This window comes from Klebsiella sp. EMBS2024 (genome assembly GCF_036233805.1).
GTDB classification, from domain to species: Bacteria; Pseudomonadota; Gammaproteobacteria; order Enterobacterales; family Enterobacteriaceae; genus Klebsiella; species Klebsiella pneumoniae.
On sequence record NZ_JAZARW010000001.1, the window covers coordinates 597398 to 655068 of the forward strand.

Sequence of the window (57671 nt, forward strand, 5' to 3'; positions counted from 1 at the left end):
ATCAGCAGATTATCTTTTTTGCCCGCCAGGACTTGTTTGATATTAGATAATGAGTATAGTTCTCATTCTCTTTTTCATTCGTAATTTTGGCAAGGTTCGAGCTGCGCCAGTGAGTCGTTCACTAAGAGTCGCGAAGGCGTAGGGTGACGTAAAGACAGCAGGCTGGAAACACACAATATCGGCCGCTGCGCGTCCATCGGGTCATTGATTTTTTATAGGGTTGATCCAATGAAATACACACTTCCGGCGTTGACGCTGGCCATCAGCGCGGCGTTAAGCGGCTGCGCGACGCCTCATTCCTCTGCCGTTTCCCAACCGGTTGTCGACTCGCCAGTCCCTAACGTGGCGCAACCGCTGCAGCGCCAGCTAGCGGAAGGGCTGTACGAGATGGCGTTAAGCCCGCAGGGTGATGCGCTGTACGTCGCCAGCGCTGAAGGCTTTAAAAATGTACAGGGCGGGGCGGTTTACACACTGGATCCGTACACCCTCAATACCATCGGCCTGACGCATACCGATCTGAAAAACTTCGCTTTACAGCTCTCTGCGGAGGGTAAAACGCTGTATGTCAGCAATTCGCTGGACGGCGGCATCAGCGCTATCGACACCGCCACCGGCAAGGTAAAAAACCGCCTGCTGTTCAGCGAGCGCAATGAAAAAGGTCGCCCTTATGGGGCCCGTCAGCTGCTGTTGCTGAATAATACTCTCTACGTTGGCGCGGTCGNGACCCGGCGCAAATCTGGGTGGTTGACGCCACTACCCTGAAGCTGAAAACGCGGATTAAAAATACCGGTAAGTGGATGACCGGCCTGCACTACTCAGCGCAAACCGGTCGCGTGTACGCCGCTAACGGCAGCGGTGAAATTCTGGTGATCAACCCGCGTAACCAACGCATTGAACAGCGCTGGAAGCCGCTGGGCGACAAGCCGGCGCTGCTGCTTAATATGGCCGAAGATAGCGACACCGGCCGTCTGTTCGTGACCGACAACTCGAAAGCGAAAACCACTCTGGTGCTGGATATCCACAGCGGCAAGCTGCTTAAACAGCTCGACGTCGGCGATTCGCTGGCGGTGCAGTTCAATAAGAAACGCCACGAAATTTATATTTCACAGCGTGAATCCGGCAAGGTCATCAGCCTTGACGCCAGCCGCTACACGCTGAAGAAAAGCTGGGCGCTGCCGGCCAATCCCAACAGCCTGCTGCTTTCCGCCGATGGTCAGACGCTGTTTGTCACCGTCAAACAGCCCTTCAATAAAGACCACTCCACTAAAGGCCCGGACAGCGTCGTACGTATCGACCTGAACGCGNAATAAAAATAACGGCTCCGGCGACGGGCCCTTTGATTCATTTATCCTCATCCATGGGGCAAATTATGCACACCACGCACTATTCATCCTTCCCGCTGCGTAAAACGCTGCTGGCCTTAGCCATCGGCGCCGCCAGTCAAACGGCGATGGCCGCGGACGCTGCCGCCGCGAAGCAGCCTGGCGAAGAGACCCTCATCGTCGAGGCTAACGAAACCAGCGATTTTAAATCCGGCGGCGACCTGGTGGTTCCGGCATTCCTCGATGGCCAGATCGCCCACGGCGGCCGTCTGGGGATGCTTGGCGAACAAAAAGCGATGGACGTCCCGTTTAACGTCATCGGCTATACCTCGAAGCTGATTCAGGATCAGCAGGCGAAAACTATCGCCGATGTCGTCAGTAACGACGCTGGCGTGCAGGCCGTACAGGGCTACGGCAACTTCGCCGAGACCTATCGAATCCGCGGGTTTAAGCTCGATGGCGATGACATGACGATGGGCGGCCTGGCGGGCGTGGTGCCGCGTCAGGTGATGGACACCCAGATGCTGGAGCGCGTTGAAATTTTCAAAGGGGCTAACAGCCTGCTTAACGGCGCGGCCAGCAGCGGCGTCGGCGGGATGATTAACCTCGAGCCGAAGCGGGCGGAAGATCTGCCGACCGCACGCGTTGGCGTCGACTATACCTCTGATTCTCAGGTGGGCGGCACCCTCGACCTGGGGCGCCGTTTCGGCGACAACAACCAGTTCGGCGCCCGGGTCAACCTGGTGCACCGCGAGGGTGAAGGCGCTATCGATAATGATAAACGCCGTACCACGCTGGCTTCGCTGGGGCTTGATTACCGCGGCGACCGTTTCCGCTCCTCGCTCGATTTCGGCTATCAGAAGAAAACGTTCCACGGCGGTACGATGGGCGTCAATATCAGCGGCGTGGATTTCGTTCCGGCGCTGCCGGACAACAGCAAAAACTACAGCCAGAAGTGGGGCTATAGCGATATTGAAAGCGAGTTCGGCATGGCGAAGGCAGAATATGACCTGACCGATAGCTGGACGGTATACAGCGCCCTCGGCGGCCAGCATTCGCATGAAATTGGTACCTACAGCGCGCCGAAGCTTCTGAATAAAAACGGCGATGCGACGGTGGGCCGCCTGGATACTAACCGCATTATCGACGCGATCAGCGGCATGGGCGGGGTACGCGGCGATTTCAATACCGGCGCGATTTCGCATAAGGTGAACCTCGGCTATGCGGCGCAGGTGCATACCGATGCGACCGCCTGGCGGATGTCGGCCAGGAACCCGACCACTAATATCTATGACAACCATGATGTGGCGATGCCGGATAACGCCTATTTTGGCGGCAACTACCACGATCCGCTGGTCACCTCGCGCAGCCGTACGCAGGGCTGGCTGCTGAGTGATACCCTCGGCTTCTTTAACGATAAAGTGCTGTTTACCGCCGCTGCTCGTCATCAGAAAGTGGTTGTGCGCAACTACAGCAACGCCACCGGGCTGGAAGATACCTCTTCGCGTTATACCCAAAGCCGCTGGATGCCGACGTTTGGCCTGGTGTACAAGCCGTGGGAGCAGCTGTCGCTGTATGCTAACCATACCGAAGCGCTGCAGCCGGGCTCTGTGGCGCCGACGACGGCGGCCAATGCCGGGCAGAGTACCGGGATCGCGCACTCGAAGCAGGACGAAGTGGGCGTCAAGATCGACTACGGTACGATCGGAGGATCGCTGGCGCTGTTTGAAATCAAAAAACCGAACGCCATTTCCGATACCGCTGGCAATTACGGCCTCGACGGCGAGCAGCGTAACCGCGGCGTAGAGATGAACGTCTTTGGCGAGCCGATGCTGGGACTGCGTCTTAACGCCAGTACCGTCTGGCTGGATGCCAAACAGACTAAAACCGCTGGAGGCGCAACCGACGGTAAAGATGCCATCGGGGTGGCTAACTTCTACGCGGTACTCGGCGCCGAATATGACATCAAGCCGGTGGAAGGCCTGACCGCCACCGCGCGCGTCAATCATAGCGGCTCGCAGTATGCCGATGCGGCCAATACCAAGAAGCTGGATAGCTACACCACCCTGGATTTAGGCCTGCGCTATCGTATGCGTCTGAACGCCGACCAGAACGAAATGATCTGGCGCGTCGGGGTGACCAACGTGACCAACGAGAAGTACTGGTCTGGCATTGACGATACCGGTACTTACCTGTTCGAAGGCGATCCGCGTACCGTCCGCGTCTCAATGAGCTACGACTTCTGACGCTAAAAAAAGCGGGGCGGGCGGCTGACGCTCGCCCCACGCAACTTGCGACAATCCCCCCTAAGTGATAAAAGGTGCCCCTTCGCAAAAACACACAGGGGAACGACGTGAAAGACGCGTCAACGTCGTCGGATGCCGTAGAAGAGAGCGGCCCGACGCTTCATCGCGGTTTACAGAACCGACATATTCAACTTATCGCCCTTGGCGGCGCGATTGGCACCGGCCTGTTTCTCGGCATTGGTCCCGCGATTCAAATGGCCGGCCCGGCGGTCTTACTGGGTTACGCCGTGGCCGGGATTGTCGCTTTTCTGATCATGCGTCAGCTGGGCGAAATGGTGGTGGAAGAGCCAGTATCCGGTTCCTTTGCCCACTTTGCCTATAAATACTGGGGGCCGTTCGCCGGCTTTCTCTCCGGCTGGAACTACTGGGTGATGTTCGTGCTGGTAGGGATGGCGGAGCTGACCGCCGCCGGGATCTATATGCAGTACTGGCTTCCCGACGTGCCCACCTGGGTTTGGGCGGCGGCTTTCTTCATCATTATTAACGCCGTCAACCTGGTCAACGTACGCTTGTATGGCGAAGCGGAGTTCTGGTTCGCGCTGATCAAGGTGCTGGCGATTATCGGCATGATTGCCTTCGGCCTGTGGATGCTGTTCGGCGGCCACGGCGGCAGCAAAGCCGGGTTCGACAATCTGTGGAAACACGGCGGCTTCCTCGCCACCGGCTGGCACGGACTTATTCTGTCGCTGGCGGTGATCATGTTCTCCTTCGGCGGGCTGGAGCTTATCGGCATCACCGCCGCCGAAGCGCAAAACCCGGAAAAGAGCATTCCCAAAGCGGTCAATCAGGTGGTCTATCGTATCCTGCTGTTCTATATCGGTTCGCTGGTGGTGCTGCTGGCGCTCTACCCGTGGGTGGAGATCAAATCCGACAGCAGCCCGTTTGTGATGATTTTCCATAATCTGGACAGCAACCTGGTGGCCTCCGCGCTGAACTTCGTCATTCTGGTGGCCTCGCTGTCGGTGTATAACAGCGGCGTGTACTCCAACAGCCGGATGCTGTTCGGCCTGTCGGTGCAGGGTAATGCGCCGAAATTTCTCGCCCGCGTCAGCAAGCGCGGCGTGCCGGTGAACTCCCTGCTGCTCTCCGGAATTATCACTTCGCTGGTGGTGGTGCTGAACTACCTGCTGCCGCATGAAGCGCTGGGGCTGCTGATGGCCCTGGTGGTGGCGACGTTGCTGCTGAACTGGATCATGATCTGTATGGCGCATCTGAAGTTCCGCGCCGCCCAGCGCCGCAAAGGGCGCGAATCGAAGTTCAAAGCGCTGCTGGCGCCCGCCAGCAACTACTTCTGCATTGCTTTCCTTGGGCTGATCCTGGCGCTGATGTGCACTATCGACGGCATGCGTCTGTCGGCGATCCTGCTGCCGGTGTGGATCCTGTTCCTGTTTATCGCCTTCAAACTGCTGCGCCGCCCGGCGTAAGCGAGATGCCCCGCCGTCCGGCGGGGCTGCCTGCCTTTTTATTGTGATCCTCTTCGCAGGCGGCGCATTTGCCTGGCGATCTTCTTTTTGTAATCGATTACTTTTGTTTTGAGTGGTTTTGTAATCGATTACTTTTCTGAGGGCGAGCAACATGGTCACAACAACAGAAGGTCGGGAAAGTGTCCGCGTGAGCCACCGTTTTCTGGTGCCGCGGCTGTCGTTAATGATGTTTATGCAGTTTTTTATCTGGGGCAGCTGGTCGGTGACCCTGGGGCTGGTGATGACCCGCTATGAGATGTCATTGCTGATCGGCGATGCGTTCTCCGCCGGGCCGATCGCCTCCATCTTGTCTCCTTTTGTGCTGGGGATGCTGGTGGATCGCTTTTTCGCCTCGCAGAAGGTGATGGCGGTGATGCACCTGGCCGGGGCGGCGATCCTGTGGTTTGTCCCGCAGGCGCTGGTGGCGCAGAACGGCGCCCTGCTGATTGGCCTGCTGTTCGGCTATACGCTGTGCTATATGCCGACCCTGGCGCTGACCAACAATATCGCCTTCCACAGCCTGGCCAATGTCGATAAAACCTTCCCGGTGGTCCGCGTGTTCGGCACCATCGGCTGGATTATCGCCGGGATCTGCATCGGGGTGACCGGTATCTCTGATACCACCGGCATCTTCACGCTGGCGGCGCTCTGTTCGGTCGCGCTGGCGCTCTACAGCCTGACGCTGCCGCACACCCCGGCGCCGGCCAAAGGCATGCCGGTTCAGTTTCGCGACCTGCTGTGCGCGGACGCCTTCGCGCTGCTGAAAACCCGCCATTTCCTGATTTTCTCCCTCTGCGCCACCTTAATTTCCGTGCCGTTAGGCACCTATTACGCCTATACCGCGTCGTATCTGGCGGATGCCGGCGTCAAAGATGTCAGCACCGCGATGTCGTTCGGTCAGATGTCAGAGATCGTCTTTATGCTGGTGATCCCGTTGCTGTTCCGTCGCCTCGGGGTGAAATACATGCTGCTCATCGGCATGGCGGCGTGGTTCGTCCGCTACGCCTTTTTCGCTCTCGGAGTCAGCGAGGAGGGGCGCTTCCTGCTCTATCTGGGCATTTTGCTGCACGGCGTGTGCTATGACTTTTTCTTTGTCGTTGGCTTTATCTACACCGACCGCGTGGCGGGCGAGAAGGTAAAAGGCCAGGCGCAGAGCATGATTGTGATGTTCACCTACGGGATCGGCATGCTGCTGGGCTCGCAGATCTCCGGCGCGCTGTATAACCATCTGGTGGCCGGCCAGAGCGTGCCTCAGGCCTGGGTGACCTTCTGGTGGATCCCGGCGGTGGCCGCCGCGGTTATCGCGCTGATTTTCCTTTTCTCTTTCCAGTACAACGAGAAAGAGCCGCACTAATTTTTCAGGAGGGGGTATGAAAACGATTAAGGGACCGGGCATTTTTCTGGCGCAGTTTATCGGGACGCAGGCGCCGTTCAACACCCTGGCGGGGATAGCGCAGTGGGCCGCCGGCCTGGGGTACAAGGCATTGCAGATCCCCTGCAACCACCCGGCGATTTTTGATGTCGAGCGGGCGGCGGCGAGCCAGACCTACTGCGACGAGGTCAGCGGCATCCTGGCGGAGCATGGGCTGGTGATCAGCGAGCTGTCCACTCACCTTGAAGGACAGCTGGTGGCGGTGCATCCAACGTATGACGCGGCGTTCGACGCCTTTGCCCCGGCGGCGCTGCATGGCGATCCGCAGGCGCGCCAGCGCTGGGCGGTGGAGAAAGTGCGCCAGGCGGCGGTAGCCTCCGGCCGCCTGGGGCTGCAGGCGCACGCGACCTTTTCCGGGGCGCTGGCATGGCCCTTTTTTTATCCGTGGCCGCCGCATAATCAGCCGCTTCTGGATGAGGCCTTTGCCGAGCTGGCCCGGCGCTGGCGGCCGCTGCTGGACCTCTTCGACGAGCAGGGGGTCGATGTCTGCTATGAGATCCACCCCGGCGAAGACCTGCACGATGGCGTGACCTTTGAGCGTTTTCTTGCGCTGGTGGATAACCATCCGCGCTGCAATATGCTCTATGACCCGAGCCACCTGCATCTGCAGCAGATGGACTACCTGACCTATATCGATATCTATCATGCGCGTATTAAAGCGTTTCACGTCAAGGACGCCGAATTTCGCCGCAACGGGCGCAATGGCGTCTACGGTGGATACCAGCCCTGGCAGCAGCGGGCCGGGCGTTTCCGCTCTCCCGGCGACGGGCAGATCGACTTCAAAGGGGTGTTCAGTAAGCTGACCGAATATGATTTTGCCGGCTGGGCGGTGCTGGAGTGGGAGTGCTGCCTGAAGGATAGTGAGACCGGCGCGCGCGAGGGCAGCGAGTTTATCCGCCGCCATATCATTCCCGTTGCCGGACGGGCCTTCGATGACTTTGCCGCCGGCGGGAGGGAGTAACATGATTCAGGTTGCGATTATCGGGGCAGGGTTTATTGGCCCGGCGCATCTGGAGGCGCTGCGGCGGCTGGGAGATGTCGAGGTGGTGGCGCTGTGCGACAGCCGCCTTGAGGCGGCGCAGCGCAAGGCGCGAGCGCTGAACATTGCCCATGCCTACGACAGCGTGGAGGCGCTGCTGGCCCATCCGGGGCTGCAGGTGGTGCATAACTGCACGCCCAACCATCTACATGCCCAGATTAACCGGCAGATCCTCGCCGCCGGGCTGCACGTCTTCTCCGAAAAACCGCTGTGTATGACGGCGGAGGAGGCGCGGGAGCTGGTGGCGCTTGCCGCCCGGGCCGGCGTGGTGCATGGCGTCAGCTTCGTCTACCGCCAGTTCGCTATGGTCCAGCAGGCGGCGGCGATGATCCGCCATGGCGAGGTCGGCAGAATCTTCGCGGCCCACGGCAGCTATTTACAGGACTGGATGCTGCTGGAGACNGACTACAACTGGCGGGTCGATTCGGCGCAGGGCGGCGCGTCGCGGACGGTGGCCGACATCGGCTCCCACTGGTGCGATACCGTGCAGTTTATGACCGGTCGGCGGATTGTCGAGGTGATGGCGGATCTGTCTATCGTCTGGCCAACGCGTAAAGCGCCGGTCAATGGCAAAGCGACCTTCAGCGCCGTTCACGAGGCGCAGGCATATGAAACGCGGCCTGTCGATACCGAGGACTTTGGCTCGGTGCTGTTGCGTTTTGACGATGGCAGCAAGGGCAGCTTTATGGTCTCTCAGGTGAGCGCCGGGCGGAAAAACCGTCTGGCGGTGGAGATTAACGGCAGCCTCTGTTCTCTGGCCTGGGATCAGGAAGTGCCCCAGCGGCTGTGGATCGGCCACCGCGAGCAGCCGGATCGCCTGCTCAGCGATGACCCGAGCCTGCTGCGGCCGGAAATCGCTGACAGCGCCCATTACCCCGGCGGCCATATTGAGGGCTGGCCGGACGCCTTTAAGAATATGATGGGGCATTTTTATCAGGCGGTGCGCGCCGGGAAGATGCCGGCGGCCGGGGTCCGGCGCTTCGCCGCTTTCGACGACGGCGCCGATGTGAAGTACATCATCGAGGCGATCGTCAAAAGCCATCAGGAACAGCGCTGGGTCAGCGTTGAACGCTGAGCGCAGGTGGGGCGCAGGATTATTTCACCCCAAGATAGCCGTCGAGATAGGCACCGGAGAGCTCGTTGCCGAACAGGACGGCATCTTTATTTTCCATCGCATTATCCCATTTGTCGCTGGCATTGCCGGTGAAGGCGTGCTCGGTGCGGGTGCCCTGCGCCGCCTGCTGTTTGATGGCTTCCGCGGTGCGGCGGGCATCGCTTTCGCTCATGCCAGCGGCTTTATCCTGCTGTCCGCGGGCATACATCGCCGTAAAGGTCGGCAGGTTTAAACGGTAATTTTCCTGGCGGTTGACGGTGAAGTTGCCGCCGACAAAATCGGACCGGTGGGCGACGAAGGCGTAGGCATGGCGTTCCGGTGACGATTTTGACGAGGTGCAGCCGGTGATCGTTGCCAGGGCACAGCTGAGGGCGAGAACCGCGGTGGAGAGCCTCATGGGGATATCATCCTTAATCATAAAAGAAAAAATGGGGCGCAGGCGGTCTGTTGCGCCTCCTGCGCTAATGAGAATATGAAACGGCAAAAGGATGCGCGTTAACGGGGCGGGAGAGAAGCCCTGATTATTAATAGTTTCCCGGGACACCGTCTCGCTGAGCTACGCTTTCGCGCCAGGCTGGCAGGCCAATCAGAGGTCATTTATGATAGCCTGCAGGATCCACCTCTATCGCAGGAAGTGCAGGGTTTATGTCTATTCAGAAAATTGCTCGTCTGGCCGGCGTCTCGGTGGCCACGGTGTCGCGGGTGCTGAACAACAGCGATACGGTAAAAGCCAAAAACCGTGAGCGCGTACTGCAGGCGATCAAAGAGAGCAACTATCAGCCGAACCTGCTGGCGCGTCAGCTGCGAACCGCCCGCAGCAATATGATCCTGGTGATGGTCTCCAATATCGCTAACCCCTTTTGCGCCGAGGTGGTGAAGGGGATAGAAGAAGAGGCGGAGAAGAATGGCTACCGCATTCTGCTGTGTAACTCCGGGTCGGATCTGGCCCGCTCGACCTCGGGCCTGCAGCTGCTCTCCGGCAAAATGGTCGACGGCATTATTACCATGAACGCGCTCTCCAGCCTGCCGGAACTGACCACCATGATTGGCGATGCGCCCTGGGTGCAGTGCGCGGAGTATGCCGACACCGGCAGCATCTCCTGCGTCGGGATTAACGACGTTGAGGCGGCTCAGGGGGCGGTATCCCGGTTGGCCGATAGCGGCCGCCGCCGCATCGCGCTCATTAATCACGACCTCAGCTATCGCTATGCCCGTCTGCGCGAGCGCGGCTATAAAAGCGTGCTGCACGTGCACGGTCTGGCGTATCAGCAGGTGACCTACGCGCAGGATCTTAGCGCGGCGGCCGGTAAACGGGCGATGGAGCAACTGCTGTCGCAAGACGAGAAGCCCGATGCGGTGTTTGCCGTTTCGGACTCCCTCGCCGCCGGGGCGCTGCGGGCTATCGCCCAGGCCGGACTGCGGGTGCCGGAGGATATCGCGGTGATCGGCTTCGATGGCACCGAGCTGGCGGAAGTGGTCTCCCCGCAGCTGACCACCGTCGAACAGCCCTCCCGGGCGATCGGCCGTACGGCGGTGTCTCTACTGATGAAACGCATCGACGATCCCGACGCTGCCGTCGAGCGGGTGATGATGGACTGGCGCGTGATAGACCGCGCCAGCGTCTGAGGATCAGCGGGAGAAGGCGCCGGTCAGCGCGCGAATATCGTTGCCGGTGGGCGTTTGATGAATGCGTAAGCCAAACTCATCCACCACAGCGAAGACATGGTCGAAAATATCCGCCTGGATCCCCTCATATTCCGCCCATACCACGGTGTTGGTGAAGCAGTAGATCTCGATCGGCAAGCCGTTGGCATCCGGCGCCAGCTGGCGCACCATCAGGGTCATATCCTGGCGGATGCGCGGATGATGGCGTAAATACTCCTGCAGATAGGCGCGGAAGGTGCCGACATTGGTCATCCGCCGCTCGTTGAGGATCGATTGCTCCCCGGCGTACTGCTGGTTCCAGGCGCTAATCTCCTCGTGGCGTGAATCCATATAGGGTTTGAGTAATTTCGCCCGGATCAGGCGCTGCTGCTCCTGTTCATCAAGAAAATGAATGCTGGTGGTGTCGATGTTAAGGCTGCGTTTGATGCGGCGGCCGCCGGAGGCCGACATGCCGCTCCAGTTTTTAAACGAGTCAGAGACCAGCGACCAGGTCGGAATGGTGGTGATGGTATTGTCCCAGTTGCGCACCTTGACCGTGGTGAGGCCGATATCGATCACCGCGCCGTCGGCGCCGTACTTCGGCATCTCCAGCCAGTCGCCAAGCTTGAGCATATCGTTGGCAGAGAGCTGGATACCGGCCACCAGACCGAGGATCGGATCTTTAAACACCAGCATCAGCACCGCGGCCATCGCGCCGAGCCCGCTAATCAGGATCGCTGGCGACTGGCCTATCAGTAGCGAAATAATCAGAATGCCGATAATAATCGCCGTCACCAGCTTAATTCCCTGGAATATGCCCTTCAGCGGCAGCTGTGAGGCGGCGGGAAATTTCTGCGCCAGCTTTAAAATGACATCCAGCAGCGAGAAGAAGGACAGCATGGCATATATCATCACCCATAGCTGGGCCACGGTGGTTAATATTTCCGCGGCCTCGCTGCCTTTTTGCAGCCACAGCACCGCCTGGACGTTGACGATGATCCCCTGCAGGGTAAAGGCCAGTCGGTGAAAGAGTTTATTCTGCGTGATTATTTGCAGCCACAGATGGCTGCTGGCCAGCGCCCGTTTTTCAAATGCGCGCAGGACCACTTTGTGCAATATCAGATGCACGACCACGGCGGTGAACAAGATAATGCCGAAGATAATCATCAGCGAGCGGGTGGGGGTTATTTCGATTCCTAAGGCGGCAATTTGCGATATTAATTCCTGCATAACGTCTCCTGAATATCCAGCGGGTATGATGACCGCTGGATAGCTATTATGCAAATTACCGCCGCCGGTATTACGAGGCCACCGTCGCCGGCTGTCGGTTGAGATGATGGCGTAGCCACAGCGCTATCGCCCCCAGCAACAGCATCATGGCCACCTCGACCAGCAGAAAATCAATCAGCGCCTGCGGATAGTTGCCGCCGCCGCGACGGGCCAGCGCCAGGAACAGCGAACCAAGGATAGCCGGTCCGAGACCGAGGGTCGCCTGCTGCAGGGTGCTGAGGATTGCGCTCCCGGCCCCGGCGTCGCTGGCGCTGATATCGCGCATACCAATCCGATAAAAGCTGTTGACGATCAGCGCCTGGCCATAGCCGATCAGCGCCGTGGCGGGAACCAGCGTCAGGGCGTTGGTGGCGACGCCGAAGCGGGAGAAGGTGGCGCACAGCAGCAGGAGACCGGCGATCTGCACCGCCAGACCGGTCAGCAGGATCCGCCCCATGCTGTAGCGGGCGATAAGCCGCGGGGCATACAGCGCCGAAATAAAATAGGCCACGCCGAGGGCGATAAAGCTATTGCCGGACTGCCACGGCGCCATCCCCAGCCCCTCCTGCATGGTCAGCGCCATGCAGAACATAAAGCCGGACCAGGCGCTGAAAAACAGCAGGGCGATGGCCATCCCGAAGCGGATGCTGGTCAACTGCAGCAGACGCGGCGGCAGCAGAGGATGGTCGCCACGCTGCTGCTGGCGCAGGGCGCTCTGACGCATGGCGAACAGCAGCGGCAGGACCGCCACCAGCATCAGCTGCAGCCACAGCGGCCAGTGCAGCTCCGGACCGAGGGCCATCGGGAACAGCAGGCAGCAGAGGATCAGCGCGAGGTACAGCGTACCCTGCCAGTCAATCCGCGACGGCGTCTCGCGACGGGTTTCCGGCACATAGCGGCGGCTCAGAGCCAGCACCAGCAGGCAGATCGGCACATTGATAAAAAAGGCGTTGCGCCAGCCCAGCCCGGCGATGTCCGCCGACACCAGCCAGCCGCCGCCCATCTGACCGACGATAAAGGCGATCCCGCCGATCCCGCCATACAGGCTGATGGCCCGGGCGTGGGCGGGGCCTTTGAGGGTGACGTGCAGGGTCGCGAGGATCTGCGGCACAATCAGCGCCGCCCCGGCGCCCTGCAGGGTGCGGGCCGCCAGCAGGGCGCCAATGTTGTTCGCTATCCCGCACAGCAGGGAAGCGATGCCAAAGAGGGCGACGCCCCACATAAACAGGCGCCGGCGGCCATAGTTATCGCCAAGCTTACTGCCCATCGCCAGGCAGACGGCAAAGGCGACGCCGTACAGCGCGACGATAAGCTCCAGCTGCGTGGCGCTGGCCGCCAGGGTGTGGGTGATGGCGTCCAGCGCCACATTGGTGATCGAGGTATCAATAAGCGGCAGCATCTGGCCGCTCAGCAGCAGCAACAGACCGGCGCGGCCGGGTGAAACAGCAGACGTATTCATGGGATTCTCCATTGCGTCATTCAGCAGACCGACGTAGCATTACCGATAAATTAAACGGGTACCAGTTCCTGTCTATACTGGTATTGGCACTACTATGCTGGAGGGGTGATGACCACGATGCCGCAACGGGAGTCGACGATCGCCGTGCCGGACGATCGACGCAAACAGCTGGGGGCCTTTCTGCGCGCCCGCCGTGAAAGCCTCGATCCGCAGCGCCTGGGGTTGCCCCGGGTGGGCCGCCGGCGCACGCCGGGTCTGCGCCGGGAAGAGGTGGCGATGCTCGCCGACGTCGGCGTTACCTGGTACACCTGGCTGGAGCAGGGGCGGGAGGTGAATCCGTCGGAGGCGGTGCTGGTGGGGGTGGCGAATGCCCTGCAGTGCAGTCCGCTGGAGACCCGGCATCTGTTCGTGCTCGCCGGGCTGACCCCGCCGGAAGCCACCCAGGTGACGGTGTGCGAAGGCATCAGCCCAGGGACCCGCCGGATGCTGGACAGCCTGATGCCGCAGCCGGCCAGCATTCAGAAACCGAACTTTGATATTGTGGCGTGGAACGACAGCTTCTGCCGCCTGATGGGCATCGATTTCGCCACCCTCCCGGAAGAAGATCGCAACTGCATTTATCTCTATCTGACCCATGAGACCTGGCGCAGCCGGATCGAAAATCGCGATGTGCTGCCGACCTTCGTCTCCTATTTCCGCGCCGCGATGGCCGAGCACCGCGGCGATCCGGCGTGGGAAAACAAACTGGCGCGCTTTTTCGCCGCCTCGTCGGAGTTTGAAGCGCTGTGGCATCAGCGCTACGAGGTGCGCGGCGTGGAAAACCAGATTAAACATTTTAACCACCCGCAGCTCGGGCGATTCAGCCTGCAGCAGATGTACTGGTATTCGGCGCCGCGCAACGGCTCGCGCCTGCTGGTCTACCTGCCGATGGACGAGGCGGGCGAGCAGGCGCTGGCGTGGCTGGACCAACATTAATCACAAGGAATCAGATGGCTGGCAATGTGCCATCTTCGGGTATTGCCCGGCCGGCGCTGCTGGACGGTTCCCTTTCCCTCCGGGAGTAGGGGAGGGAAAGCACTGTCGGGAAGTCCTGTATGTGATCTACGACTTCAGCACACATTGCGCTCCCGATACGCCTTCTGCGTTATGTCACTCATGGCGCAGGGAGCGCACAGGGGGCGGCCAGTCGCCGCCGCCCCCTGTACCCCCGGGCTCCGGCCAGCAACATCGCCGCTGCGCGGTGCCTTCGACTTATCCCTGCAGGCTTCGGGTCGGGCCGAGGCAGCGTCCATGCAAAACACGGCCCTCAGCCCGCATCCATGCGGGCTGCCCCGGCCTNCCGGGAACGTCTCAGCGATGTTGAGGCCGCAACACCGGCAGTTTCAGTCGCACAAGTGGGTAAGTTAACGGCTGGCTGCTACGGACCGTAGGCCGGGTAAGGCGCCAGCCGCCACCCGGCAATAAAGCGGCTCCGTGCCTGATATCATGCTCGGCGGCGCTGCGCTTACGCGGGCTTACGGTAAGGAGTAACAATCTGATATATAAATGGTTAATTAGGCCGGGGAGGGCGACAGCCGCTGCCCGGCAGAAAGGCGAGCATATTAGCGAAAACAGGTTTGTCATCAGTCTCAAGGAATGCCTATGAACGTAACCCGAAAAGAGCAGCGCATTATTCAGCGCGCGCTGAATGCCTGGCAGGCCAGCGGGGAGTTAACCCCCTCGGACAGCCAGCGGCTGGCGCAAACGATGCGCGTCTCCCCCTTCGACTGGCGGCGCCTGAGCCGCTATGCCTTCTGGACCGCGCTGGCCTGCGTGCTGATTTCCCTGGGCAGTCTGTTCGCCGACAGCGAGCTGGTGGCGTGGCTGCTGAGCCTGTTCAGCCACTCGGCGCTGATGCGGATCCTGCTGCCTGCGCTGCTGGCAGTCGCCTGCTACGGCTGGGGGTTTCGTCGCCAGCGGCGGGAGACGCAGTGGCACTACAGCACCGAGGCGATTTTGTTTCTGGGCGTCGTCTTTACCGCCGTGGCGCTATGGCAGCTTGGCGAACGGCTGGATAACGGCAGCGGCCATATCGCACCGCTGTTTCTGGCCGGATGCGTGATTTACGGCGCCATCGGCTATATTGCCCGCTCCGGGCTGGTGTGGCTCTTTTTTCTGCTGGCGCTGGGCAACTGGTTCGGCGCGGAAACCGGCTACGTCTCGGGGTGGGGCGCCTACTGGCTGGGCATGAACTACCCGATTCGCTTCGTCCTGTTCGGCGGCGCGCTGCTGGCGCTCTGCTACGGCGCGCAATCCCTGCTTCGCCAGCGGCAGCTGTTTACCGTCAGCAAGGCGATGGGCCTCACGTACCTGTTTATTGCGCTGTGGATCATGTCGATTTTCGGCAATTACGACGCAGACAGCTGGTACCAGGTGAGCCAGGCGCGACTCCTGCCGTGGGGGCTGCTGTTTGCCGTAGCGGCCGGCGTCTGCATTTTTATCAGCCTGAAAACCGATGACGGAATGCTGCGCGGCTTCGGACTAACCTTCCTGGCGATCAATCTCTATACCCGTTTCTTTGAGTTTTTCTGGAACGGGATGCACAAGGTGCTGTTTTTCCTGATCCTTGCCGTCTCGCTGGCGGTGATTGGCCGCTATGCCGAGCGCATCTGGCATGCGGGGAACGTTAAGCCATGAAAAATTAAGCGTTTTTAAAGAAGTGTGGCTGGCGGCAGCGACGTCCTGCGCGAATTGTCGTATAAGCGAATTTTACGCTTTTGACAGGGGAGCGAGATGAATAAGGAGTCGATTTTTCGCCAACTAGAACAACGGATCGCCGGGCGAGCGCTGACGGCGGAAGCGCTGGGCGAGTTTAACGCTATGGCCATCGCCGATAGCTTGAAGCAAAAACGCAGCATCATCAGCCATCATCTGAATAATCTCCATCGCGAGCAGCGGGTGGTCAAAGTGAACGGTCGCCCGGTGCTGTTTTTACCCGTTACCGTTCTGCGCGATCATCACCGCCTGGCGGTTCGGCACGGCGAATACGCCTCCATTCAGGCGCTGTGCGCGGATCGTCAGGATAGTCTGGCGCAGCTGATTGGCGCGCAGGGCAGCCTGCAGGAAGCATTGCGCCAGTGCAAGGCTGCCATCAGCTACCCTGGCGCAGGTCTGCCGCTGCTGCTGCGGGGCCCTACTGGCACCGGGAAAAGTTTTCTAGCTCGCCAGCTCTGGCACTACGCAATAGATGAAGGTATTTTACCTGCCGATGCGCCTTTTACCGTATTTAACTGCGCCGAGTACGCGAATAATCCAGAACTACTGACCTCGAAGTTATTTGGTCATGCGAAGGGGGCCTTTACCGGCGCCGATAAGGCCGTTCCTGGTCTTATCGAGACCAGCAACGGCGGGGTGTTGTTTATCGATGAGGTTCATCGGCTGCCGCCCGAAGGCCAGGAAAAGTTGTTTCATTTTATGGATAACGGTAGCTGGCGCCGGCTGGGGGAGAGCGCCGACGAGCGCAGCGCCACGGTGCGGCTAATTTTTGCTTCAACCGAGGATCTGGAAAAACACTTCCTGGCGACCTTTATTCGCCGTATTCCGGTGATTGTAAAAATTCTGCCGATCGCTGAACGCGGCCAATTCGAGCGGCTGGCGTTTATCCACCACTTTTTCCGCCGTGAAGCCCAGCGTTTGAACCACGATCTGGAGCTGGATGGCGAAATCGTCAGCCAGCTAATGCGTGAAACGCTTGAAGGAAATGTCGGTGGGCTGGAAAATTTGATTCGCAATATTTGCGCCAGCGCCTGGACATTTGGCGAACGTGATAGCGGTCTTTTACATATAAAAGCGGGTTTGCTGCCCGACCGATTACTGGCGGATGCGCCTTTTACCCTTCAGCAAAATAGCGAGCGGGTTATGATTTACCGCGATGGCGACGCGCAGCCTCTTTTTTCTGGTCGTCACCATGAATACCAACGGCTAACGGAAAATATTTGTAGCCTGTGCGAGGAGTTGGCTCAGGATAATATTAGCGTGCGGACCTTTGAAAAGCTTATTTATCAGAACGTGACGCTCTATCTTGATGCGCTGATGAATCAGGAGAGTACGGTCTCTCTGCAGGACAAACGGCTGCGCTTTATTGAAGATGTGGGCAAAGCAATCGCTGTCAATTATGACCTTCAGCTAAATGTCGAATTCGCTTATCTTACCGGCCGCTACCTCACCAGCCTCCCTCTGGCGCCGCGCAGCGTTGCTGAGCCCGTGCGTCTGGTGATGCAGCGCTGGCTGGACTCCTCGGCGGGGCTGGCGCAACGCATCGCGGAGAAACTACTGGATGTCGTCAATAATAAATACGATCTGCTCATCGATACGCTTGACCGTCTGGCGATTACCGCCATTGTCAGTAATGCTATCGATGCGACCAGCGGCGGAAAAGTGAAAGCGCTGATAATCGCCCACGGTTATTCGACCGCCAGCAGCATTGCCGGCGTTGCCAACCGCCTGATTGGCGAGAAGATCTACCAGGCCATGGATATGCCGATGGAGGTGGCGTTTAACGATGTCAGTCGCGCCGTGGTTGATTATCTCCAGCATACGGACACGCGTGCGGGTGTGATGGTGCTTATTGATATGGGCTACACCAAGGAGATTGCCGATGCGCTTTTGTCGGTGATTAACGGCCCGCTGGTAGTGGTGGATAACGTCACGACCCGCATGGCGCTGAACGTTGCCAGCGAGATCGCGTTGGGAAAAAACATCGAACAAATCGCCGAAGAGATCGTGCCGCTTAATCAGTCGCGTTGGGATGTGTTCTGGCCCGCAGAAAAAAAAGAGCGTGTGCTGCTGGTGACCTGTATTACAGGTATCGGTACCGCATTTAAATTTAAAAATCTGATGGAGAAGAGCCTGCTCAACGATTTTGATATTAACATCATCGCCTGCGAGTATACGCGCTTAAAAAACAGTCGTACAGCGGTATCGTTGCTCCACCAGTATGAAGTTATTGCGGTCGTGGGTACCCACGACCCGCAGCTGGCCGGAGTGCNCTGGGTTGGCATTGAGGAACTACTTGGCGAGCAGGGGCATCGACATCTGAGTCAGCTCTTAAGCGGCTATCTTAATGAAAAGCAAATTGCGCTGATTAATAAAAATATGGTTCGTGAGTTTTCACTGCATAACGTTGTCAACTCTCTGACGATACTGAATGCTGGAAAAACCATGGGCCATATCGAAACCATTATCGCTGAGTGGCAAAATACGCTTGGTTTTCATTTTAATAATAACTTAATTATCAGTTTATATGTGCATCTCAGCTGTATGATTGAGCGTCTGGTAATGCGTAATGAAATTAGCCATTATAAAGATCTTGAGCAATTTACCCGCCAGCATGGTGAATTTATTGCCATGGTGAATCACTCGTTCCAGCGCCTGAAAATACTCTATAACGTGGCGCTACCGGTAGCGGAAATTGGCTATATTCACGATATTTTTGAATTACGTATTGAAGATTTTAGCTGGTAATCCTCAACGCAGCCCCGGAGAATTACGCCGGGGCTGGCAGGCGGTTAGCGAATCAATATTCGACTTTCCACATATAGCGGCGGGTGGTCAGCGGGTGGTTGCGAGCGGTGGCCAGCGCCAGGTTGTAAACATCCAGTACGCAGTTGTGCAGCAGGCCGCAGAAATATTCGCGCACGCTGGCGTGCAGTGCGTCGATTCCCACCTTTTCCACGTCAATAATCTGCAGTTTTCCCTGGTAACGTTCGATAAAGCGGATCGCGCGATCATCCAGCGGGCGGGTGCGGCCGCTGCTTTTTAATAAAATAAACGGCGTTCCCGTTTCGGTAATCTCAAAGGGGCCGTGGAAATACTCGCCGCTGTGGATGCTGGCGGAGTTAATCCACTGCATCTCCAACAGAATACAGATGGATTCCTGATGCGCGGCGCCGAATGAGGGGCCGCTGCCCATCATGTAGATGACCTTTTCGGTCTTCCAGGCTTCGGCAAAATGGCGCGCATCCGCCTGAACCTGCTGCTGAGCGCCGCGTACCACGGATTCAAAACTGGCAAAGGCGCTGACCATCTCATCGTAATGGGCGTATCCCTCAGTTTGTGCAAGTACTTCCAGCGCCAGCCACAGGCTGTATGCCGCTTTTTGCTGCGTCGGATCGACGGTTTCGGGATAGCGCGCCCAGCAGTATTCAATAGTGTAATCGCTGTGTTCGCACAGCGGCGTGCCGGGGGTATATACCAGTCCAATAGTGGCGGCGCCTTTCTGACGCGCGATGCGGGCGGCTTCCACCGTTTCAGCGGTGTTGCCCTGCTGCGAGGCGAGGATCACTACGCTGTTTTTACCTAACGCGTTCGGCGTCGCATGGACAAATTCATTACTGGTAACATAGCCGACGGCCAGCTTTTTAGCTTCACAATCGAGAAAATATTTCCCCGGCCAGAAACCGGTTAATGAACCACCGCAGCCAACAAACCATACGCGCTCAATGTGCTGCTTAGATAAAATATCGCGAATAATAGTATGTGCGTTTTGATGAGCTATAGACATATTGGTCTCCTTGGGATGTAACGGGTCCTCCGCTGAATAGCGGATAACTTTTACTATGCGTCAATTAATTGAGTTGTTTACTTTTCATTTTCTGGTGGAACTGCGGATCCTTCGGTATTGCGGGATCGATGCCCTTCACTGGCGGCAGTCGGGCACAAACCATTTGTAACGGAATAATATATTCAAAGACCGCAAAGTCGGGATCGTTAATAAATGCGAAGGGCATATTTTTGCCGTTATTTTCGACTTGTGGACCAATGCGATAAATATGCTGAGTCCAGCCGCCAAGTATTTCCGCCAGGCGATCCTGACGCTCATCGGGAAACGGATCGAGCATGATCAGGGTAGAGCGCTCGTCGAAGGCGTTATAGATCCCGTGGATGAACTCCTCAAATTCGTAACCGGCAACCGGACAGCGTAGCGTTTCAAGCATCTTTAGCGCACCTTCCTGAACGGTGCCAAACAGCCTTGCCGGACCGGTCAGGCGAATGTCCGCGCTGTCGATAAGCGGTCGGGCATGATTGAGAACCCACGCCTGCGAGGCCTCAATGAGCGTCGGCAAATGATTAAACGTGGTATCCATGCGGATGAGTAGCGCCTTGCGCTCCTCATCGCTCAGGCGCCGCTGGCGACTGGCGACAGCAAGCCCCAGCAGCATCAGATTAAGTATGGTGCAGTGATACCCTTTGGTTTTGGCGCCAGCCCGCTCTTCTCCACAGGGTACTGTTAAGACCAAATCTGCCGCCCGGTCGATAACGGCTGGCGCTTCCCCGGCCATGGAAGCGGTAAGATGCCCGGCTGCCCGGGCGCGTTCCATTGCGGCGAGGGTAGAGAGGCTGCCGCCTCCCTGAGAAATACCGATGACCAGCGCTTTGTCGCTGAGGGTCAGCGCCGAATCATCCAGCAGAAAAGGCCAGTAGACATCAACGGGTAGCCCGCACCACTGCTGCATAAACGAGCGGGCGGTCAGCGCGCCGTGATAAGAGGTACCGGAGCCGGTCAGGATAATACGCGTGACGCCGCGCTCCGTTAGCGCTTTTGCCGCCTGCCAGAGATCTTCCCGCGTCTGCGTCAGCATAGCGAGCAGACAGGCGGGTGTTTCATTCATATAGTCTTCTACGTGCATGGGTGATATTCCTCTTCTTAAAGCAGGCCTAGCGCGCTGGCCGCCATGCCAAACGCGACGGTTCCTAGCAGGATCCAGTTAATATTGACTCCCTTGCGGATCAACTTGTACATCCCAAGGGTGAAAAGCAGCGGCAGCAGCGAAGGAAGTATTTTGTCAATAAACTCCTGCGCCTTCATGGTGGTCTGCCCGGCGGTAAAGCTGAGCGGGGTGGTGATATCTATCATGCTGGCGGTCATCGCGCCGACGACCATGAGGCCAACAATTGATGCGATATAGGTCACCCGGTCCATAAGGCCGCTTTGGTAAATTCTCATCAGCCAGGTCGTACCCGCCCGGTAGCCGAGCTTCAGGCCATACCAGCGGCACAAAAGATGCGGCAGGTTATAAACTAACAGCGCCAGTATCGGTCCCAGCAGGCTGCCCTGCTGGGCGAAATAGATACCCATCCCGGCGGCGATAACCTTTAATGATCCCCAGAATATGGAGTCGCCGATGCCCGCCAGCGGCCCCATCAGGCTGGTTTTAATCGCGTTTATCGACTCCTCATTAAATTCGGGGTTACGCTGGTTCTCTTCTTCCATGGCAATCGACAGGCCGAAGATAAAGGTCGAGAGATGGGGCGTGGTGTTAAACAGCACCAGATGACGCTGCAGGGCGCGCCCCAGCTCCGTTGGGTCCTGATAGATGCGCTTCAGGGCTGGCGACATTGCGAAGGCATAGCCCATATGCTGCTGGCGCTCGTAGTTCCAAGAGCCCTGTAGCGTAAAGGAGCGCCAGAACACGCTGCGTAAATCGCGGGCGGTGATGCGGCTTGCATCATCGCTTTGCGGCTGAGTAGCGCCAGTCACAGTTTGCGTCATTTCGCTCATGATTAGCTCTCCTGCTGCTTAAGATTAAGGAACTGGCTGATGATAAATGCCAACACCACAGCGAACAGCGCGATGGCGATGATATCCAGTTTGGTATATGCCGCTATCAGAAATCCCAGACCGAGGTACGGCATCAGTTTGCTGCTGAGCATCATGCTGATCAGCAGGGCGAAGCCGAGCGCTGGCAGGATCTTACTGGCGACGATCAATCCATTGGTTATCACCGGCGGAATGGCCTCCAGGAACCAGCTTACCGCCGAAGAACCAAGCAGAATGGCAAAAAATACCGGTAGAAATCCGTTTAAAAAATAGAGTAGCGTCGGACCGGCGAGGTGCATCAGGCCGACCATTCGGGTATTACCTTGTGCCGCATAGCGGTCCGCCAGATGACCAAAGCGGGCGTTCACCACGCGCACCAGGATTCCCAGCGTCTGCGCCAGCATTGAGACAGGGATGGCGATGGTGAGCGCAGCCTCTGGACCACGACCGGACATGATCGAAAACGCGGTGGCCAATACGGAGCCGGTCACGATATCTGGCGGGTGCGCGGCGCCGATGGCGACGTTGCCGAGGAAAATAAGCTCCAGCGTAGCGCCAATCAGAATCCCCTCATGTAAATTACCGCAGACCAGACCGGTGAGGGCGCACATCACCAGCGGTCGATCGATCATTGATACCCCAAGCAGGCGACCATCAAGTATCCCCAGGGCAGCGATCAGTCCGAGTAACGTTGCGGTGAGCAACATAGTGACCTCCGAAGTTAAAGTTGGTCGTTAAGGAGTTCAGCCGAGTGGGCGGGTACCTGACGCATCTCCAGCCGAATACCTTTTTCTTTTAGCGCTCTGCTATGGGCGATTTCCTCTTCGGTCAGATAGATGGCCTTGCCGAATTGTCTTGCCCCTTCCTTCTGTGGCAGACCGCCGTAATTAATTGCGCTAATTCCCGGGACTTTTTCCACTAGCGCGAGGGTTTCCGCAGTATTGCCCAGGACCACCATGACTTTTTTATGATCCAACTTGCCGCTGTTAAGCTTTTCCGCCGCCTGTTCAACGGTGGCGATGTCCAGCGTGACGCCCGCTGGCTTTGCCAGGTTAAGCGACATCGTAATGAAGGCATCCGCCGCGGCTTTGGCGTTGGCGACGATGATATGGTCGATATCCAGCGCTCGGGTCCAGGCAAAAACCACCTGGCCGTGCAGCAGCCGATAATCAATGCGCACGAGTTTAATCATGAGATTCTCCCTGTGGGTCAGAGGATGGTTGTGTTATTAGAGGATTGATGAAAACAATGGATTCACGCGCCGCGCTGGTGGCGTAGATAATCGCGGCCTCGGTAGTGGCTTCTTCGCACAGCAGAAACTCCAGCAGCAGAGTCAGATTGATGCCGGCGACCACGAAAACGTTGCGATGTCGCATCAAGACGCTCACGGCGCTATTGTTGATACTGCCGCCAAGCAGGTCGGTGAAGATCACCACTTCATCACCATTCGCCTGGACGATGAGATGCTCCAGGGTTTGCTCCAGCTGTTCGGTGGTCACGATATCTTCGTCATAGGCGCAGACCGGGATAACGCCGTGTTCGTCGCCAATCAGCAGCGACAAACTGTTCACCAGTCCGCGAGCAAAATGGCCGTGGCTGGCCACATAGATATGTTTCACCCGGTTTCTCCTTCATCCAGATAGCGGTATCTGTTAAGAGCAAAGGGCGTGCCAGAAATGAAAAGTATTATTTATCAATTAATTAAATCGTCTGGTTCACACTAAAGTCGTTATTCCTGGCACAAGCAGGATTATGAGCGCCAGAAACTTGGCACAAACGGCAGAAAAGAGGGGGAAAGAGTGGGTGAAGAAAGTCCCGGGCGAGACGCTGCTGCGCCATGGCCCGGGCGTTCCCGGCAGAAGGGAATTAAATCTCGGTAATGGTCGTCGACTGCGGCAGACGCGACTTCGGCAGGGTAGCGTTGAAATCTTCTACGCTATGGTGGCCGACCGGGACTACCACCAGGCTGGTGTAGCCCTGGGCTTTCAGGTCAAATTCCTCATCGAGGATCGCAAAATCGACCCCTTCAATCGGCACGGCGTCGAGACCCATCGCCGCTACGCCCAGCAGGAAATTGCCGACGTTGAGATACACCTGTTTCGCCATCCACTGATCGTCATCTTTCAGCTCTTTGCGGTGCATATCGGCAAAGAAGGTGCGACCCTTGTGGTTAGCGGCTTTTGCGTCCGGGGTGGCAAAACGGCCATCGGCCTCTTCCTGATCCACCACGCGCTGCAGCCAGGCGTCGTCCATCGCGGTTTTCGCGCAGAACACCACCACGTGCGAGGCGTCGAGAATTTTACGTTCGTTGAACACGTAGGTGCCGCTGGCGGCTTTCGCCACGCGAGCTTTCCCTTCATCGGTGCTGGCGACAATAAAGTGCCACGGCTGGGAGTTGGTGCTAGACGGGCTGTACTGCAGCAGCGTTTTCAGCTGTTCCGCTTCCCCGGCAGTCAGCTTTTTCGTGGCGTCAAAGGCCTTGGTGGAATAGCGCTTCAAAGCGACCGATACGATATCCATAACTCTTCCTCACAGTTTACAGCACCTTACCGGTGCGTTCAGGAGAGGAAGAGTACAGCGAAGATCGCAAAATGATAAGGGTGAAAAATGCGATAACACTTATCGCATTTGGCTGAAAATCAGCGCGGACGCAGGCGCTGCTGGGCCTTTTTACTCAGCTTGTTCACCACCTGATGCCACGAATCGTCAATCAGCTCGGCCAGCAGATCCTCGCTAATATCCTCTCCTGGCACCACCGTGATCCAGTGTTTCTTGTTCATATGGTAGCCGGGTTCGATACTGCGATAAATTTGCTGATTCAGCAGCGACTTCTGCGGCTCGGCCTTGAGATTGACCAGCGCCCGCCCGCGAATAGTCATGGTGATCATAAAGATGCGGCCGTCGACCTTAAACACGTCGTACTCTGGCCCAAAGGGCCAGCAGTGTTCGGTAAACGGGTAGGTCAGGGCGATACGGTGAGCGCAGGGATGCAGTGTTTCCGGCGTCATTATGCGTCCGCCTCATGCAGGGCGTGCCACATGGCTTCAAAGCCGAGGGCGATAATCTCCCGGGCGCGCTGCGGATCGTGGCTGGCGAATTCGATGGTGGTTTCCGCCAGCGACAGAAACAGGGCGTCGCCAAAGGCGCGGTACGCCTCGCTGAGGAATATCTCTTTCACCGACAGCTGGCACATTTCGTTGAGCTCCGGAAAGCTCTCTTTTACCTGGCGGCGGGTTTCGTCGGTGATGCGCTCGCTGAGCGCCATCCGGCGGATCGCTTTGTGCTCCATCGGGTTGCGCACGCCCCAGTCGATATAGCTGTTCCAGATATTGCGCGCGTTCTCTTTCGGGCGCTTCTCGTCCGGATCCAGCCCGGCGATCATTGTGCGCACCAGGCGCAGCTTAATCGCGAGGTACAGCTCGTTGAGCAACTCATCCTTGGTGGCGAAATAGCGAAACAGCGTTCCCTCGGCCACACCGGCGCTGCGGGCGATGGCCGACGTCGAGGCGGCTATGCCGGACTGGGCGAAAGCCGCGGTGGCAGCTTCCAGTAACGCTTGCTTTTTATCTTCACTCTTTGGACGAGCCACTACTTTTTTCCTCACGCAGGTTTAAACAAACCGCCGATCTTGGCACGTCTGACCAGGTCGCTGCAACGGCGGAACGCAAAAATTGAAAATCGTCTTGACGACTTTCATCGCTTTCCTAATAATGAGTGCGTACTCACTCATAATCAAGTTATATCATAAAGCCTCCGGGATGGGGGCTTTTGTCTGGTCAGGATATGAACCGTGTCACTTTCAGCGTGGTCGCCATCATGTTACTCGCAGCAGCAACGACATTGCCGTTTGTTCTTAATGCCGGTTTTGGTAAGGCGCCGCAGGGGGCACAGCTTAGCCAGGTGGAAGCGTCTCCCCACTACCGGGACGGCCAGTTCCATAACCAGTTGCCCACGCCAGGGTTCACCGGGCAGAAAAATATGCTGGCGGCGTGGTGGGATTTCCTGATGACCAAACGGGAAAACGCCCGTCCCGCGCAACCGCTGCCGCTGGTGAAGACCGATCTGGCGACGCTGCCCCTCGGGCAGGATGTGATGGTCTGGCTCGGCCACTCCTCCTGGTACCTGCAGCTGGCGGGAAAACGCATCCTGATCGACCCGGTGTTCAGCGATTACGCGGCGCCGTTCTCTTTTATCAATAAAGCCTTCCCCGGCGACTATCCGTGGCGGGCGGAAGGGATGCCGGAGATCGATCTGCTGATCATCTCCCACGATCACTACGACCATCTGGATTACGCCACCATTCGCGCCTTACTGCCGAAAATTAAGCGGGTCATTACGCCGCTGGGGGTCGGATCGCATCTGCGCTACTGGGGAATGGACGGGGCGCTGATTACCGAAGCGGACTGGCAGCAGGCGGTACCGGCCAGCGACGAGCTCACCGTCCACGTGCTGCCGGCGCGGCACTTTTCCGGCCGTGGGCTGAAGCGTAACCAGACGCTGTGGGCCAGTTTTCTGTTCGTTACCCGGCAGCAAAAGATTTATTACAGCGGCGACAGCGGGTATGGGCCGCACTTTAAAGCGATAGGCGATGAGTTCGGTCCGGTCGATCTGGCGATCATGGAGAACGGGCAGTATGACCAGGACTGGAAATATATCCACATGATGCCGGATGAAACGGCTCAGGCTGCCGACGACCTGCGCGCTCGCGCGGTGCTGCCTGGGCATGCTGGACGATTCGTTTTGGCGAAACACAGCTGGGATGAACCGTATCAACGGCTGGCGGCTGCCAGCGAAGGAAGGGCCTGGCGTCTGCTGACGCCTGTGCAGGGCGAGCCGGTGTGGGTCGCCGATAAGACGCAATCATTTAACGCCTGGTGGCGCTAAGCGCCAGTGCAGTATCAGAGGAGAGAGCATATGACGATTTCCGCTCAGGTGATTGATACTATCGTCGAGTGGATTGATGATAACCTGCATCAACCGCTGCGTATTGATGATATCGCTCGCCATGCCGGGTATTCGAAATGGCATCTGCAACGGCTGTTTTTACAGTACAAAGGGGAGAGCCTGGGGCGCTATATTCGCGAAAGGAAGCTGCTGCTGGCCGCCCGCGATCTGCGCGACACCGATCAGCGGGTCTACGATATCTGCCTGAAGTATGGCTTCGATTCGCAACAGACCTTTACCCGCGTCTTCACCCGGACCTTCAATCAGCCGCCGGGCGCCTACCGCAAAGAGAACCACAGTCGCGCCCACTGAGGCGCGCCTCTCCTGGTTTACCGCTCGAGGGAAAACCAGCGACGCCACACCCAGCGCAGCACCAGATACTCAATGGCGCCCAGCGCTAAGAACCACAGACAAAACAGCACCGTATAGAGCTGGTTGAGATCCATCATATGGAATGTCTCAACCAGCTTTTGCGCCAGCGTCAGGCCCAGCGAAGGCGCGGGCAACAGCAGACAGGAGAGCAGGGCCAGCAGTAAGATCCCGGCGGCGGAGAGCAGCGTTTCCAGTGGATGTTTCATGTCATGTTAATCATCAGTTAAAAAACATATTGTCCGGTAAAATAATGCTTAACGCAATATGCTTTGTTTTTTTACTCGCTATAACACGACTATTTTAAATATTATCGCCTGCCTTTAGCTCTCATGTTAATTAATCTGAAATAATTTGTAATTAAGTTAATTGCAGCCGGATGTAAATTAACGTCATTATTATGCCAGCGCTTTTACAAAACTGTAAGTGCTATATCCCACCAGCGTAGCAATGATGATAGCTAGCGCGATGTACAGCGCCAGACGGCGCCCACGGTAGATTCCAAACATATTTTACCTCGTTTAGTTTTGGTTTATTAATATTCTGTAATAGTTGGTTTGTGGAATTAACTTATCACNAAATTTTTATTTTGCGAAAAATTTAGACTTGTATTGGTTCACATTTTTATCGGCATTTTTGCCCTCTTTTACTTCATTGGCCAGGAATGATTTCAGGCTTTCCGACTCACGGAATTTATAAGGAAAATGTAAATTGACCAAGATGAATAACCCAAAGTTTACGACGCCCTCGGGCGACACCGCGCCACGGCAGGTCTGGCAGCAGACCGTTGACGCAGTGCTGGCGCAGACCAAAAGCCAGGCCGCTGGGTTAAGTTCCGCAGACGCCGCCGAGCGCCTGAATACCTGTGGGCCGAATGCGCTGCCGGAAAAGAAAGGCAAACCGGGCTGGCTGCGCTTTCTCGCCCACTTTAACGACGTACTGATTTACGTGCTGCTGGCCGCCGCGGCGCTGACCGCCATCATGGGGCACTGGGTCGATACCCTGGTGATCCTCGGCGTGACGGTGATTAACGCCCTGATCGGTCATATCCAGGAGAGCAACGCCGAAAAATCGCTGCAGGGGATCCGCAACATGCTCTCCAGCGATGCCCGCGTCCAGCGTAACGGCAAGCATGAGACTATCCCGACGCGCGACCTGGTTCCGGGGGATATCGTTATCCTGCGTGCCGGCGACCGCGTGCCGGCGGATATGCGCCTGATTGAAACCCACAACCTGCGGGTGGAAGAGGCGATCCTCACCGGCGAGTCGACGGTGGTGGATAAAATCACCGACGCGCTGGAGGGCGATCTGCCGCTGGGCGACCGGGTGAACATGGTCTTTTCCGGGACCACCGTCAGCGCCGGCGGCGGCGTCGGCGTGGTGACCGCCACCGGCGCGCAGACCGAACTCGGCCATATCAACCAGATGATGGCGGGTATTGAGAAGCACCGTACCCCGCTGCTGGTGCAGATGGATAAGCTCGGCAAAGCGATTTTCGCCATTATTCTCGCCATGATGGTGGCGCTGTTTATCTTCAGCCTCGCGCTGCGGGATATCCCGATGGGCGAGCTGCTGCTGTCGCTGATTAGCCTGGCGGTAGCCGCGGTACCGGAAGGACTGCCGGCGATCATCTCGATTATTCTGTCGCTCGGCGTGCAGACGATGGCGCGCAAGCGGGCGATTATTCGTAAGCTGCCGACCGTGGAAACCCTCGGCGCCATGACCGTGGTCTGCTCGGATAAAACCGGCACCCTGACGATGAACGAAATGACCGTCAAAGCGATCATCACCGCCGACTGCTGCTATCGGGTGGAAGGCGACAGCTACGAGCCGCAGGGGCGGATCTTCCTCGAGGGGAGCGATGAGCCCGTGCAGGTTCAGCCCGGCACCGTGCTGGAGACCTGGCTGCGCACCATCGACCTGTGTAACGACAGCCAGCTTACCCAGGATGAGCGCGGTCTGTGGGGGATCACCGGCGGGCCGACCGAAGGGGCGCTTAAAGTGCTGGCGGCGAAAGCGCAGCTCCCGGCGGTGGAGGCCCGTCTGGTGGCCAAGATCCCCTTTGACTCGCAGTACAAATATATGTCGACCCTGCAGCACATCGATGGCAATGCCCGGGTGCTGATCACCGGTGCGCCGGACGTTATCTTCGCCATGTGCCGCGAGCAGATGAGCCGCCACGGCGCGGTGCCGTTCGAGGCGCAGTACTGGGAAGAGGAGATGGCGCGCTTCGCCCGTCAGGGACTGCGGATGGTGGCGGCGGCCTGTAAGCCGGCCAGCCTTGATGCCACCACCCTCAACCATGAGGACCTGCAGGAGGGACTGATTTTCCTCGGCATCGCCGGGATGATGGATCCCCCGCGTCCGGAAGCCATTGACGCCATCCACGCCTGCCAGACCGCCGGCATACGCGTGAAAATGATCACCGGCGACCACCCTCAGACGGCGATGAGCATCGGCCAGATGCTGGGGATCACCAACAGCAGCCAGGCCATGACCGGCTACCAGCTGGAGCACATGGACGATGCGGCGCTGGCGAAGGCGGCGGTGGAGTACGACATCTTTGCCCGTACCAGCCCGGAGCATAAGCTGCGCCTGGTTAAAGCCCTGCAGGATAACGGCGAAGTGGTCGGCATGACCGGCGACGGCGTTAACGACGCGCCGGCGCTGCGCCAGGCCGACGTGGGTATCGCCATGGGTATCAAAGGCACCGAAGTCACCAAAGAGGCGGCCGACATGGTGTTAACCGATGATAACTTCGCGACCATCGCCAGCTCGGTAAAAGAGGGCCGTCGGGTCTATGACAACCTGAAGAAGACCATCCTCTTCATCATGCCGACCAACCTGGCGCAGGGGCTGCTGATCATCATCGCCCTGCTGGCGGGGAACATTATTCCGCTGACCCCGGTGCTGATCCTGTGGATGAACATGGCGACGTCGGCGACGCTCTCCTTCGGCCTGGCCTTTGAGGCCGCAGAGCGCAACGTGATGAACCGTCCGCCGCGTAAAACCGGCCAGCATGTGATGGATGGTTTCGCCGTGTGGCGAGTGGCTTTCGTCGGGTCGATGATCGCGATTGCCGCCTTTATCCTTGAGGCCTGGCTGGCGCCGCGCGGCCACAGTCCGGAGTTTATCCGCACCGTGCTGCTGCAGATGCTGGTGACGGCGCAGTGGGTCTACATGATCAACTGCCGCAGCAGCGACAGCTTCTCCCTGAGCATGGGTCTGCTGCGCAACAAAGGCATCTGGCTGGTGACCGGCGTCCTGCTGCTGATGCAGCTGGTCATTATCTATGTCCCGCTGATGCAGAGCATGTTTGGTACGGAAGCGCTGCCGCTGCGCTACTGGTTTGTCACTCTGGTCATCGGCGTCGCCATGTTCCTGGTGGTGGAAATCGAGAAGCGTCTGACGCGCCGGTTCCGCAAAACGGCCTGAACAATCTCGCGCGCCTCGCTGCAGGCGCGCGTTACTGTCGCAAGGATCCTCTATGATTAAAACCTTCCGCTTTGCTCTGCTGGCCTGCGGTCTGGTCGTCGGCGCCCTGACGGCGACCGCCGCGCCGGCGGTGCCGGTCCGCGTCGCCACGGTTGAACTGGCTCCTCATGCTGAAGAACGCGCTATCCCCGGGCGGGTCGAGGCGATCCGCGCCGTCGACATTCGCGCGCGCACCGAAGGGGTGATTGTTCAGCGCCACTTCCAGGACGGGCAGTATGTTACCGAAGGCGACCTGCTGTTTACCCTCGACGACGCGCAGCCCCGCGCGGCGCTGGCTCTGGCGCAGGCCGAGCTGAAAAGCGCCGAAGCCTCATTACGTCAGTCGCAGCAGTTGCTCACTCGCTACGAGCGGCTTATCAACAACCACTCCATCAGCCGCAACGACGTCGATACGGCCCGGATGCAGCGCGACGTCGCCGCCGCTGCCGTACAGCAGGCCAAAGCCCGCGTCGAGGCCCAGCGGATAGTGCTCAGCTACACCCGGATTGCGGCGCCGGTGACCGGTCGCGTGGGCCATAGCGCCTTTCACGTCGGGACGCTGGTCAATTCGTCCAGCGGCGTGCTGGTGGACATTGTGCAGTTGGATCCGGTGCGGGTCTCGTTCGCCCTCGACGAAGCCGCGTTTTTCAGTAAAACCGGCCAGCACGCCGATATCCACGCCCTGAAGCAGGCGTGGCTGGCGCAGATTGAGATTGATGGTAAACGGCGCGACGGGGTGTTGACCTCTATCGATAACCGGATCGACGCCCGCACCGGCAGCGTAGCGGTGCGGGCCGAGTTCGCCAATCCGCAGCACCGTCTGCTGCCGGGGGGCAGCGTGACGATCCTGTTCCGTCCGCAGGAACTGCCGTCGCGAGTGATGGTCCCTGCTGCCGCCGTGCAGCAGGATCCGCAGGGCTTTTTCAGCTGGGTGCTGAAGCCGGACCACACCGCCGGGCAGCGTCGTCTGACCCTCGCGGGGCAGCAGGGGCAGCAGTTTGCGGTCGAGAAAGGGCTGCAGGCGGGCGAGCAGGTGATCACCGACGGCGCGCAGCGGTTGCGCGAAGGCGCCGCGGTGCAGGTGCTGAACTAGCTAAGGAGAAGGGATGCTGACCTTTTTTATCCGTCGTCCGCGATTTGCCATGGTGATCGCGCTGCTGCTGACCTTTGTCGGCGCGGTGTCGCTGAAGCTGATCCCGGTGGAGCAGTACCCGGCGATCACCCCCCCGGTGGTGAACGTCAGCGCCAGCTGGCCGGGCGCCAGCGCGTCAGACGTGGCGGAAGCCATCGCCGCCCCGCTGGAGACCCAGCTCAACGGCGTCGATCATATGCTGTATATGGAGTCCACCAGCTCGGATGAGGGGACGTACCGCCTGAGCATAACCTTCGCGGCGGGCACCGATGCCGACCTGGCGGCGATCGACGTGCAAAACCGGGTGGCGCAGGCGCTGGCGCAGCTCCCGGCGGAGGTGCAGCAGAATGGCGTCCAGGTGCGCAAGCGCGCCAGCAATCTGCTTATGGGGGTAAGCCTCTACTCGCCGCTGGGCACGCTGTCGCCGCTGTTTGTCAGCAACTACGCCAGCACCCAGGTGCGCGAGGCGCTGGCCCGCCTGCCCGGCGTCGGCGAGGTGCAGATGTTTGGCGCCCGGGATTACAGCATGCGTCTCTGGCTGCGCCCGGACCGCATGAACGCGCTCAACATCACCACGGATGATGTCGCCCAGGCGCTGCGCGAGCAGAATGTGCAGGGCGCGGCGGGGCAGGTGGGCACCCCGCCGGTATTTAACGGCCAGCAGCAGACGCTGACCATCAACGGGCTGGGGCGTCTGAACGAGGCGGCCAGCTTTGGCGAGATTATTATCCGCCGCGGCGCGCAGGGGCAGCTGGTGCGCCTCGCCGACGTGGCGACCATTGAGCTGGGCGCCCGCAGCTACAGCTCCGGCGCCCAGCTGAACGGTAAAGCGTCGGCCTATCTGGGGATCTATCCGACGCCCACCGCCAACGCCCTGCAGGTCGCCAGCGCAGTGCGTGCGGAGCTTAACCGCCTGCACACTCGCTTTCCGGCGGATCTCACCTGGGAGGTGAAGTTTGATACCACCCGCTTTGTGGCGGCGACGATCAAAGAGATCGGCGTCTCGCTGGCGCTGACCCTGCTGGCGGTGGTCGTGGTGGTGTCGCTATTTTTGCAGAGCTGGCGGGCGACGCTGATCGTAGTGCTGGCGATCCCGGTGTCACTGATCGGCACCTTTGCGGTGCTCTATCTGCTGGGCTACAGCGCCAACACCCTCAGCCTGTTCGCGATCATTCTCGCCCTGACGATGGTGGTGGATGACGCCATTGTGGTGGTGGAGAATGTGGAAACCAAAATGGCGGAAGGGCTGGATCGCCTGCAGGCCACCGCCCAGGCGCTGCGGCAGATCGCCGGGCCGGTGATCGCCACGACCCTGGTGCTGCTGGCGGTGTTTGTGCCGGTGGCGCTGCTCCCGGGGATCGTCGGCGAGCTGTACCGGCAGTTTGCCGTGACGCTCTCCACCGCGGTGGCCCTGTCGAGCCTGGTGGCGTTAACCCTGACTCCGGCCCTCTGCGCGCTGCTGCTGCGCCCGCGTCCCGCCCGGCCGGCGGCGGTGTGGCGGGCGTTTAACCGTCTTCTCGACGGCACCCGCGACGGCTATGGCCGGCTGGTAGGCTGGATGAACCGCCGTCCCTGGCTGGCGCTGGCGGCGACGGTGGCGGCAGGCGCGCTGGTGGCGTTCAGCTTCACCTCGATGCCGAAAGGCTTCCTGCCGCAGGAAGATCAGGGTTACCTGTTTGCCAGCGTGCAGCTGCCGGAGGCGGCGTCGCTGGAGCGTACCGAAGCGGTGATGGCCCAGGCGCGCAAGCTGCTGATGGCTAACCCGGCGGTGGAGGATGTGATTCAGGTGTCCGGGTTCAACATTCTCAACGGCACCAGCGCCTCTAACGGCGGGTTTATCTCGGTAATGCTCAAGGACTGGCATCAGCGGCCGCCGCTGGATGCGGTGATGGCGGATATTCAGCGCCAGCTGCTGTCGCTACCCGAGGCGACGATCATGACCTTCGCGCCGCCGACCCTGCCGGGCCTGGGCAATGCCTCGGGGTTTGATCTGCGCATCCTGGCGCAGGCCGGTCAGTCGTCGGCGGAGCTGGAGCAGGTGACGCGGCAGATCCTCCAGCTGGCGAACCAGCATTCGCAGCTGAGCCGGGTGTTTACCACCTGGAGCAGCAACGTGCCGCAGCTGACCCTGACGGTCGACCGCGACCGGGCGGCGCTGCTGGATGTGCCGGTGGCGCAGATCTTCAGCAGCCTGCAGACGGCGTTCGGCGGCACGCGCGCCGGCGATTTCAGCCGTAACAATCGTGTCTATCATGTGGTGATGCAAAATGAGATGCAGTGGCGTGAGCGGGCTGAGCAGATTAGCGAGCTGTACGTCCGCAGCCGCGACGGCGAGCGGGTGCGGCTGAGCAATCTGGTCACCATTACGCCGACGGTGGGGGCGCCGTTTATTCAGCAGTACAATCAGTTCCCGTCCGTGTCGGTGAGCGGTTCAGCGGCCGAGGGGGTCAGCAGCCGCACGGCGATGGCGGCCATGGAGCAGATTCTGCAGGCCCATCTGCCGTCGGGATATGATTATGCCTGGAGCGGGATCTCCTGGCAGGAGCAGCAGACCGGCAATCAGGCGGTGTGGATCGTGCTGGCGGCGGTGGCGATGGCGTGGCTGTTCCTGGTGGCGCAGTATGAGAGCTGGACGCTGCCGGCGAGCGTCATGCTCTCGGTGCTGTTCGCCATCGGCGGAGCGCTGCTCTGGCTGTGGACCGCGGGCTATGCCAACGATGTGTATGTTCAGATAGGGCTGGTGCTGCTGATCGCCCTGGCGGCGAAGAATGCGATTCTGATCGTTGAGTTCGCCCGCAGCCGGCGCGAGGAGGGGCTGTCGATAGTCGACGCTGCGCGCGAGGGGGCTACCCGCCGCTTCCGCGCGGTAATGATGACCGCGGTGTCATTTATTATCGGCATCATGCCGATGATGCTCGCCACCGGCGCCGGGGCGCAGAGCCGGCGGATCATCGGCACCACGGTGTTCAGCGGGATGCTGGTGGCGACGATGGTTGGCATCCTGTTTATCCCCTCGCTGTATGTACTGTTTCAGCGTATGCGCGAGTGGGCGCATCGGCGGGGCTAAGCGCGGCGCTACCGGTCGGTAACGGGGATACTCCAGGCTGCAACGACTACCGGGCGGTCCCCTCTCCCTTTGGGAGAGGGGTAGGGTGAGGGTGGGTTTTGCGTTCACGTTGCGTTTGGGCGTGAGCCCCGCCTTATCTGCCGACCTCCGGTTCGCCGATTTCAGCGGGAATCAGCCCTGCTGCACGCCCGTAGATTTCAGGAGCCACACCATAGCGAACAGACTCTGTAGGCCCGGTAAGCGCAGCGCCACCGGGCAAGGACATCGGGCACGGCGGCAATACCTTGCCCGGCCTGTCGTTAATTTATTCACTCTCGTGGCTGGAATGGCCGCCCCCAAACGCGCCCGCTATTTTCTCTCCACCGTTATCATGGTCACGAACGGATGATACTGCCACGGCACGCTGCCGCCTTTGCGGTACATCTTCGACAGGGTGCCGTCGAGATAAAGCATCTGCCGCACGCCAAGCTTTGACTGCGCATAGCAGGCAAAATCGTAAAAGTTGGTCTCGCGATCGCTGAGCATAAATACCACCCGGCCCTGCTTATCGATACCAACCCCGTTGCGCAGCTTGCGCGAACTGGCGGAGGGCTTCAGTCGCCAGTTGATGACGCCATTTTCAATCAGCATCGGGCCGGACTGCACCGCATAGCGGATGGCGGGAGAGGGTTTGTACGCCGGCAGCGGCACGATTTTCGCCCGGCCGTTTTCCACCAGGAATACGCCGCCGGGGCGGATAAAGAAGTTCCCGCCGCCGGCGGAGCGGTTTACCGGCGTCAGCCGTTTGCCGTCTTCGATATACAGCCCCAGCGGCGCGTAGGCCTTATCGTAAATGCCGCCGTTCATCGCCATCTGCACCCGGCCGTCGCCATCGATACCCGCCAGCAGCGAACGCAGGGAACCCCAGGCTTTGCCGTGCCGATCCTGCCAGTACATCGCAATGCGCTCTTTCTGCGCATCCACCCGATAGCTCTGCAGGGTCAGCGTCGGGTCGGTGAGGGTACAGGCGGCGCTGGCGACGGCGGCCAGGGGCAGCAGCGCCAGAGGGAGCAGGCAACGTAATAACATGGGCAGTCCTTTCTATAGTCTGCGCCGAGTATACCCGCCTCGCTACCTTATGCCGCCCAAATCTCACAGTGTTTTTGCACCAGCCCGGAAAGCGAACCGCCGTTGGCGATAAAGTCGCGCATCTGCTGCGCCTCGCTGTGCGGCGATTTCGCCTGGCGAACCACCGCCTCCAGCGCTGCCGTCGCCTTCAGCTGATGGGCGAAAGGGGCCAGCCGGTCGGCGAGCTGCAGGATCTCCTGGCGGATGCTGCGCTGCTCCCCGCTGCGCACGTCGGTGAGGGTCCCGTCCAGCCCGTAGCGGCAGGCCTGATAGCGGTTAAAGGGGTACAGCAGATAATCATCAGGCTGGTGCTTAAAAGGACGCTCCGTCAACAGCCAGCAGGCCAGGGTCTGAATAAAGCCGGCGATGTGGATCGCCTGGGCAAGGGTCAAGGGGGTGTCCATCACCCGCACCTCGACGGTACCAAACTGCGGGCTGGGACGAATATCCCAGTGCAGATCCTTCATGCTATCGATCATGCTGGTGTAGCTCAGCTGGCGGAACAGGCGACGAAACCCCTGCCAGTCGGCCACCCACGGCATCGGACCGTTGTCGGGATAGGAGGAGAAGCGGTTCAGGCGCGAACAGGCGAAGCGGCTGTCGGTGCTGTCGAACCACGGTGAGGCGGCGTTAAGGGCGATGAAGTGCGGTACAAAGCGCGACAGGCCATGCAGCAGATAGATGGCGTCGTCGCCGCTCTGGCAGCCGACGTGCACATGCTGGCCAAAGACCGTCGCCTGCTGCGCCAGATAGCCAAAATGCTCGACGGTTTTGACATAGCGCGGGTTATCGCTGATTTGCTGGCGCTGCCAGGCATGAAAGGGATGGGAACCCCCGCCGCAGATCTGCAGATGATGGCGCAGCGCCGCGCGCTGGACCGCCTGCTGGATGGCGCTGAGCTGGATTTGCGCATGGCTGATGTCGCGGCACACCCCGGTGGCGATCTCCAGCATGCTCTCGGTGATGTCGTGTTTGGCTTCTCCCACGGTCAGCTCATGCTGGACGTCGGCAATCAGCGTCGAGGCATCCTGGCTGAGGTCGTAACCCGGCGGGTTCACCACCTGCAGCTCCAGTTCGATACCGAGGGTAAAAGGATCGGAGCGGTGAAAATCGGCTAAAGGCATAGTCTCTCCCGGTCGATGTGTTCCCTGAAGTATAGAAGGGATTGATCCCGACGGAGAATACGCGGCGGCGGTGGACGGGGGATGAATAAAAAGTGACGCAGAGTGATTATTTGAAATTTGCCATATAGCGGCTGGTGCAATTCTGCAACATATTTCCCGCTGGCGGTGCGGCGGAATAAGGCGCAATTATTTTCCCATAATTATCATGGTGATAATATAAGTCATTCTTATTTTACCGGTCGGTTTTGACCTATTTTCGTCCGCGTAAGAGCTGGTACGCATTTTGCCTGTTAATCCGTGACATTTTATTTAACAGGGATCATGTGATGCACAAAAAGACGTTATTTTCGCGTGCCGGTCGTCTCGCCGTGGCGGTGAGCGGCGCACTGGCCCTGGCGGGCGCCGCCTTACCTGCCAACGCCTCCACGCTGCGGATCGCCATGACCGCCGCGGATATTCCGTTAACCCTTGGCCAGCCGGATCAAGGCTATGAGGGCAACCGCTTTACCGGCATCCCGCTGTACGACGCGCTGGTGGAGTGGGATCTGTCGCAAGGTGAAAAGCCCAGCGGTCTGGTGCCGGGGCTGGCGACCGAGTGGCACATCGATCCGCAGAATACCAGCCGCTGGATTTTCACCCTGCGTCCGGGGGTGAAGTTTCATGATGGGACGGAGGTGAACGCCGACGCCATCGTCTGGAACGTGGATAAGGTACTGAATAAAGCGGCGCCGCAGTACGCCCCGGGTCAGATCGGCAACACCCTGTCGCGCATGCCGACCCTCACCGGCGCAGAGAAAATTGACGACCACACCGTGGCGCTGACCACCTCGGAACCGGATGCGCTGCTGCCGTACAACATCACCAACCTGTTTATCGTCTCGCCGACGGCGTGGCAGAAGCAGTATGACGCGGTGCCGGCCAGCGTGGGAGATAGCGCCGCGCGCAGCAAACAGGCGTGGACCGCCTTCGCCGCCCACGCGGTGGGTAGCGGCCCGTTCAAACTGGAGAAGCTGGTGCCGCGTCAGCAGCTGATCCTCGATAAAAACCCCGACTACTGGAACAAAGATCGCATTCCCCGGGTGGATAAAGTGGTGCTGATCCCCTTGCCGGAGGCCAACGCCCGTACCGCGGCGCTGTTGTCGAAGCAGGTGGACTGGATTGAAGCCCCGGCGCCGGACGCCATCGATCAGATCAAGTCTCAGGGTTTTCACCTCTACGCCAACACCCAGCCGCATCTGTGGCCCTGGCAGTTCTCCTTTGAAAAAGGATCGCCGTGGCAGGACATCCGCGTGCGCAAAGCGGCCAACTTGTGTCTGAACCGTGCTGAGCTGAAGAGCTACCTCGGCGGCTATATGACCGAGGCCACTGGGGTCTACGAGGCTGACAGCCCGTGGCATGGCAAACCCACCTTCCAGATCAAATATGACCCGGACGCCGCCCGCCAGCTAATGACCGAGGCCGGATACAGTGCCAGCAAACCGCTGCACGTCACGGTGGCTACCTCGGCCTCCGGCTCCGGGCAGATGCAGCCCTTGCCGATGAACGAGTATATCCAGCAGAGCCTGAAGAGCTGCTTCTTCAATGTGGATATCAAAGTGGTGGAATGGAACACCCTGTTTACCAACTGGCGCCTGGGCGCCCGGGACCCCTCGGCGAAAGGGATCGATGCGATCAACGTCAGCGCCGCGGTTAACGATCCTTACTTTGGCCTGATCCGCTTCTCGACGGCCAAAGCGTTTCCGCCGGTGGCGACCAACTGGGGTTACTTTTCCACGCCGGAGACGGAGAAGCTGGCCGCCGCCGTCAAGCACGCCTTTACCCCGGCGGAGATGAACAAAGCGGCCGGTGAGTTGCACGCCGCGCTGGTGGATCAGGTGCCATTCCTGTTTGTCGCCCACGACGTCGGGCCGCGTGCGATTTCCCCTGCGGTGACCGGGGTGGTGCAACCGCAGAGCTGGTTTATCGACCTCAGCCTGGTGAGCAAAAAAGAGTAATCGCGAAAGGGGCGACCGATGATCAATACGCTGCTATACCGCATTCTGCTGGCTATCCCCACCATGCTGGGGGTGGCGGTGATCTGTTTCATGCTGGTGCAGATCGCCCCGGGCGACCCGCTGGTGTCGGTGATGCCGCCGGACGCCTCGGAGGCGCTGCGTCAGACATTAATGCAGGCTTACGGCTTTGATAAGCCGCTGCCCCTGCAGTTTATCCACTGGCTGTGGCGGGCGCTGCACGGCGACCTTGGTATGTCGGTCGCCACCGGCCGCCCGGTGATAGACGAAGTGATGACCGCGGTGGCTTACTCTCTGCGCCTGGCGCTGCTGGCGACGGCGATCGGTTTTGTCCTCGGCAGCCTGTTCGGCTTTGTCGCTGGCTATTTTCGCAACAGCGTCATTGACCGTCTGGCCTCGGTATTGTCGGTGTTTGGCGTCAGCGTGCCGCACTACTGGCTGGGGATGCTGCTGGTGATCCTCTGCAGCGTCAAGTTCGCGCTGCTGCCGGCCACCGGCGGCGGGCCGATAGGCGAGGTGGGCTGGCAATGGGACTGGGCGCACCTGCAGTTCATGCTGCTGCCGGCCCTCACCCTGTCGGTGATCCCGACCGGGATTATCGCCCGCACCGTGCGCTCGCAGGTGGCCGATATCCTCAGCCAGGAGTTTATCGTTGGCCTGCGCGCCCGCGGGCTCAACGAGTCGCGCATCTTTGTCCATGTCATGAAAAATGCCGCGCCCACCGCGCTGGCGGTGATGGGGCTGCAGGTGGGCTATCTGATGGGCGGCTCGATCCTTGTGGAGACCGTTTTCTCCTGGCCGGGAACCGGATTGCTGCTCAATACCGCCATTTTTCAGCGCGACCTGCCCCTGCTGCAGGGCACCATCTGGGTGCTGGCGCTGTTTTTCGTGCTGCTCAACCTGCTGGTGGATATTCTGCAGACCACCCTCGACCCGCGTATTAAGAGGAGCTGACCATGGTGGATACAGCAACGACGAAAGCGGTCCCGGCCGCAGCGGCCCACGCTTCCCGGCAAGGTTACTGGCGCGGCGTGCTGCGCCGCCTACTGCGCGACCCCGGCGGGGTGGTGGTGGGCGTGGTGATCCTCCTGCTGCTGGCCCTGGCGCTGTTCGGTCCGTGGCTTATCGTCAAAGATCCCTATCAAACGTCGATGTTCCTGCGCCTGAAACCCATCGGCAGCGATGGCTTCCCGCTGGGCTCGGATGAGCTGGGACGCGACATGCTGTCGCGGCTGATCCTTGGCACCCGACTGTCGCTGTTTATGGGAATTGTCCCGGTGGTGTTCGCCTTTTTTATCGGCGGGGCCATCGGGATTATCGCCGGCTATACGGGCGGCAAAACCAATACCGTGATTATGCGCACCGTGGATGTGTTCTATGCCTTTCCCTCCGTCCTGCTGGCGATTGCGCTGTCGGGAGCGTTGGGGGCGGGCATCGGCAATGCGCTGTTGTCGCTGACCCTCGTGTTTGTCCCGCAGGTGGCGCGGATTGCCGAGAGCGTGACCGCCCAGGTGCGGCATATGGACTATATCGACGCCGCCCGGGCCACTGGCGCCAACGCGTTGACCATTATCCGCGTCCAGGTGTTGGGCAACGTGCTCGGGCCGATCTTCGTCTTCTCCACCGGGCTGATTTCGGTGTGCATGATCCTCGCCTCCGGCCTGTCGTTTCTCGGCCTCGGCGTGCGGCCGCCGGAGCCCGAGTGGGGGCTGATGCTCAATACGCTGCGCACGGCAATCTATACCCAGCCGTGGGTGGCCGCCCTGCCGGGCCTGATGATTTTTATCACCTCCATTTCGTTCAATATCCTCGCGGACCGCCTGCGTGCGGCAATGGCGATTAAGGAGTAAGCGATGCAACCCTTTATCAATATCGACCTTGGCGGGCCGGCGCAGCCGCTGCTGAAGGTCAATCACCTGCTGAAGTACTTTCGCGGCGGCAAAGGCCGGGAGGTGGTGCAGGCGGTGGACGATATCAGCTTCACGGTGATGAAAGGCGAAACCCTGGGGGTGGTCGGCGAGTCGGGCTGCGGCAAATCGACCACCGCCCGGCTGCTGATGCAGTTGCTCACCCAGGACAGCGGCGAACTGATCTTCGACGGACAGGGGGTCGGCTCGTCACGTCTGCCGCTGAAAGCCTACCGTCGCCAGGTGCAGATGGTTTTCCAGGATAGCTATGCTTCGCTCAATCCGCGCCTGACCATGGAGGAGAGCATCGCCTTCGGCCAGCGCGTCCACGGCGTCAGCGCCAGAGAGGCCAGCGAATATGCCCGCTATCTGCTGGCGCACGTTGGCCTTGAGCCGGCGCGCTTTGCCGACCGCTACCCGCATGCGCTCTCCGGCGGCCAGCGGCAGCGGGTGAATATCGCCCGCGCGCTGGCGATGAAGCCGCGGCTGGTGATCCTCGATGAGGCAGTGTCGGCGCTGGATAAATCGGTGGAAGCCCAGGTGCTGCAGCTGCTGCAGGAGCTTAAACGGACTCTCGAGCTGACCTACGTGTTCATCAGCCACGATCTGCACGTGGTTCGCTGGCTGTCGGATCGGATCCTCGTCATGTACCTTGGCGAAGTGGTGGAGATTGGCCCGGCGGAGCAGCTGTTTACCGCCTCCGCCCACCCCTATACCCGGGCGCTGTTAAGCTCGATGCCCTCCATGGACCCGGAAAACCGCACCCTGACCTCGCCGCTAAGCGGCGATCCCCCCAGCCCCATCGCGCCGCCGAGCGGCTGCCGCTTTCACACCCGCTGCCCGCATGCGAAGGCGGTCTGCGCCGAGGTGAAACCGCGGCTGGAGGCGGTCGGGGAGGGGCACCAGAGCGCCTGCCTGATGGCGCAGCCGGCCTCGCCCTGGCATCAAAGCATCCCCCTTAAGGAGGTCAGCCATGTCGGATAACGCCTTTGTCCATGTGCGCGACCTGCGGGTCGTCTTTCGCCGCGACGGACAGACCATCAACGCGGTCAACGGGGTCTCCTTTGAGGTACAAAAGGGGGAGGTGATGGCGCTGATTGGCGAGTCGGGTTCCGGCAAGAGCGTGACCCTGCGGGCGCTGATGCGCCTGCACCCGCCAGGGAGCAGTGAGCTCTCCGGCACCCTGCAGGTGGGGGACGACGAGGTGCTGACGATGAGCGCCAGCCAGCTGCGGCGCTATCGCGGCGGACGCTGCGCGATGATTTTTCAGGAGCCGCTGCTGGCCTTCGATCCGGTCTACACCGTCGGGCAGCAGATTATTGAAGGGTTGCGCCGCCACGAAGGGCTGTCGCGCCAGGCGGCCCGGGACAGGGCGCTGGAGGCCCTGCGCCAGGTGCGCATTCCCAGCCCCGAGCGGCGGCTGGATGCTTACCCGCACGAGATGTCCGGCGGAATGCGCCAGCGGGCGATGATCGCCCTTGCGCTCTCCTGTAACCCGCAGCTGCTGCTGGCGGATGAGCCGACCACCGCCCTCGACGCCACGGTGCAAATCCAGATCCTGATCCTGCTGCGCGAGCAGCAAAAGCAGCGCGGGCTGTCGATCGTGTTTGTGACCCACGATATCGGCGCCGCGGTGGAGATCGCCGACCGGGTGGCGGTGATGTACGCCGGGCGGATCGTCGAGGAAGCGTCGATGAGCGAGATCCTGCGCCACCCGCNCCATCCTTATACCCAGGTGCTGCTGGGCAGTCGGCCGAAAGAGGGGCTTAAGAAAGGTGATGCCCTGCACTGCATTCCCGGCGCGCCGCCGGATCTGGCGCGCTTGCCGCCCGGCTGCGCCTTTGCCGAGCGCTGCCCGCACCGTCGCCCGGTCTGTGAGCAGAGTCTGCCGCCGACGGAATCCGTCGCGGAGCGCCACGCGGTGAGTTGCCACCGCTGGCGCGAGCTGGCGATTGACGCTAACGCCCAGGCCCTGGCCGTCTGATCGGCGGCAAAAAACCATACAGGATGAAGACCAGGCGTTGATAGCGCATTCCCACCGCCGGTTACGCTGGCGGCGACCTTGATGTCAGGAGACTACCATGAGCAGTGATGTACTTTTTACCCCCGCGACCGACACCACCGGCTGGCGCATCAATGGCGACCGCCTGTGGGCGTCGTTAATGGATCTCGCGCAGATCGGCGCCACGCCGAAGGGCGGCTGCCGCCGTCTGACCCTCACCGACCTCGACCGCCAGGGGCGGGACAAGGTAATAGGCTGGGCGCGGGAGGCCGGGATGAGCGTCACCATCGATAAAATCGGCAATGTGTTTATGCGCCGGGAAGGCCGCAACCCCGGCCTGCCGCCCATCGTCTCCGGCAGCCATATTGACACCCAGCCCACCGGCGGCAAATTTGACGGCAACTACGGCGTGCTGGCGGCGCTGGAGGTGGTGCGCACGCTCAACGATCTGCAGATTGCCACCGACGCGCCGATTGAGGTGGTGTTCTGGACCAACGAAGAGGGGTCGCGCTTTGTACCGGTGATGATGGGCTCCGGGGTCTTTGCCGGCGTCTTCCCGCTGGAAGAGACCTGGGCCGTCACGGATAAAGAGGGTGTCAGCGTCGGCGAGGCGCTGGAGCAGATCGGCTATATCGGCGAGCAGACCCCGGGGGACCATCCCATCGGCGCCTATTTTGAGGCGCACATTGAGCAGGGGCCGATTCTCGAAGATGAAGCGAAAACCATCGGTATCGTGCAGGGCGTGCTGGGGATCCGCTGGTACGACTGCGTGGTCACCGGCCAGGCCTCGCACGCCGGACCCACGCCGATGCACCTGCGTCAGGATGCCCTGCAGGTGGCGACCCGCATTATGCAGGAAGTGGTGGCCATTGCCGGGCGCAGCGAAGAGGGACGCGGCACGGTCGGTAGCGTGCAGGTGTGGCCCAACAGCCGCAACGTGGTGCCCGGGGAGGTCACCTTCTCCATTGATATGCGCAATCTCAGCGATGCGCTGGTGGACGAGATGGATCGCCAGCTGCGGGCGTTTATCGCGGAGGTTGAGCGGGAGAGCGGTCTGCAGGTGGCCCTGAAGCAGGTAAGCCACTATCCGGCGGCGCCGTTCGATGCCGAATGCCAGCAGGCCATTGCCGATGCCGCGCAGCGGCTGGGCTATCCGGCGCGGCCGATCGTCTCCGGCGCCGGGCATGACGCAGTGTATATGAGCTACCTGGCGCCCACCGGGATGATTTTTATCCCCTGCAAGGACGGGATCAGCCATAACGAAATTGAGTATGCCTCGCCGGAGCACGTCGCCGCCGGCGCCAACGTGCTGCTGCAGGTGATGCTTCAGTACGCGCGGCCGGTGTAGACGGTCGTCCTCCCCGGCGACGCGACCTCCAGCCGTTTATCATGCTGTCGCCCGGGTAAGGCGGTTACACCGCCGCGACCCGGGACGGCGGATGACGGGGCGGTCAATCATGGCTCCCGCTCCCTGCGACAACCCGCTGACGGCCAAATTTGCGCGAGCCCACCACGCACAGCACCACGCCCAGCGTAACCGCCAGCATCAAGGGGCTGACGGTTTCGTGCAACAGCGCCGCCGACAGGCCAAGCCCGAAGAACGGCTGCAATAGCTGGAGCTGGCCGACGGCGGCGATCCCGCCCGCGGCCAGCCCTTTGTACCAGAAGATGAAACCGATCAGCATGCTGAAGAGCGACACATAGCCGAGCGCCGCCCAGGAGGAGGCCGATATGGCATGCCAGGACGCGGGCTGAACCATCAGCGAGGCGGGGAGCATCAACGGCAGGGCTATCACCAGCGCCCAGCAGATCACCTGCCAGCCGCCGAGCTCCCGCGTCAGCTTTGCCCCTTCCGCATAGCCGAGGCCGCAGGCGATAACCGCCGCCAGCATCAGCAGATCGCCGCTGAGTGAGGCCGCCGCACTTTGCGTCAGGGCGAATCCCACCACCAGCAGGCTGCCCAGCAGCGAAAAGATCCAGAAAGCCCGCCGCGGGCGTTCGCCGCCGCGCAGTACGCCGAAGAGGGCGGTCATCAGCGGCAGCAGGCCAATAAACACAATCGAATGCGCCGAGGTAATGCGCTGCAGGGCCAGCGCCGTGAGCAGGGGAAAGCCGATCACCACCCCTGATGAGACGATGATCAAGGGCACAAGCTGCGCCAGGCGCGGGCGTTTCTGGCGAAAGCCGACCAGCAGCGCGACGGCAAGCAGCCCGGCGATGGAGGCGCGCAGAAAGGTCAATAAGAACGGATCCATATCCTGCACCGCCAGCCGCGTCGCGGGCAGCGACCCGCTAAAAATAATCACCCCCAGTAAACCATGAAGCCATCCGGACCAGGGACCGGGCACCGATTTATCCAGTGTTGAATCTACCACGTTAACCTCGCGTTATCAGANNNNGCTGTGCCCGCTTGAGCATCGTCTGCGGCGATGGTAATGTGCTCAATCTAATACAATCAAATTATTGTCATAGATACATTTCACGATGAAAGCCCGATATAAAGCCGTTGTCGACCGATATGCCCAGGCGATCCGCAGCGGGCAGCTGCCCGCAGGCACCCGTCTGCCGACGCACCGTACCCTTGCCGCCGGAGAACGCCTCTCGCTGGCCACCGCCACGCGCGTCTACCGTGAACTGGAAGAGATGGGGTTGGTCAGCGGCGAAACCGGCCGCGGCACCTTCGTGCGCGACCTCTCGCTGCCGCCGGGGCACGGGGTCGATCAGCAGGTGGTGGCCGCCGATGTCGTGGATCTCAATTTCAACTACCCTTCGCTGCCGGAGCAGGGCGATGCGCTGCGCGAGGCGCTCAGGCAGCTGGCGATGGCGGGCGATATTGACTCGCATCTGCGCTATCAGCCTCATGCCGGGCGGCTCGCCGAGCGCGAAATTATCGCCCGCCATTTGACCTGCCAGCACTTTACGCCGGATGCGGAAAATGTCCTGATCGTCAACGGCGCACAGCACGGGCTGGCAGTGACCGTCATGGGGCTGTTACGTCCGGGGGATGTGGTGGCGGTGGATGCGCTGACCTATTCGGGCTTCAAGGTTCTGGCGGCGCTGTATCATCTGGAGCTGGCGGCGATCCCCTGTCGACCGGAGGGGCCGGACCTGCAGGCGCTTCATACGCTGTGCCAGCAGCGGCGGGTGCGGGCGGTGTATACCATGCCGACGCTGCACAATCCGCTGGGCTGGGTGCTCAACACCGGGCAGCGGCAGGCGCTGGCCGATCTCGCGCGCCAGCACGACCTGCTGATTATTGAAGATGCCGCCTACGCCCGGCTGGTGAGCCGTCCGCCGCCGCCGGTGATCAGCTATGCGCCGGAAAGAACGGTGTATGTCACCGGTTTTTCAAAAAATATCGCCACCGGACTGCGCGTGGGCGTGGTGATCTCTCCGCCGCGCTACCGGCCGGAGATTGAGCGTGCCATCCGGGCCACGACGTGGAATACGCCGACGCTGATAAGTTCGCTGATCTGCGCCTGGATTGAAGATGGCACGGTGGCCCGCTTTGAAACGCAGAAACGACAGGATGCGCGACAGCGGCAGCAGGTGGCCCGCGAGGTGCTTTGTGGGCTTCCCGTCGTCAGTCATCCCGATTCGTACTTTGTCTGGCTGCCTCTGGGTGAAGAGAGCCGGGCCGATCGACTGGCGAATGCGCTGATGGAACGCCGTATTTCGGTGTCGACCGCCGAGCCGTTCTGCGTCTCCGCCACGATCCCGCAGGCGCTGCGCATTGCGCTCGGATCGGTGCCTTTCGACAGTCTGCGCCCGGCGCTGCTCAGCGTGCGCGACGCCGTTGAGTATGAACAATACCGCTAACCCATCTGCTCCAGCTGGCCGCGCAGGACCTCCACCCCCTGGGCGATGGCGTCAGGGTTAATGGCGTGGAATCCCATGCGAAAGTAGTTATCCGGCGGCGCGGCGCTGAGAAAATGGCGCGCCCCGGGCTCAATCAGCACGCCGGCGTGGGCGGCGCGCCAGGTGAGCTGCTGGGTGTTGATCTGCGCCGGGGTCTGCAGCCAGAAGGCGTTAGCATGTTCGCTCCCCGCCAGCGCGCGACACGACGGCAGATAGCGCTGCAGGGCGGCGTGCAGGCGCTCCCAGCGCTGGGCGGAGTCGTAGCGGTAGCGCCGCAGATGGGTTTCATAATGGCCCTGGGCAAGGAAGTGGGCCATCTGGTACTGAATGTTGGTCGGCGGATGGCGATAGACCAGCCGGCGCAGGGCGCGCGCCTCGTCGATCAGGTCCGGGTCGGCGACCATAAACCCCAACCGCAGCCCCGGTGACAGCGCTTTTGACAGGCTGCTGACATACACCACCCGGCCGCTGCGATCGCTGGCCTTCAGCGCCGGCAGTGGGTTGAGGGTAAAGTTACTCTCCGAGTCATAATCATCTTCAATAATGACTGCGTCATGGCGGGCGGCATGCTCCAGCAGCTGGCGACGCCGCGCACTGCTCATGGTCACCCCGGTGGGCACCTGATGGCCGGGGGTGACATAGTAGTAATCGCAGGGACGCTCATTAAGCACGATCCCCTCTTCATCCACCGGGTGCGGCACCACCTCGGCGTCGGCGAGCAGAAAGGTGTTGATGGCTTCGCGAAAGCAGGGGTTTTCGACGCCAATGCGGGTGGTGGAAGAGAGCAGCAGTCGGGTCAGCAGGTAGAGCGCATTTTGCGAGCCAAGGGTGATGAGAATTTCATCCGGCGCGGCGACAATGCCGCGCTTGGGCAGCACCCGGGTGCGGATCTGCTCGATCAGCATCGGCACATCCTGGTCAATATGGTCGATGACCCACGCCGGGTCGCGCACCCCGCCGTGCAGCCAGTTCGCCGCCGAGCGCCAGGTGGCCAGCGGGAACTGCCGGGTATCGGGCTGGCCGTAGATAAACGGGTAGCGGTAGTGCATCCAGCCCGCCGGTTTGAGTATCGACTCCTGCTGGCTGGGGGTCATCTGCAGCCGGTCGCCCCAGCGTGGTGCAGCGGCTTCGCGCTGCGGTGCACTCTCGACGGCGGCAGGCGAAGCTTCATGATAGTCGGGATGCAGGTAGTAACCGCTTCGTGGGCGGCTAATCAGGTAGCCCTCGTTGACCAGACTTTCAAACACCAGCGCGGTGGTGTTGCGCGAGACGCGAAGCTGGCTGGCCAGCTGGCGACAGGAGGGCAGCGGGGTGTCGGCGGCGAAGATCCCGCTGAGAATGGCATTCACCAGCGTCTCTCGCACCTGTTCCTGCAAACCGCGGCCAGGCTGAAAATCAACGTGTAACAGGTGACGGATCATACGGGGCTCCTCTGGCAATAACGCATTGCGACCACCCGTTACACTCAGCAAATTCCATACCACCCTGCCGCCATCTGACACAGCGATGCGGCCCATCTGGCTCTATACGGAATTGAAAAACGCTCCCACATTAAAAACGTATTCAGCCGCCGTGGACCGGAACGTCCCCGGCCACTATTTTGCAGAAACCTTTTCGCGTTCTGGAATGAACCCGTCTGGCCAATCCATCAGGGGTGAAATAATGAAAAAATCATTGGCATCAATGTGTCTGAGCGCTGTATTAACGGTCGCTTTTTCTTATCACGCCGTCGCGGCCGATCTTCCGGAAATAGAAAAATCCGGCACCTTGAAAGTGGCGACGGAAGATGATTATGCGCCGTTTAACTTTATGAATAATGGCCAGGCCGATGGCTTTAACAAAGATATGCTTGAGGAATTACGTAAGTACGCCAAATTCCATGTCGACCAGAGCATATTACCGTGGACCGGATTATTAGCGGCCGTCTCCACCGGGCAATACGATATGGCCTTAACCGGGGCGGTTATTACCGATGAGCGGCTGAAGGTTTTTGATTTCACCCCACCGTGGGCCTCCGCGCAGCACTATTTCGTCAAACGCGCTGGTGATACTTCGTTAAATACGATTGCCGATCTCAGCGGCAAAAAAGTGGGGTTACAGGCCGGGAGCGCGCTGCTGGCGCGTTTGCCGGAGCTGAAGGCGATGCTGGAGAAGACCGGCGGCAAGCTGGGACCGGTGGTGGAGTATCCCTCCTATCCGGAAGCTTACGCCGACCTGGCGAATAAGCGACTGGATTACGTGATTAACGTGGTGATCTCGGTAAACGACCTGGCGAAAGCCAAACCGAAGGTCTTCGCCAAAGGGCTGGCTGTCTCCGGACCGGGGTATATGGCGTGGCCGATCCCGAAAAACTCGCCGCAGCTGCTGGCCTATATGACCAAGTTTATGAACCACATGAAGGAGACCGGCAAGCTCGCCGAGCTGCAGAAAAAATGGTTTGGCGAAACCTATGACAACCTGCCGACCGAGGCGATCACCAGCCCGGAACAGTTTCACAAACTCGCCGGACTGTAATATTCCGCGGCGGGCGACCGCCGCCTGTTGCTGAGAAGGAGGGCCTCATGGATGCAATTTCCTGGCAGTTATTAATCGAAGGCGCATGGACGACCCTCTGGATTTCGGCCATCGCTATCGCCTTCGGGGTGGTGGCGGGCCTGCTGATCGCCCTGGTACGGATGCTGCGCCTGCCGGTGATCGACCAGCTGCTGGTGGTCTATATCAGTCTGGCCCGCGCAACGCCGCTGGTGACGCTGGTGCTGTTTCTGTTCCTTTCCCTGCCGACGATGGGCATTAACCTCGACAAGAACGTGGCCGCCATCGTGGCGCTGACGCTTAACACGTCGGCGTTTAACGCTGAGATCTGGCGCAACGCCTTCCGCACCTTTCCGCGCGAACAGCGGGAGGCGGCGGAGTCGGTGGGAATGCGCCGCTGGACCTACTTCCGCTACATCATGCTGCCGCAGATGTGGATCGAGAGCCTGCCGGCGCTGGTCAATGAGATGTCCTTTTTGATCAAAGGTAGCCCGGCCATCGCCGTGATTGGCGTGGTGGATCTCACCCGGGTCACCAACCGTATCTCCTCGGTCACCTACGAGCCGCTGTCGCCGATCCTCGCCGCCGGCCTGCTGTATGTGGTGATCATCGGCTGTTTGTTGAAGCTGCAGGGTATCGCGGAACGTAAAGCCAGGCGTCTGGCGCGCTAGGAACGGGAGGCATTATGAATCAGTGGGGCGTTATCTGGTCGGTTCGCGATAGCTTTATTGCCGGGTTATTCGCGACCCTCGAACTGTTTATTACCGCCGCCCTGGCGGCGCTGATTATCGGTATTGCGCTGTGTTATTTTAGCGAATATCAAAAGAAAGTGATTAACCGGATTATTATTGGTTTCGTCAGCCTGATGCGTGCGATCCCTTTTTTGATCCTCGCTTATCTTCTGTATTACGGGCTGCCGCAGCTCGGTATTAGCATGGAGCCGTGGACCGCCGGTTTACTGGCCCTGATTATTTATCATGGCGCCTATTTCTTTGAAATATTGCGCAGCCAGCGGCGGGTATTTTCCGGCGGATATATTGAAGCGGCGATTGCTCAGGGCTTTTCGCGCTATGCCATTTTCCGGCGGATTATTTTACCCAATATCGTCTCTTCCGCCTTACCGCTGATCGGCAATCAGCTGATTATTTGCCTGAAGGACACCGCTTTCCTGAGCATTATTACCGTTCAGGAGATCACCGCCGCCGCCAACAGCGTCCAGGCGACCTATTTTATTCCGTTTAACGCCTTTATCGTCGCCATTGGGCTTTACTGGGCGATCAGCATTCTGCTGGAGCTGCTGATTAAGCGCCTGACCGCCTGGGGAGCCAAAAGAGGAATGAGCCATGCCTGAGTCTATTGCCGTAAGCGTCAAAAACGTCTCCAAACAGTTCGATAATGTGGAAGTCCTGCGGGATATTAACCTGACGGTGGAGAAGGGGACCGTGGTGAGTATTCTCGGCTCGTCCGGGTCGGGAAAATCCACACTGCTGCGCTGTATGAACTGGCTGGAACAGCCGGACCGCGGCGAAATTCATATCGGCGGTCAGCGACTGGGGATTGATGAACAGCGAGGCCGGGCGATGTCGCACCGCCAGCTGGCCAAAATCCGCGAGCGGGTGGGGATGGTCTTTCAGAGTTTTAACCTGTGGCCGCATCTGACCGTTCAGCAAAACGTCAGCGAGGCGCTGCTGCACGTTAAGGGCATGAAACGAGACGAGGCGAAGGCCATGGCCATGCAGCAGCTGGAGAAAGTCGGCATGGCGCACAAAGCCGATGTCTACCCGATCACTCTCTCCGGTGGACAGAAGCAGCGGGTGGCGATCGCCCGTTCGCTGGCGATGTCGCCGGAAGTTATTCTCTTCGATGAACCGACGTCGGCGCTGGATCCGGAACTGGTTAATGAGGTGTTGGGGGTAATGAAAGCCCTTGCCGCCGAGGGCTACACCATGGTGGTGGTGACCCACGAGATGGATTTTGCCCGCCAGGTGTCCAATGAGGTGGTGTTTCTGGAGAAGGGGCTGCTGATAGAGAAGGCGCCGCCGGAGAAGTTCTTCACTCAGCCTGACTCCGAACGCGTCAGGCAGTTTCTGCAAAGCAGCCGTTAGTCCGGCCTGCATCCCCTGCCGGCAGCGCCGGCAGGGGATGCGTCGGGTTTCGCTTAATCCCGATCGATGGCGAACGGCTGCCATGCCTGACGCACCGGCATCACCTCCACCCGGTTAATGTTCATATGCGCCGGCAACGTGGCGATATAAAACATCTGCTCGGCGATATCGTGCGCGCTCAGCGGCGTGGTGCCGCGATAGAGCTTATCCGATGCCGCCTGGTCGCCTTTGGTACGCACCAGGGTGAATTCGGTCTCGGCAATCCCCGGCGCCAGATCGGTGACCCGCACGCCGGTGCCAAGCAGATCGCAGCGCAGGTTATAGCTGAACTGCTTCACAAACGCCTTGCTGGCGCCATACACATGGCTGCCGGGATAGGGCCACTGCCCGGCGATCGAGCCGATATTGATAATACTCGCCCCGGCGCCATGGCGGATCAGCGTCGGCAGCAGGGCGTGAGTGACTGTCACCAGACCGGTGACGTTGGTGTCGATCATCGTTTTCCAGTCCTCCAGCGCCACCTCCTGCGCCGGCAGCGGCGACAGCGCCAGCCCGGCGTTGTTGATCAGGGTGGTGATATCGGCGAAATCGGCGGGCAGCGACGCCACGGCGGCAGCCACCGCCTCGCTGTCACGAACGTCAAGCTCAATAATATGCACCGGCACCCTGGCGGCGAGTCTGTCCTGCAAGGCCTTCAGTCGCGGATAGCGGCGCCCGCTCAGCACCAGCGACCAGCCCGCGTCGGCAAACACCTGCGCTGCCGCTTCGCCAAAACCCGAGGTCGCCCCGGTGATAAACACTACGTTGCTCGTTGCCATCTCATTCTCCTGTGCGGTTGTCCCTTCACTATAAAAACGCCGGACGACAAGGCACAGGGCCAGACGACGGGCAGGGATGTGACACCGTGTCACATCGTTATGCGCGCACTGGCTCTATCCGATTTGCGCGGCCAAGGCCAATGATGAAGCCAACCACTACGACATGAGAGAGGGCAGGGTATGAAGCTGGCAATTCACAACGAGGTCGCGGTAAGCAATGACGAAGTTCGGCAATTAGATCGCGCCTATGTGTTTCATTCATGGTCGATGCAGGGCAATCTCAACCCGCTGGTCATCGCCGGGGCGCAAGGCTGCGAGCTATGGGATTATGAGGGGAACACCTGGCTCGATTTCAGCAGCCAGCTGGTGAACGTCAACATTGGCTATCAGCACCCCCGGGTACTGGCGGCCATGAAGGCGCAGCTGGAGACCCTGGTCACCATCGCGCCCGCCACCGCCAACCTTGCCCGCGGCGAAGCGGCGAAGCGCATCGTCGACCTGGCGCCGGCGGGCTTCAGTAAGGTGTTCTTCACTAACGCCGGGGCGGATGCCAATGAGAACGCGATTCGCATGGCGCGGCTCTATACCGGGCGCGACAAGGTGCTGTCGGCCTATCGTTCCTATCATGGCAACACCGGCAGCGCGATCGCCGCTACCGGCGACTGGCGCCGGGTGCCGAATGAGTTCTCCCGCGGCCACGTTCACTTCTTCAACCCCTACCTTTACCGCAGCGAGTTCAACGCCGCGACTGAGGAAGAGGAGTGCCAGCGCGCGCTGGCGCATCTGCGGCGGATCATTGAATGCGAGGGGCCGACGGCCATCGCGGCGATCCTGCTGGAGTCCATCCCCGGCACCGCCGGGATCCTCGTGCCGCCGGCAGGCTATATGCAGGGCGTGCGCGCCCTGGCCGACGAGTTTGGCATCGTGCTGATCCTTGATGAGGTGATGGCCGGCTTTGGCCGCACCGGCAGCTGGTTCGCCTTCGAGCAGGATGGCGTGGTGCCGGATCTGGTGACCTTTGCCAAGGGGGTTAACGCCGGCTACGTGCCGGCGGGCGGGGTGCTGATTAGCGAGCCGATTGCCCGCTACTTTGACGATCACTTCTTTGCCGGGGGGCTGACCTACTCCGGCCATCCGCTGGCGATGGCGGCGATTGTCGCCACCATCGACGCGATGAAAGAGGAGAAGGTGGTTGAGAACGCGGCCTATATCGGCAACGAGGTGCTGCGCCCCGGTCTCGAGGCGCTGGCGGAGAAGCACGCCATTATCGGCGAGGTGCGCGGTCGCGGCCTGTTCCAGGCGCTGGAGCTGGTGAGCAGCCGTGAACAAAAAACGCCGCTGACCGCCGCCGACATGGCCGCGATCAAAGGGGCCCTGACCGAAGCCGGGCTGCTGGCCTTTGTGGTGGAGAACCGCATTCACGTGGTGCCGCCGTGCACCATTACTGCTGAGCAGGTGGCGCAGGGGCTGGCGATTTTTGATGCGGTCTTTGCTCGCTTTGCCAGCCTGGCGAAGTAGGGGAGGGGGCCGGATACTGTTGCCCGGCGGCGCGCTTGCNCGGGCCTACGGNGNGTNAGCCTGTGAGNGGATCCTGTAGGCCGGGTAAGGCGCAGCCGCCACCCGGCNNNANCANGGNTACCGTGCCTGANATCTNGCCCGGCGGCGCTNCGCTTGCCGGGCCTACGGNGNGTNAGCCTGTGAGNGGATCCTGTAGGNCGGGTAAGCGAAGCGCCACCCGACAAAACAACCGCACATACGCTGACCTCACCTCATCCGGTGCTCTCCATTGACCAACGCTTCGCGATCGAAAAAGCGCTGGATCACGCCCTCCGCCATAAACGCCGCCCGATCGGACATATGGGCGATGACGTCGGCATCATGGCTGACCAGCAGATAGGTCATGCCGTGCTCCTGTTTCAGACGATTAAGTAGATTAAGGATTTCCGCCTGTACCGACATATCCAGCGCTGAGGTCGGCTCATCCAGCAGCAGGATCTGCGGGCGCAGCAGCAGGGCGCGGGCAATGGCCACGCGCTGCCGTTGGCCGCCGGAGAGCTGATGCGGATAGCGGCGCACGGCGTCGGCGGCCAGACCCACCTGCTCAAGGGCGGTGGTTACTCGCGGGGCAACGTCGCGGATGCCGTGGATCTGCAGCGGCTCCGCCAGGGTGCGCCACAGGGTATGGTTGGGATGCAGCGAGGCGTACGGATCCTGAAACACCATCTGCACGTTGCGCCGCAGATCGCCCTGAAAGCGGGCGCCCGGCATAATGGCCTGGCCGAGCAGATCCACGCTGCCGCGCCATTCACGCTGCAATCCGGCCAGCACGCGCAAAATCGTCGATTTGCCGCAGCCCGAGGCGCCGATCAGGCTGAAGGTTTCCCCGGCGTCGACACGGAAACTGGCGGCGGAGACCGCCGTCTTCGCGCCGAATGTAACCTGTAAATCCTGAAGATTAACGATCGCCATGGGCTGTCTCCGTAAAGTCCTGGGTTCTGTCGAGGGTCGGCAGCATCTGGCCGTAGGTGTGGGCATTTGGCCGGCAGGTCCACAGGGTGCGGGTGTAAGGGTGCGTCGCGCTCGGCAGCGCCCGCGCCGGCATCTCGTCGACCTGTCTCCCCTGGTACATCACCAGCACGCGATCGCAATGCGCGGCTACCAGCAGTAGATCGTGGCTGATCAGTAACATGGCCATCTGCCGCTGCGCGCTCTGCTCCACCAGCAGCTCGAGGATCTGGTTGCGCAGGCGGGCGTCGAGGGCCGAGGTCGGCTCGTCGGCTATCAGCACCTTCGGGTTATTGAGCAGCGCGAGGGCGATCATCACCCGCTGTCCCATCCCGNCGGAGAGTTCGCCGGGATAGCGGCTGAGGACCGGCAGATCCAGACCGACGGCGGCGATGGCGTCTTTGACCGCCTCGGCGCGCGCGCGGCGGCTGAGACGCTGATGCAGGGTTAACGCCTCCTCCAGCTGCGTCTGAATGGACTGCACCGGATTCAGCGCATAGCGCGGGTCCTGCAGCACCATGGCGATATCGTTGCCGCGCAGCGCGCGCCAGCCGCGGGCGCTGAGGGTCAGCACATCGCGCCCCAGCACCTCCAGCCGTTCAGCGCTCACCACCCCGGGCTTGCGCACCAGGCCCATCAGCGCCCGGGCGGTCATCGATTTGCCGGAGCCGGATTCGCCCACCAGCGCCAGCCGCTCGTTGCCGAGGGTGAAGCTGACGTTGTCCACCACCCGGGCGGTGGGATAGTCGACGGCGAGTCCCTGGACGGTCAGTCGGATGTCAGTCATGTTGCGGCTCCAGAATATCGCGCAGGCCATCGCCCAGCAGGTTAAACGCCAGGCTGGCAAGCAGGATCGCCGCGCCGGGGATGGCGGCGATCCACCACTGGTCGAAAATCACCTGCATCCCGTCGGCAATCATCGCTCCCCACTCCGCCATCGGCGGGCGGGCGCCCAGGCCGAGAAAGCCGAGCCCGGCGGCGGCGAGGATAATGCCCGCCAGATCGAGCGCCAGCCGGACAATCGCCGACGGCAGACACAGCGGCAGAATATGGCCGACCAGCAGCCGCCCGCCGCGAATGCCCAGCATCTCCGCCGCGGCGAGGTAGTCGCTATGGCGCAGGCGCTGAATTTCGCTGCGCGCCTGACGGGCGTAGGCCGGCCAGGTGGTCAGGGCTAACGCCAGCGCGCCGTTGACCAGCCCCGGGCCAAGCATCGCCACGAACGCGAAGGCGAGGATCAGGCGCGGCATCGACATCACCACGTCGGTAAAGCGCATCAGTATCCGCTCCAGCCACCCGCCATAGTAGCCGGAGAGGATACCTACCAGCAGCCCGACGGGCAGGGTAATGGCGGTCACCAGCGCCACCAGACCCAGCGCCGGGCGGGCGCCGTAGAGCAAGCGCGACAGCAGGTCGCGGCCGTAGCTGTCTGTGCCGAGCCAGTGTCCCGCCCCGGGCCCCTGCAGACGAGCGGCGGCATCCTGCCAGTTGGGATCGTGCGGCGCCAGCCACGGGGCGAACAGCGCGGTCAGCACCAGCAGGATCACCAGGGTCAGGCCGCTGAAGGCGGCGGGTGAGCGGCGCAGACGGCGTAAAAACAGATAAGTCGGCATCAGCGCACCCTCGGATCGGTTAACCGTACCAGCAGATCGGTCAGGTTATTGATCAGCACAAAACTCACGCCGATCAGCAGCGTGCCGCCCATGATCGCCGTGGTATCCCCGGCGAACAGCGCCGTGGTGAGATAGCGGCCGATCCCCGGCCACGAGAAGACGGTTTCGGTGAGCACCGCCCCTTCGAGCATGGAGGTCCAGGCGAGGGCGGTCACCGTCAGCAGAGTGCCGCGGATATTGGGCAGGACATGGCGCAGCAGAATCGTCATCTCTCCGGCCCCTTTGGCCCGCGCCAGCAGAATGTACTCTTTGTTCATCTCGCTCAGGCAGGCGGAGCGGGTCAGGCGGGTGATGCTGGCCAGCGAGTAATAGGCCAGCACCAGCACCGGCAGCGCCAGATGGCCGATCGCATTTTTAAACGCCGCGGTATCGCCGGAGAGCCAGGTGTCGATCAGCGCAAAACCGCTGCGTGGCTCGACGGTGTACTGATAAATATCGTCGAGGCGACCCGGGCCCGGCGCCCACTGCAGCCGGGCGTAGAACAGGGCCAGCATCAGCAGGCCGAGCCAGAAAATGGGCACCGAGTTGCCCAACAGGGTAAAGGTGCGAACCGCCAGATCCCACGGCGAACCGGCGTAACGGGCGCACAGCACCCCGGCGACGATGCCCAGTACCGCGCCGACGATCAGCGCCAGGGTCGCCAGCTCAAGGGTCGCCGGGAAGACTGCCAGCAGGTCGTGGAGCACCGGCTGGCCGGTGGCGCTGGCGATGCCAAGATCGCCATGGGCCAGGTTGACCAGGTAGTGCCAGAACTGCACCGGCAGCGGCTGGTCGAGACCCAGCTGATGGCGAACCTGGTCATAGGTCGACTGGCTGGCATGGTCGCCGACGATCTGCAGTACGCGGTCGACGGGCGACAGCGCGGAGAGCGAGAAGGTGACCAGCAACAGCCCGAACAGCGTGAGCAGCAGCGTAAACAGCCCCTGCAGCAGGCGGGTAAGGTGAGTGGAAAACGATGGCATGGAAAATGGAAATTCCTGGTATATCAGCATTGTACCCGGCGGCGCGATGCCGACCGGGCCCGGGTGAGGAGTCGGTCATCCGGGCAGACAAGGCCGCCATACCCGGTGACAAAACCCGCTTACTTGGTCACGTTATCGTACCAGACCATGTCGGCGTTCAGTCCCTGCTGATAGCCCTTCACGTTGTCACGCACCACGATCTGGGTTTTCCCCTGGTCAATAAAGACGTACGGCGAATGCTGGAGCAGGGTTTCCTGCATCGTTTTGTACAGGCCGAGGCGTTTCGCCGGGTCCGGCTCCGCCACCGCGGCGAGGGTGGCTTTATTCAGCTCAGGGATCTGCCAGCCGTTGAGCCCGGCCACGGTGCTGGATTTACCATCGTTCCAGGCAAAGGCGCTGGCATTGGAGTGGGCATCAAAGTAGTCCGGGATCCACAGGCGGATCGCCGCCTGAT

49 protein-coding genes and 1 pseudogene (1 of these 50 cut by a window edge) are annotated in these 57671 nt (G+C 60.5%); 27 read left to right on the forward strand and 23 right to left on the reverse strand.

Going from position 1 to position 57671, the window contains the following annotated elements:
- Positions 1-228 precede the first annotated feature (228 nt).
- From VZP09_RS02765 to VZP09_RS02790, 6 genes and pseudogenes are all read left to right on the forward strand, one after another.
- Positions 229-1310: pseudogene (locus VZP09_RS02765) on the forward strand (hypothetical protein).
- 59 nt (positions 1311-1369) lie between these two features.
- On the forward strand, positions 1370-3568 hold the full coding sequence (locus tag VZP09_RS02770) for a TonB-dependent receptor (RefSeq protein WP_101982515.1): 2199 nt from the start codon (positions 1370-1372) through the stop codon (positions 3566-3568).
- A 107-nt stretch (positions 3569-3675) separates the two neighbouring features.
- Positions 3676-5052 carry a phenylalanine transporter gene (gene pheP / locus VZP09_RS02775; protein ID WP_004178890.1) on the forward strand — a complete coding sequence of 459 codons (1377 nt, stop codon included), beginning with the start codon at positions 3676-3678 and terminating at the stop codon, positions 5050-5052.
- 187 nt (positions 5053-5239) lie between these two features.
- Positions 5240-6445 carry an MFS transporter gene (locus VZP09_RS02780; RefSeq protein WP_004198867.1) on the forward strand — a complete coding sequence of 402 codons (1206 nt, stop codon included), beginning with the start codon at positions 5240-5242 and terminating at the stop codon, positions 6443-6445.
- Between the two features lie 16 nt (positions 6446-6461).
- The gene (locus VZP09_RS02785; protein WP_020802270.1) at positions 6462-7484 is read left to right on the forward strand and encodes a sugar phosphate isomerase/epimerase family protein; all 1023 of its coding nucleotides are present in this window, start codon (positions 6462-6464) and stop codon (positions 7482-7484) included.
- 1 nt (position 7485) lies between these two features.
- Positions 7486-8637 (forward strand): Gfo/Idh/MocA family protein, encoded by a 1152-nt coding sequence (locus VZP09_RS02790; RefSeq protein ID WP_135729495.1) that lies wholly within the window; start codon positions 7486-7488, stop codon positions 8635-8637.
- A 19-nt stretch (positions 8638-8656) separates the two neighbouring features.
- On the opposite strand, the gene VZP09_RS02795 is transcribed toward VZP09_RS02790, so the two are convergent.
- Positions 8657-9073 (reverse strand): Exc2 family lipoprotein, encoded by a 417-nt coding sequence (locus VZP09_RS02795; RefSeq protein WP_004183289.1) that lies wholly within the window; start codon positions 9071-9073, stop codon positions 8657-8659.
- 248 nt (positions 9074-9321) lie between these two features.
- Here VZP09_RS02795 and VZP09_RS02800 point away from each other — a divergent pair, with 248 nt between their 5' ends.
- Positions 9322-10302, forward strand: a complete 981-nt coding sequence (locus tag VZP09_RS02800) for a LacI family DNA-binding transcriptional regulator (RefSeq protein ID WP_004176981.1) — start codon at positions 9322-9324, stop codon at positions 10300-10302.
- A gap of 3 nt (positions 10303-10305) precedes the next feature.
- Here the strand turns inward: VZP09_RS02800 and VZP09_RS02805 are convergent, their stop codons facing one another.
- Both VZP09_RS02805 and VZP09_RS02810 read right to left on the reverse strand, forming a co-directional pair.
- A complete protein-coding gene (locus VZP09_RS02805) occupies positions 10306-11550 on the reverse strand; it encodes a mechanosensitive ion channel family protein (protein ID WP_004142570.1) in 1245 nt (414 codons plus the stop codon).
- A gap of 70 nt (positions 11551-11620) precedes the next feature.
- Positions 11621-13048, reverse strand: a complete 1428-nt coding sequence (locus VZP09_RS02810; RefSeq protein WP_064148261.1) for an MFS transporter — start codon at positions 13046-13048, stop codon at positions 11621-11623.
- A 108-nt stretch (positions 13049-13156) separates the two neighbouring features.
- Here VZP09_RS02810 and VZP09_RS02815 point away from each other — a divergent pair, with 108 nt between their 5' ends.
- The 3 genes from VZP09_RS02815 (at position 13157) to VZP09_RS02825 (ending at position 18550) form a co-directional block, all read left to right on the forward strand.
- Positions 13157-14023 (forward strand): helix-turn-helix transcriptional regulator, encoded by an 867-nt coding sequence (locus VZP09_RS02815; protein ID WP_004151823.1) that lies wholly within the window; start codon positions 13157-13159, stop codon positions 14021-14023.
- Between the two features lie 666 nt (positions 14024-14689).
- Positions 14690-15724, forward strand: coding sequence for a DUF2157 domain-containing protein (locus tag VZP09_RS02820; protein ID WP_004183291.1), 1035 nt, complete (start codon positions 14690-14692; stop codon positions 15722-15724).
- A gap of 96 nt (positions 15725-15820) precedes the next feature.
- Positions 15821-18550 carry a sigma 54-interacting transcriptional regulator gene (locus tag VZP09_RS02825; protein ID WP_328794881.1) on the forward strand — a complete coding sequence of 910 codons (2730 nt, stop codon included), beginning with the start codon at positions 15821-15823 and terminating at the stop codon, positions 18548-18550.
- Positions 18551-18602: 52 nt separating this feature from the next.
- On the opposite strand, the gene VZP09_RS02830 is transcribed toward VZP09_RS02825, so the two are convergent.
- The 9 genes from VZP09_RS02830 to VZP09_RS02870 form a co-directional block, all read right to left on the reverse strand.
- Positions 18603-19589 carry an SIS domain-containing protein gene (locus VZP09_RS02830; protein ID WP_004147471.1) on the reverse strand — a complete coding sequence of 329 codons (987 nt, stop codon included), beginning with the start codon at positions 19587-19589 and terminating at the stop codon, positions 18603-18605.
- A 64-nt stretch (positions 19590-19653) separates the two neighbouring features.
- The gene (locus VZP09_RS02835; RefSeq protein WP_004183293.1) at positions 19654-20715 is read right to left on the reverse strand and encodes an SIS domain-containing protein; all 1062 of its coding nucleotides are present in this window, start codon (positions 20713-20715) and stop codon (positions 19654-19656) included.
- 17 nt (positions 20716-20732) lie between these two features.
- Positions 20733-21587 carry a PTS system mannose/fructose/sorbose family transporter subunit IID gene (locus VZP09_RS02840; RefSeq protein ID WP_004176976.1) on the reverse strand — a complete coding sequence of 285 codons (855 nt, stop codon included), beginning with the start codon at positions 21585-21587 and terminating at the stop codon, positions 20733-20735.
- 2 nt (positions 21588-21589) lie between these two features.
- Positions 21590-22333, reverse strand: a complete 744-nt coding sequence (locus VZP09_RS02845; RefSeq protein ID WP_004183295.1) for a PTS mannose/fructose/sorbose/N-acetylgalactosamine transporter subunit IIC — start codon at positions 22331-22333, stop codon at positions 21590-21592.
- Between the two features lie 14 nt (positions 22334-22347).
- Positions 22348-22818, reverse strand: a complete 471-nt coding sequence (locus VZP09_RS02850) for a PTS sugar transporter subunit IIB (RefSeq protein WP_004176974.1) — start codon at positions 22816-22818, stop codon at positions 22348-22350.
- Positions 22811-23245, reverse strand: coding sequence for a PTS sugar transporter subunit IIA (locus tag VZP09_RS02855; protein ID WP_002893017.1), 435 nt, complete (start codon positions 23243-23245; stop codon positions 22811-22813). Before VZP09_RS02855 ends, VZP09_RS02850 begins: the two co-directional genes overlap by 8 nt.
- 247 nt (positions 23246-23492) lie before the next feature.
- Positions 23493-24146, reverse strand: coding sequence for an oxygen-insensitive NAD(P)H nitroreductase (nfsB, locus tag VZP09_RS02860; RefSeq protein WP_004178896.1), 654 nt, complete (start codon positions 24144-24146; stop codon positions 23493-23495).
- Positions 24147-24265: 119 nt separating this feature from the next.
- The gene (locus VZP09_RS02865; protein WP_004142557.1) at positions 24266-24634 is read right to left on the reverse strand and encodes an MmcQ/YjbR family DNA-binding protein; all 369 of its coding nucleotides are present in this window, start codon (positions 24632-24634) and stop codon (positions 24266-24268) included.
- Positions 24634-25215: a TetR/AcrR family transcriptional regulator gene (locus VZP09_RS02870; protein ID WP_004176968.1), complete on the reverse strand. Its 582-nt coding sequence runs from the start codon at positions 25213-25215 to the stop codon at positions 24634-24636. Before VZP09_RS02870 ends, VZP09_RS02865 begins: the two co-directional genes overlap by 1 nt.
- Before the next feature lie 179 nt (positions 25216-25394).
- On the opposite strand from VZP09_RS02870, the gene VZP09_RS02875 reads away from it, so the two are divergent.
- Both VZP09_RS02875 and VZP09_RS02880 read left to right on the forward strand, forming a co-directional pair.
- The gene (locus VZP09_RS02875; RefSeq protein WP_012737592.1) at positions 25395-26510 is read left to right on the forward strand and encodes an MBL fold metallo-hydrolase; all 1116 of its coding nucleotides are present in this window, start codon (positions 25395-25397) and stop codon (positions 26508-26510) included.
- A 30-nt stretch (positions 26511-26540) separates the two neighbouring features.
- Positions 26541-26882 (forward strand): RamA family antibiotic efflux transcriptional regulator, encoded by a 342-nt coding sequence (locus VZP09_RS02880; protein ID WP_002893035.1) that lies wholly within the window; start codon positions 26541-26543, stop codon positions 26880-26882.
- Positions 26883-26899: 17 nt separating this feature from the next.
- Here the strand turns inward: VZP09_RS02880 and VZP09_RS02885 are convergent, their stop codons facing one another.
- Positions 26900-27148: a DUF1158 domain-containing protein gene (locus VZP09_RS02885; RefSeq protein ID WP_002893037.1), complete on the reverse strand. Its 249-nt coding sequence runs from the start codon at positions 27146-27148 to the stop codon at positions 26900-26902.
- Positions 27149-27650: 502 nt separating this feature from the next.
- On the opposite strand from VZP09_RS02885, the gene VZP09_RS02890 reads away from it, so the two are divergent.
- The 3 genes from VZP09_RS02890 to VZP09_RS02900 are packed head-to-tail and all read left to right on the forward strand — an operon-like array spanning position 27651 to position 34612.
- On the forward strand, positions 27651-30374 hold the full coding sequence (locus VZP09_RS02890) for a cation-transporting P-type ATPase (protein WP_019704896.1): 2724 nt from the start codon (positions 27651-27653) through the stop codon (positions 30372-30374).
- A gap of 52 nt (positions 30375-30426) precedes the next feature.
- On the forward strand, positions 30427-31506 hold the full coding sequence (locus tag VZP09_RS02895) for an efflux RND transporter periplasmic adaptor subunit (RefSeq protein WP_040088654.1): 1080 nt from the start codon (positions 30427-30429) through the stop codon (positions 31504-31506).
- 13 nt (positions 31507-31519) lie between these two features.
- Complete coding sequence (locus VZP09_RS02900) at positions 31520-34612, forward strand: efflux RND transporter permease subunit (RefSeq protein ID WP_004223499.1); 3093 nt, start codon at positions 31520-31522, stop codon at positions 34610-34612.
- Between the two features lie 348 nt (positions 34613-34960).
- On the opposite strand, the gene VZP09_RS02905 is transcribed toward VZP09_RS02900, so the two are convergent.
- Positions 34961-35680: a phosphodiester glycosidase family protein gene (locus VZP09_RS02905; protein ID WP_004176956.1), complete on the reverse strand. Its 720-nt coding sequence runs from the start codon at positions 35678-35680 to the stop codon at positions 34961-34963.
- Between the two features lie 47 nt (positions 35681-35727).
- Positions 35728-36843, reverse strand: a complete 1116-nt coding sequence (locus VZP09_RS02910) for a YbdK family carboxylate-amine ligase (protein WP_004176954.1) — start codon at positions 36841-36843, stop codon at positions 35728-35730.
- 326 nt (positions 36844-37169) lie between these two features.
- Between VZP09_RS02910 and VZP09_RS02915 the strand changes: the two genes are divergently transcribed.
- From VZP09_RS02915 to VZP09_RS02940, 6 genes are all read left to right on the forward strand, one after another.
- Positions 37170-38837 (forward strand): ABC transporter substrate-binding protein, encoded by a 1668-nt coding sequence (locus tag VZP09_RS02915; RefSeq protein WP_004191441.1) that lies wholly within the window; start codon positions 37170-37172, stop codon positions 38835-38837.
- Positions 38838-38855: 18 nt separating this feature from the next.
- Positions 38856-39809, forward strand: coding sequence for an ABC transporter permease (locus tag VZP09_RS02920; RefSeq protein ID WP_004178910.1), 954 nt, complete (start codon positions 38856-38858; stop codon positions 39807-39809).
- A gap of 2 nt (positions 39810-39811) precedes the next feature.
- Complete coding sequence (locus VZP09_RS02925; protein ID WP_032414654.1) at positions 39812-40705, forward strand: ABC transporter permease; 894 nt, start codon at positions 39812-39814, stop codon at positions 40703-40705.
- 3 nt (positions 40706-40708) lie between these two features.
- Positions 40709-41746: an ABC transporter ATP-binding protein gene (locus VZP09_RS02930; protein ID WP_004223507.1), complete on the forward strand. Its 1038-nt coding sequence runs from the start codon at positions 40709-40711 to the stop codon at positions 41744-41746.
- Complete coding sequence (locus VZP09_RS02935; protein ID WP_328794882.1) at positions 41736-42746, forward strand: ABC transporter ATP-binding protein; 1011 nt, start codon at positions 41736-41738, stop codon at positions 42744-42746. The genes VZP09_RS02930 and VZP09_RS02935 overlap by 11 nt, the downstream gene beginning before the upstream one ends.
- A 97-nt stretch (positions 42747-42843) precedes the next feature.
- On the forward strand, positions 42844-44112 hold the full coding sequence (locus tag VZP09_RS02940; protein WP_328794883.1) for a Zn-dependent hydrolase: 1269 nt from the start codon (positions 42844-42846) through the stop codon (positions 44110-44112).
- A gap of 103 nt (positions 44113-44215) precedes the next feature.
- Here the strand turns inward: VZP09_RS02940 and VZP09_RS02945 are convergent, their stop codons facing one another.
- Positions 44216-45124, reverse strand: a complete 909-nt coding sequence (locus VZP09_RS02945; RefSeq protein ID WP_032415645.1) for a DMT family transporter — start codon at positions 45122-45124, stop codon at positions 44216-44218.
- A gap of 124 nt (positions 45125-45248) precedes the next feature.
- Between VZP09_RS02945 and VZP09_RS02950 the strand changes: the two genes are divergently transcribed.
- The gene (locus VZP09_RS02950) at positions 45249-46583 is read left to right on the forward strand and encodes an aminotransferase-like domain-containing protein (protein ID WP_117021998.1); all 1335 of its coding nucleotides are present in this window, start codon (positions 45249-45251) and stop codon (positions 46581-46583) included.
- Here the strand turns inward: VZP09_RS02950 and pdxR are convergent.
- Positions 46580-48043, reverse strand: a complete 1464-nt coding sequence (pdxR, locus tag VZP09_RS02955; RefSeq protein ID WP_328794884.1) for a MocR-like pyridoxine biosynthesis transcription factor PdxR — start codon at positions 48041-48043, stop codon at positions 46580-46582. The two genes, VZP09_RS02950 and pdxR, sit on opposite strands and share 4 nt — an antisense overlap.
- 241 nt (positions 48044-48284) lie before the next feature.
- Between pdxR and VZP09_RS02960 the strand changes: the two genes are divergently transcribed.
- Genes VZP09_RS02960 through VZP09_RS02975 form a run of 4 tightly spaced genes read left to right on the forward strand, consistent with a single transcriptional unit; the run spans position 48285 to position 51259 of the window.
- Positions 48285-49136 carry a transporter substrate-binding domain-containing protein gene (locus VZP09_RS02960; protein WP_002893184.1) on the forward strand — a complete coding sequence of 284 codons (852 nt, stop codon included), beginning with the start codon at positions 48285-48287 and terminating at the stop codon, positions 49134-49136.
- 47 nt (positions 49137-49183) lie between these two features.
- Entirely contained in the window at positions 49184-49825 is a 642-nt protein-coding gene (locus VZP09_RS02965; RefSeq protein WP_004142522.1) for an amino acid ABC transporter permease, read from the forward strand.
- A 14-nt stretch (positions 49826-49839) separates the two neighbouring features.
- Positions 49840-50505 (forward strand): amino acid ABC transporter permease, encoded by a 666-nt coding sequence (locus tag VZP09_RS02970; RefSeq protein ID WP_002893189.1) that lies wholly within the window; start codon positions 49840-49842, stop codon positions 50503-50505.
- Positions 50498-51259: an amino acid ABC transporter ATP-binding protein gene (locus tag VZP09_RS02975; protein ID WP_021464385.1), complete on the forward strand. Its 762-nt coding sequence runs from the start codon at positions 50498-50500 to the stop codon at positions 51257-51259. Before VZP09_RS02970 ends, VZP09_RS02975 begins: the two co-directional genes overlap by 8 nt.
- A 53-nt stretch (positions 51260-51312) precedes the next feature.
- Here VZP09_RS02975 and VZP09_RS02980 read toward each other — a convergent pair whose 3' ends face one another.
- Positions 51313-52077 (reverse strand): SDR family NAD(P)-dependent oxidoreductase, encoded by a 765-nt coding sequence (locus VZP09_RS02980; RefSeq protein WP_004178931.1) that lies wholly within the window; start codon positions 52075-52077, stop codon positions 51313-51315.
- Between the two features lie 180 nt (positions 52078-52257).
- Between VZP09_RS02980 and VZP09_RS02985 the strand changes: the two genes are divergently transcribed.
- Positions 52258-53595 (forward strand): aspartate aminotransferase family protein, encoded by a 1338-nt coding sequence (locus VZP09_RS02985; protein ID WP_032414656.1) that lies wholly within the window; start codon positions 52258-52260, stop codon positions 53593-53595.
- A 246-nt stretch (positions 53596-53841) separates the two neighbouring features.
- On the opposite strand, the gene VZP09_RS02990 is transcribed toward VZP09_RS02985, so the two are convergent.
- The 5 genes from VZP09_RS02990 to VZP09_RS03010 form a co-directional block, all read right to left on the reverse strand.
- A complete protein-coding gene (locus VZP09_RS02990) occupies positions 53842-54546 on the reverse strand; it encodes an ABC transporter ATP-binding protein (protein WP_004178936.1) in 705 nt (234 codons plus the stop codon).
- Positions 54533-55369 (reverse strand): ABC transporter ATP-binding protein, encoded by an 837-nt coding sequence (locus tag VZP09_RS02995; protein ID WP_328794885.1) that lies wholly within the window; start codon positions 55367-55369, stop codon positions 54533-54535. The genes VZP09_RS02990 and VZP09_RS02995 overlap by 14 nt, the downstream gene beginning before the upstream one ends.
- Positions 55362-56195, reverse strand: a complete 834-nt coding sequence (locus VZP09_RS03000; RefSeq protein ID WP_004142505.1) for an ABC transporter permease — start codon at positions 56193-56195, stop codon at positions 55362-55364. The genes VZP09_RS02995 and VZP09_RS03000 overlap by 8 nt, the downstream gene beginning before the upstream one ends.
- Positions 56195-57217 carry an ABC transporter permease gene (locus tag VZP09_RS03005; RefSeq protein WP_004176937.1) on the reverse strand — a complete coding sequence of 341 codons (1023 nt, stop codon included), beginning with the start codon at positions 57215-57217 and terminating at the stop codon, positions 56195-56197. Before VZP09_RS03005 ends, VZP09_RS03000 begins: the two co-directional genes overlap by 1 nt.
- 119 nt (positions 57218-57336) lie before the next feature.
- Positions 57337-57671, reverse strand: partial view of an ABC transporter substrate-binding protein gene (locus VZP09_RS03010; protein WP_004142499.1) — the 3' end only. Its footprint extends 1234 nt past the window's final position; the window shows 335 of its 1569 coding nt (coding positions 1235-1569); its start codon lies beyond the right edge, outside the window — the gene reads right to left on this strand; its stop codon occupies positions 57337-57339.

What these genes read in the sequence shown, in the direction of transcription:
- VZP09_RS02770 (WP_101982515.1), top strand. Translation starts at nt 1,370, where the DNA reads ATGCACACCACGCACTATTCATCCTTCCCGCTGCGTAAAACGCTGCTG.
- VZP09_RS02785 (WP_020802270.1), top strand. Translation starts at nt 6,462, where the DNA reads ATGAAAACGATTAAGGGACCGGGCATTTTTCTGGCGCAGTTTATCGGG.
- VZP09_RS02795 (WP_004183289.1), bottom strand. Translation starts at nt 9,073, where the DNA reads ATGAGGCTCTCCACCGCGGTTCTCGCCCTCAGCTGTGCCCTGGCAACG.
- VZP09_RS02800 (WP_004176981.1), top strand. Translation starts at nt 9,322, where the DNA reads ATGTCTATTCAGAAAATTGCTCGTCTGGCCGGCGTCTCGGTGGCCACG.
- VZP09_RS02805 (WP_004142570.1), bottom strand. Translation starts at nt 11,550, where the DNA reads ATGCAGGAATTAATATCGCAAATTGCCGCCTTAGGAATCGAAATAACC.
- VZP09_RS02810 (WP_064148261.1), bottom strand. Translation starts at nt 13,048, where the DNA reads ATGAATACGTCTGCTGTTTCACCCGGCCGCGCCGGTCTGTTGCTGCTG.
- VZP09_RS02815 (WP_004151823.1), top strand. Translation starts at nt 13,157, where the DNA reads ATGACCACGATGCCGCAACGGGAGTCGACGATCGCCGTGCCGGACGAT.
- VZP09_RS02820 (WP_004183291.1), top strand. Translation starts at nt 14,690, where the DNA reads ATGAACGTAACCCGAAAAGAGCAGCGCATTATTCAGCGCGCGCTGAAT.
- VZP09_RS02830 (WP_004147471.1), bottom strand. Translation starts at nt 19,589, where the DNA reads ATGTCTATAGCTCATCAAAACGCACATACTATTATTCGCGATATTTTA.
- VZP09_RS02835 (WP_004183293.1), bottom strand. Translation starts at nt 20,715, where the DNA reads ATGCACGTAGAAGACTATATGAATGAAACACCCGCCTGTCTGCTCGCT.
- VZP09_RS02840 (WP_004176976.1), bottom strand. Translation starts at nt 21,587, where the DNA reads ATGAGCGAAATGACGCAAACTGTGACTGGCGCTACTCAGCCGCAAAGC.
- VZP09_RS02845 (WP_004183295.1), bottom strand. Translation starts at nt 22,333, where the DNA reads ATGTTGCTCACCGCAACGTTACTCGGACTGATCGCTGCCCTGGGGATA.
- VZP09_RS02850 (WP_004176974.1), bottom strand. Translation starts at nt 22,818, where the DNA reads ATGATTAAACTCGTGCGCATTGATTATCGGCTGCTGCACGGCCAGGTG.
- nfsB (WP_004178896.1), bottom strand. Translation starts at nt 24,146, where the DNA reads ATGGATATCGTATCGGTCGCTTTGAAGCGCTATTCCACCAAGGCCTTT.
- VZP09_RS02865 (WP_004142557.1), bottom strand. Translation starts at nt 24,634, where the DNA reads ATGACGCCGGAAACACTGCATCCCTGCGCTCACCGTATCGCCCTGACC.
- VZP09_RS02880 (WP_002893035.1), top strand. Translation starts at nt 26,541, where the DNA reads ATGACGATTTCCGCTCAGGTGATTGATACTATCGTCGAGTGGATTGAT.
- VZP09_RS02885 (WP_002893037.1), bottom strand. Translation starts at nt 27,148, where the DNA reads ATGAAACATCCACTGGAAACGCTGCTCTCCGCCGCCGGGATCTTACTG.
- VZP09_RS02895 (WP_040088654.1), top strand. Translation starts at nt 30,427, where the DNA reads ATGATTAAAACCTTCCGCTTTGCTCTGCTGGCCTGCGGTCTGGTCGTC.
- VZP09_RS02900 (WP_004223499.1), top strand. Translation starts at nt 31,520, where the DNA reads ATGCTGACCTTTTTTATCCGTCGTCCGCGATTTGCCATGGTGATCGCG.
- VZP09_RS02905 (WP_004176956.1), bottom strand. Translation starts at nt 35,680, where the DNA reads ATGTTATTACGTTGCCTGCTCCCTCTGGCGCTGCTGCCCCTGGCCGCC.
- VZP09_RS02910 (WP_004176954.1), bottom strand. Translation starts at nt 36,843, where the DNA reads ATGCCTTTAGCCGATTTTCACCGCTCCGATCCTTTTACCCTCGGTATC.
- VZP09_RS02915 (WP_004191441.1), top strand. Translation starts at nt 37,170, where the DNA reads ATGCACAAAAAGACGTTATTTTCGCGTGCCGGTCGTCTCGCCGTGGCG.
- VZP09_RS02920 (WP_004178910.1), top strand. Translation starts at nt 38,856, where the DNA reads ATGATCAATACGCTGCTATACCGCATTCTGCTGGCTATCCCCACCATG.
- VZP09_RS02925 (WP_032414654.1), top strand. Translation starts at nt 39,812, where the DNA reads ATGGTGGATACAGCAACGACGAAAGCGGTCCCGGCCGCAGCGGCCCAC.
- VZP09_RS02930 (WP_004223507.1), top strand. Translation starts at nt 40,709, where the DNA reads ATGCAACCCTTTATCAATATCGACCTTGGCGGGCCGGCGCAGCCGCTG.
- VZP09_RS02940 (WP_328794883.1), top strand. Translation starts at nt 42,844, where the DNA reads ATGAGCAGTGATGTACTTTTTACCCCCGCGACCGACACCACCGGCTGG.
- VZP09_RS02950 (WP_117021998.1), top strand. Translation starts at nt 45,249, where the DNA reads ATGAAAGCCCGATATAAAGCCGTTGTCGACCGATATGCCCAGGCGATC.
- pdxR (WP_328794884.1), bottom strand. Translation starts at nt 48,043, where the DNA reads ATGATCCGTCACCTGTTACACGTTGATTTTCAGCCTGGCCGCGGTTTG.
- VZP09_RS02960 (WP_002893184.1), top strand. Translation starts at nt 48,285, where the DNA reads ATGAAAAAATCATTGGCATCAATGTGTCTGAGCGCTGTATTAACGGTC.
- VZP09_RS02965 (WP_004142522.1), top strand. Translation starts at nt 49,184, where the DNA reads ATGGATGCAATTTCCTGGCAGTTATTAATCGAAGGCGCATGGACGACC.
- VZP09_RS02970 (WP_002893189.1), top strand. Translation starts at nt 49,840, where the DNA reads ATGAATCAGTGGGGCGTTATCTGGTCGGTTCGCGATAGCTTTATTGCC.
- VZP09_RS02975 (WP_021464385.1), top strand. Translation starts at nt 50,498, where the DNA reads ATGCCTGAGTCTATTGCCGTAAGCGTCAAAAACGTCTCCAAACAGTTC.
- VZP09_RS02980 (WP_004178931.1), bottom strand. Translation starts at nt 52,077, where the DNA reads ATGGCAACGAGCAACGTAGTGTTTATCACCGGGGCGACCTCGGGTTTT.
- VZP09_RS02985 (WP_032414656.1), top strand. Translation starts at nt 52,258, where the DNA reads ATGAAGCTGGCAATTCACAACGAGGTCGCGGTAAGCAATGACGAAGTT.
- VZP09_RS02990 (WP_004178936.1), bottom strand. Translation starts at nt 54,546, where the DNA reads ATGGCGATCGTTAATCTTCAGGATTTACAGGTTACATTCGGCGCGAAG.
- VZP09_RS03000 (WP_004142505.1), bottom strand. Translation starts at nt 56,195, where the DNA reads ATGCCGACTTATCTGTTTTTACGCCGTCTGCGCCGCTCACCCGCCGCC.
- VZP09_RS03005 (WP_004176937.1), bottom strand. Translation starts at nt 57,217, where the DNA reads ATGCCATCGTTTTCCACTCACCTTACCCGCCTGCTGCAGGGGCTGTTT.